Genomic DNA, 54983 nt, shown 5'->3' with positions numbered 1-54983 from the left:
AGCATGACCTGCTCCGCCGGTGCGTCGATGCCAAAGCCGGCCAGTCGCCGCGACAGAAAATCGCGCAGCGGCCGATGGCCCTGCGGCGATGCGTACTCAACCACCTGCTCGGCTTGCGAGCGCGCCGTAGCCCGGAGCGCCTTGCGCACTCCAGCCTCGAACATCCAGTGCGCAGGAAGCCAGCCGCAGCCAGGTTTCAACAGGGCGCCAGCGGGTTCCAGCGCCTGGCGAGAGATCCACAGTGGATCGACCTCATGCTCAAGCTTGGGCCCCAGCTCGGTCAGCACCAAGGGCGCCGCGCCCCCTGCCACATAAAACCCGGCGCCACGGCGGGCATGGAGTACCCCTCCGGCCACCAGTCGTTCGTAGGCTTCGACCACGGTCGACACCGAGATCTGCATGCTCTGCGCCATTGCCCGCACTGAAGGTATCCGCGCACCGGGCAAATAGGTACGGGCCGCGATGCGGGCATGGATTTCAGCCATGACTTTTGCAATGCGCGTGCTGTGCTCTTTCACTGGATTCTTCCCACCTGTACTGCCCATCAATACCTAACAGTTCCGCCAAACTGTACTGGATTGTACATGGCGTCTGCGCGCACATCGGTGTTGTACTGGCTTCATTGACGACAAGGAGTGCGAGATGCAGAGAACAGAAAGCGGCTGGATCAACGGTTTTATCGGCGTGGTCATTTTCGCAGGCTCCTTGCCCGCAACGCGCGTGGCAGTGGCAGCGTTCGAACCCACCTTTCTGACCTGCGCAAGGGCAACCATTGCCGCGTTGGTGGGTGCTTGTTGCCTGATCTTGCTGCGTCAGCCCCAGCCTCGACGAGGCGATTGGCCATCCCTGGCCGTGACAGCGCTCGGCGTCGTGGTCGGGTTTCCGCTACTGACTGCATTGGCCTTGCAGCACGTCAGCTCCGCCCACTCCATCGTATTTGTGGGGCTATTGCCGCTGTGCACCGCCGGCTTTGCCGTGCTGCGCGGCGGCGAGCGTCCCAGGCCGCTGTTCTGGGCATTTTCGTTGGCAGGTGCCGGGTTGGTGGCGGGCTATGCATCGGCCTATGCAGGGCAGGCTTCGATAGTGGGTGATGGGTTGATGGTCGCGGCAGTCGTGGTATGCGGACTGGGGTATGCAGAAGGTGCACGACTGTCTCGCACATTGGGCGGCTGGCAGGTCATCAGCTGGTCGTTGTTGCTCGCGCTGCCCGCGATGCTGGTGTTGGCGGTCATCACCATGCCCACGATGGCGAACCTGACGCAAGTCGGCGCCTCTGCCTGGTTCAGCTTCGGTTATGTCTCGTTGTTCAGCATGTTCATCGGATTCGTGTTCTGGTACCGCGGGCTCGTCCAGGGCGGGATTGCGGCGGTCGGCCAATTGCAGTTGGTACAGCCCTTCATTGGGCTGGGTTTGGCAGCAGTTTTGCTGCACGAGCAGGTGAGCTGGGCCATGGTGTCGGTGACGGTGGGTGCGGTGCTGTGTGTTGCCGGGGCCAAGCGGTTCGCCCATTGACGCTCAATCCTGCGGTGGAACTGGAACCAGGCCACTGATTGCTGAACCAGTGGCCACCCGCTTTGGTTTAACCTGCCGCTGTCAGCGCAGCAGGGTCTGGATCTTGTCATGCAATGTGTCGAGGTCGAACGGCTTGGCCAGGATGGGCGCCTTGCGGGTGATCGGGCTACCGGACTCCAGGATCTCCGCTGGATAGCCGCTGATGAAGATCACCTTGAGGTCTGGCCGCAACTTGACTGCGGGTTCAGCGATTTCCACGCCTGAGATGCCACCGGGCAAGCGGAAGTCGGTCACCATCAGGTCCAGGTGCGGCTTGCTGGCCAGGATGGCAAACGCCTGCTCGCCATCTTCGGCTACCAGCACGTGGTACCCCTCCCCGGCCAGGTAGTCCCGCAAAATCATGCGAATAGCCGGTTCATCCTCGACGACCAGCACCACATCTTGTGCATCTTCACTCATATCGAAACCTTGGAAATTCTTGCAGTTTGCCATCAGACCCCGGGCTCACGCAGAGGTTGCCCGCGCCTGATCGTTTTGTTGTTCGCACACGCCCAACGGCAATTGCAGGGTGAACGTGGCACCTTGGCCCTCCTCGCTTTCGACCAGAATACGCCCGCGGTGGGCCTGTACGATCTGCTCGGAGATATAGAGCCCAAGCCCCAGGCCACCCGTCGCCTTATGGTTCGAGACCCGCTCGAACTGCTGGAAGATACGCTGCTGGTTGGCCGCACCAATGCCAATGCCATTGTCTTGCACCTGCACGCATGCCATGCCGTCCAGCTCGAACACCCGTACGTGTACAGGCTTGCGCTCCCCATAGCGCAGGGCGTTGGACAGCAGGTTCGCCAGCACTTGCTCGATGCGAAATTCGTCCCACTCGCCAGCCAGGCACCCGTCACAGTGCAGGTCGATTCGGGTATCCAGCGCGATCGCTTGCGCCGTGAAGTTCTCCACCAGCCCCCGTACCAGTTGGCTGAGGTCAAACAGCTTCGGGCGCAGTGAGAGTTTACCGGTGCGGATGCGTGACACGTCGAGCATGTCTTCGATCAGCCGTATCAGGCTGTTGATCTGACGCTCGTCGCGCTCGACCATGGCCTTGAGCTTTTCCTCACTGAAAGCCTCCAGATTGCCCCTGGCCAGGTTCAGCTTGCGCAGTTGCGTTTCCAGGATCAAACCGTTCAGAGGCGTTCTCACCTCATGGGAAACGATGGACATGAAATCGTCACGCATCCGCACGGCGTGCTCCAGCTCGCAGCGCGCGCTTTGCAGCTTATCCAGCAAGGCCTCCTGCTCCTGCCGGCTGCGCTCGAGCGCTTGCAGTTGCTGGTCGAGCACTTTGCGTTGTCGGTAGAGATCCACGAAAACCGACACTTTGCTTTTGACCGCCATGGTATCGAGCGGTTTGTAGAGAAAATCCACGGCGCCGCTTTCGTAGCCCTTGAAGGCATAGTTCATTTCGCGCCCAGCCGCGGTCACGAACACGATAGGGATGTTGCGGGTTTTTTCGGTACCGCGCATCAGCTCGGCCAGCTCGAAACCGTTCATGCCAGGCATCTGCACATCCAGGATGGCCAAGGCGAATTCGTGCTCAAGCAGCAGTGACAACGCCGCTTCGGCGGACTGGGCTTGATGCACCTCGCGATCGTCACCCTGTATGAGGGCATCGAGGGCCAGGAGATTTTCTGGCAGATCGTCGACGATCAGCAGTTTGGCGATGGTCTGGCTTAACATGCGCTGGATTCCAGAGTACCAAGCAACTGCTCGATACCACTCAAAGGAAGAATATGGTCGGGACGATGCAGGGCCAAAGCGGCCTCCGGCATCAGCGCGACCTGTGCATCGCGAGGGTCCTGGACAATGGTCCGGCCGCCGCTGTTCTTGATGTACGCAAGGCCTTGGGCGCCATCTTCATTTGCGCCAGTGAGCAGTATGCCCAGCAGTGCCGCGCCATAGGCATCGGCTGCCGACATGAACAGGTAGTCGATCGAAGGCCTGGAAAAGTGCTGCGCCGGCTCCTGGCTCAGAGAAAGGGTGAAGTCGCATTCTACCGAGAGGTGGTAACCAGGGCCCGCCACGAAGATACCGCCGTCTTGCAAAGGCTGCTTGTCGCGTGCCTCGAGCACTGGTCGGCCCAAGCGACGTTGCAGCACTTCAGCCAGATGACTATGCCGGTCCTCGGGCAGATGCAACAGGCACACCACAGGCACCTTGCACGCCCCTGGCAACCCGCCGAGCACCTTGAACAAGGCAGTCACACCGCCCGCCGAGGCGCCGATCACGACAGCTTGTATGCCCTTCATGACTTGCGGTAGATCCGTTCAGGCTTGACCCAGGGCTCGAAGCGCTGGCTGTAGGCCGAGAAATCAACCGACTCCTTGCTGCCCAGCACCAGAAAACCCCGGTGGCAAAGGGACTCATGGAACAGGCCCAGGGCGCGGTCCTGCAGGACCTTGTCGAAATAGATGAGCACGTTGCGGCACGAGACGAGCTGGGTTTCCGAGAACACACTGTCGGTGGCCAGGCTGTGATCGGCGAAGGTCACCTGCTCACGCAAGGTGCTGTCCATGATGGCGTTGCCGTAAGCAGCAGTGTAGTAATCGGAGAAGTCGCGTCGCCCACCGGCCAACCTGTAGTTTTCTTCATACTCGCGCATGCTTGGCATGGAATAGATGCCTTGCTTGGCTTTTTCCAGCGAGTGCGGGTTGATGTCGGTGGCGTAGATGATGGTGCGCTCCAGCAGACCCTCCTCGCGCAGCAAGATGGCCATCGAATACACCTCCTCGCCTGTGCTGCAGCCGGCGATCCAGATCTTTATCGATGGCCATGTGCGCAACAGCGGAACCACTTCGTTGCGCAGGGCAAGGAAGTGGCCAGGGTCGCGAAACATCTCGCTGACTGGAATCGTCAGGTACTGCAACAACTGCATGAACATGCCAGGGTCATGCAGTACCCGCTCCTGAAGTGCAGACACGGTCTGGCAGTCGAACTGGCGCAGGGCATGCAGGATCCGGCGCTTGATCGAAGCGCCAGAATAATTGCGGAAATCGTAGCTGTACTTGAGGTAGATGGCCTCGATGAGCAAGCGGATCTCGATGTCGGTATTGCGTTCGCTAATCAAATTCGCTCCAGTTGCGGCAACCACACACGTATCAGCGAGAACAGGCGGTCCAGGTCGATGGGCTTTGCCAGGTAATCATTGGCGCCGGCCTGCAGGCAGCGGTGCTGGTCGTCCTTCATCGCCTTGGCAGTCACGGCGATGATCGGCAGCTTGCGCCAGCGAGGCTGCTGGCGGATCAGCCGGGTCGCTTCGAACCCATCCATTTCCGGCATCATGACGTCCATCAATACCAGGTCGATATCCTCATGCTGTTCGAGGCGTTCGATGGCTTCGCGGCCGTTGCGGCCGATTTCGACGATGGCCCCCTTGTGCTCCAGGGCACTGGTCAGGGCAAAGATGTTGCGCACATCGTCGTCCACCAGCAGGATCTTGCGCCCTTCGAATACCTTGTCGCGGCTTCGCGCCGTCTTGAGCATACGCTGACGCTCATGGGACAGCTGCGATTCCACCTTATGCAGGAACAGGGTGACCTCATCGAGCAGACGCTCGGGCGAGCGTGCGCCCTTGATGATGATCGAGCGCGAATACTTGAGCAGGTCGGCCTCCTCTTCACGCGTCAGGTTACGACCTGTGTAGACGATCACAGGTGGGAACGCGCGGATATCTTCAGCCGTCATGCGCTTGAGCAACTCGTTACCGAGCATGTCAGGCAGCTTGAGGTCGATGATCATGCAGTCGTAGACGTTTTCGCGCAGCAGTGCCAAGGCTTCCTGGGCCAGGCCCACAGCGGTGATCTCGACGTCTTCGTCGCCGATCAGCCGGGCAATGCTCTCTCGCTGCAGGTCATCGTCCTCTACCAGCAGGATACGCTTGAGCTTCTGGGTCAGCTTGGCTTCCAGGCGCGCGAAGACTTCCTTGAGCTCTTCGCGGCTGGTGGGTTTGACCGCATAACCGACTGCGCCCATGTGCATGGCTGCTTCGACGCGGTCCTCGACCGAAATGATATGCACCGGGATGTGCCGCGTCTCGGCTTGTTCCTTCAGGCGCTGCAGTACGGTCAGGCCGGAATGGTCCGGCAGTCGCATGTCCAGCAGTACGGCATCGGGCAGGAACCGAGCAGCCAGCTCGAAGCCCTCGTCGGCGCCATGGGCCACCAGGCAGCTGTAGCCCAGTTCATGGGCCAGATCGAAGAGAATACGGGCAAAGTTTGGCTCGTCCTCAATGACCAGAATGCAGCGGTTGGTGAACGGCGCCCGCTCGCGGTCATCGGTGAAGGCCAGGATCGGCGGTTTGGCCGCCGCTGCTGGCGGCTGGATGACCGATGGCAACGCAGTCACCGCAGGGCGTAGGGTAAGCGGCGCGACGGGCTGTTCGTCGACATCATGGCGCTCTGGCAGTACCAGGCTGAATACGCTGCCTTGGCCCGGCGTGCTCTGTACGGTGATCTGCCCGCCCAACAGGCGGGCCAGGTCGCGGGAGATGGACAGGCCCAGCCCGGTGCCCCCATAGCGGCGGTTACTGGTGCCATCGACCTGGTGGAATGCACCGAAAATGGCTTGCTGCTGATCGGGCGCGATGCCAATCCCGGTGTCGCGCACCGCGAACACGATGCCGGCCTCGGGCTGGTAGCCGATATTCAGGCTGACCTGACCACGCTCGGTGAACTTGATGGCGTTGGACAACAGGTTCTTGAGGATCTGTTCCAGGCGCTGGCGATCGGTGAACAAGGTCGCAGGCACGTGCTCGGCCGCTGTAACCTCGAAGCCCAGCCCCTTCTGAGAGGCCAGTGGCGTAAACATGTCACGCAAGCCCTCGACCAGCCGATCGACGTGGGTCGTTTCGGGGCGCACCTCAAGCTTGCCGGCTTCGACCTTGGCAATGTCCAGAATGTCATTGATGAGGTTAAGGAGGTCATTGCCCGCCGAGTAGATGGACTCGGCGAATTTGACCTGCTCCTGGCTCAGGTTGCCTTCGCCGTTCTCGGCAAGCAGCTTGGCCAGGATCAGCGAGCTGTTGAGCGGCGTGCGCAGCTCATGGGACATGTTGGCAAGGAATTCGGACTTGTACTTGCTCGAACGCTGCAGCTCATCGGCACGAGCCTGAAGCTCGGCCTGTGCACGGCTAAGCTCCTCGTTCTTGAGGTCCAGTGCATCGGTGCGCTCGGACAATTGCTCGTTGGTCTGCTCAAGCTCCGCCTGTTGGGTCTCAAGGTAAGCCTGGGACTCCTTGAGCACCCGGGACTGCTCTTCGAGTTCTTCGTTGGCGGTTTTCAGCTCTTCCTGTTGGACCTGTAGCTCTTCGTTGAGCTGCTGGGTTTCGGCCAGCACTTCCTGCAGGCGTTGACGGTAGCGGGCGCTTTCGATGGACATGCCCAGGTTGCCCGCCACACGCTCGAGCATCTCCGCGTCGCGGTCCTGCAAGGGGCGCAGCAGGCCCAGCTCGATGACACCGTTAACTTGACCGTCCTCGGTGGCCGGCACGATCAGGCCGCTGCGAGGCAGGCCCTTGCCCAGGCCCGACGCCAACCGGTAATAGTCTTCCGGCAAGGCATCGAGGCGGATCAACCGTTCTTCACGCACCGCTTGTGCCAGCAAGCCGTGATGATCACCCAGCACCTGCTCGCGGGCCTGTTCCTGGGCTTCGAGCCCATAACTAGCCACCCGCACCAGGCGGCCATGTTCATCACGCACATACACGGCGCCAACCACGCTGCCCAGGTAGGCAGCGAAGAACCGCAGGATTTTGTCACCCAGCATGGGCAAGGACAATTGACCCAGCACCTGCTGGGCCAGTTGGGTCTGGCCGTTACGCAGCCAGGCCTGATGCTCCAGTCGCTCTGCAGCGCGCTGCTGGGCCTGCAAGTTCTTGGTGTAGCTGTCGGACAAGGCCAGCAGGTCTCGGCGTCCGAGGTAGGCGAGCAATGCGCTGAGCCCGACCAGCAACACAATGAACGTGATGATGCCCGCGACGGTGACAGTGCTGACCGTCTCGTTACGGGTCATGCGCAGCTGTTGCTCGGCGCCGATCAGGTCCTCGAATTCCTTGCGGATTTCGTCGGTCAGGCGTTTGCCACGGCCGTTACCGATTAGTTCTCGGTATCCCCCTTCGGCGCGGCGCAGGTCGATCATCTGGCTGCCGAAGTCGTTCCACGCGCCCTGCAGCGCGATCAGCCGATCGATGCGCTCGACCTGCTGGGGATTGTCCTCGACCATGCTTCGCAGGCTTTGCAGGCTGTTGAAGATCCTGGGCTTGGCCACCTCGTACGGGTCTAGGAAACGCTCATCGCCTGTGATCAGAAAACCGCGCATCCCGGTTTCCATGTCGATCGAGAGCTTGAGCGTTTCGTTGGCGTTACCGATCACCTGGTCGGTATGTTCCACCCACTGCATGGCAGACAGCAGGTAGTTGATAACGGCGACGAACGCCACGGCACCGAGCAGGCCGAGCCCCAGGGGCAGGCCGATGTTGCGGCTCAACAGCTTGCGAAAGCTACGTTGATCCATCGAGGCAGCTTGTATCATCTGAAAACGCCCGAGCAAATGAGGTCCATGAACAGCATGGTCAATCTTTCCTTATAGTAAGGGGCAGCCCCTGGCCTGGCGCACGCCCTGATCAGCGTGCCCGGCATTTAGCCAGCATTTGAAACATACCTGCTCCAATCGTTCCATCGGATCGATCAGATAGGTATTCTTCGGGAACTTCTGGGCCCTGGCGACGCACAGAACAAAAGACATTCAACAAGACAGGATCTGAACCATGTCCCTTCTGGTAGTCGAGGACGACGACATCGTACGCATGCTCATGGTCGAGGTCCTCGACGAATTGAAATATGACGTGATCGAGGCGCAAGACGCCACGACCGCACAGAAAGTACTCGAAAATCCTGACCAAACGCTCGAACTCATGATAACCGATGTTGGCTTGCCGGACATGGATGGCCATGACCTGGCCAAGCGTGCACGCGCACTGCGTCCAGGGCTTCCTGTGCTGTTCGCCAGTGGCTATGGCGACAACGTCGAAGTGCCTGAAGGCATGTACAGAATTGGCAAGCCTTACTCCATTGACCAATTGCGAGACAAGGTGGCCTCTATCCTTGATGCCCATCAAGCGGGGTAGTTGGTTCGGCTTGATAATCCGTTGTCGGGCGTGCTTCACGGCGCAGCAGGTAGATGTCCATTATCCAGCCCTTGCGCCTGCGTAGAGTTGACCGGGCCTCCACAATGCGTGCCTTGACCGCGTCAAGTGGCCCGGCGATCACCATCTCGTCTGCGGTTCCCAGGTAGGCCCCCCAGAAGATCGTGAGCGCCGGATCGGACAGCTCAGCAAAGACGCAGGCACTGTCGAGCATCACCACAACATTGTCGACTTGTTCGAGATCCGCCAGCCGCCGTCCTGGCAGCACGATCAACGGCTCACCGGCACGTGTGAGCGCGATCTGGTGACGGGCGGCCAACAGCTGCATGCTGCTTATTCCTGGTACAACCTTCAAAGCAAGCGACACGCCCTGCTCGCGGACCAATTCCATCACACGTAGCGTGCTGTCGTACAAGCCTGGTTCACCCCACAGTAAAAATGCGCCGGTCTGCCCTGGGTGCAGTTGCGCCTGCAGCAGCGAGGCATACGCCATGGCCCTCTGACGGTGCCAGACATCGACCGACTCGGCATACCCTGGAGCCTGCCTGGCGCGTCGCGGGTCGGTAATCTGCACGATGCGATAGCTGTCGTCGGGTAGGTAGCGCTGCAGGATCGCCTTGCGCACCTCCAGAAGGTCCTGGACCTCGGGACCTTTGTCCATGACGAAAAACACGTCTACGCAGCGTAACGCCTCGACCGCTTCGTAGGTCAACTGACGAGGATCGCCAGCACCAATGCCGATCAGCAGTACCTGTATCATTTCCCCTCCCGTGCCATTTCGCCCACTCGCTAAAAGGCGACTGGCCATGAATGTGCTCGCGTTGGCGCAATGATGAAACCTCAACACTTGCTTCACACTTTTTTCACAGCGCCATAGGCATCATAAACACAGCTAACGGACTAGCGACCCCATCACGCGCCCGCACACGCGGGCCTCTAATTCCAGCGCCCTGCCTTCAGCAGGGCGCTTTCATTTGCGCAATCGTTTCACTGCCGTATCATGAGCAGCCTGTCCGTTTCGCCGGGTCCTTGCACCCGGCCCCGTCTCAGGAGTTTCCATGAGCTTGCACGATCTGCAAACCGTTCCGGGCGTCACCGCACAGCCTGACGCTGCCACTGCCCAATTCGTCTTCAACCACACCATGCTGCGGGTCAAGGACATCCAGAAGTCGCTGGATTTCTATACCCGCGTACTGGGTTTCCGCCTGGTGGACAAGCGTGATTTCCCGGAAGCTGCTTTCAGCCTGTACTTCCTGGCCCTGGTCGACCCTGCCCAGATCCCAGAGGACGACCATGCCCGCCACCAGTGGATGAAGTCGATCCCGGGCGTGCTCGAACTCACACACAACCATGGCACCGAACAGGATGCCGACTTCGCCTACCACGATGGCAATACCGATCCACGCGGCTTCGGCCACATCTGTGTCTCGGTGCCGGACGTACGTGAAGCCTGCGCCCGCTTCGAAGCCCTGGGCGTGCCGTTCCAGAAACGCCTGCAAGACGGACGCATGAACCACCTGGCCTTCATCAAGGATCCGGATGGTTACTGGGTCGAGGTCATCCAGCCTGGCGAGGTGAAAGCCTAAGGCTCACAGGCCACGCTTGTCGGGTGACCGCCCGCATACCCTTTGCTGTGGTATATGAAGTAGAGGCTTCATTGCCACAGCGAGGTACCGATCATGCAATCGCTCCAGTGTGAATACCGCAAGCACGTCATCACCGCCAGCGTCATGCCTCATCCTGACTCGCCGCTCCCCTTTGCGGCAGGCTGCCTGATCACAGCGCCCGACGGCCATGTCAGCCGCCGGCTATCGATGCCCATGAAGTTCTTCAGCGACTTGGACAATGCCCAGCATGTGTCGCTGGCGTATGGCCGTGCGCTGGTTGACAAGCAGTTGGATCAAGTCACCCAGGTGCGCTGATCGCTGCAGCGACCCGGCTTTGCTTGCTGGTCACTGCATGTCGCAGGCTCTGCAGCTGGCTCAGCCTTGACGCGCGTAGGTCACGGCAGCTTGTACCTGTTCAGCCGTTGGCCTGATCCCGGTGTACAGGACAAATTGCTCCAACGCTTGCAGTGCGATGACTTCAAGCCCGGTGATCACCTGCTTGCCGAGCTGCTCTGCGAGCTTGATCAGCGGTGTTTGCGCGGGCATGGCCACGACATCGAATACGCGCTCGGACGCAGCAATTGCCATCTCGCTGAACGCCAACTGCTGCGCCTCCGGCCCACCTGCCATGCCCACCGGGGTGACGTTGATCAGCATTGGCGGGCAAAGGTCGCCAAGCTCGGGCAGCCAGCGGTAGCCGCACACATCGGCCAGTTCCCGCCCGGCCTGCTCGTTACGGGCGACAATCATGCCTTCGTCAAAACCTGCGTCACGCAACGCACTGGCCACCGCCTTGGCCATGCCACCGCTGCCGCGCAAGGCGAACGCCGTGGCCGGGTCCACCTTGTGCTGCGTCAGCAACTGCCGGACTGCCAGGTAGTCAGTGTTATAGGCTTTGAGGTGGCCCTCGGTATTGACCAAGGTGTTGACGGAGTCGATTGCCGCAGCCGAGGGGTCAATTTCATCGACCAATGCCATGCACGCTTCCTTGTACGGCATCGAGACACCACAACCACGAATGCCAAGCGCCCGGATGCCCGCTACAGCAGCCGGCAAGTCATCGGTGCGCATGGCCTTGTAATAGAAATCCAGGCCAAGCTGCTCATAGAGGTGGTTGTGGAAGCGGACACCGAAGGTCCCTGGACGGCCTGCCAGGGAAATGCACAGCACGGTATCCCGGCTGGGTATAAGGGACATACACGATCCTTTTGCGGTGTACAGACGGTGAGTGAGCCTAGCAGAGCGGATGCCCCACGCATACCGACTCGAGGCTGCTCGCAACGCCCTACGAATCGACCATGCACAATGACGCCAGCACATTAGGCAAAACTGATAAGCACTATTGAGCACATTGATTTCAGTCCCGCCCATGGCGTCGGTACAGTAACGCCATGTCTTAGCGGAGGGCTGTAGATGGCCACTATCGAGATCATGTCCGTGATCGGCTCGGCAGTACCGGCCTCCTTGCGCAATCAGGGCCTGCTGGCTTGCTGGTACCTGGTCAGTAATGGCGAGCCGGTCAGCGGGCCGATGCCGAGCCTGGCCAGTGCGCGCGCCCTGATCGAACAGCTGCAACCCCTCAGCCTACTCGCCTGACACGAACATTTAGTGCTGCTCCCTATTGCCCGCCATCGTGCGGGCTTTTTTTTAAGTGCCCTGTCACTCGCCAGGCTGCGCGCATCCGCGAAACGCTGTAACCTTGCCGTTTCAAAACACCGAGACACTTCGTCCAAGGAGACGTCGTTGCCATTCCCTGCAAGGCTTCCTGGCTCATGACGGCACTGGTCGACAGCTTTCGGGACGAGGCCATCGAGATCATGGCCAACGGTGAATCCATCCTCCCTTTGCTGAGCGCCTTCGTCACTGCACTGGCTGCGCAACTGCCGGGTAGTCACGTCGGCATCAATATCCTGGACCATCCAGGCAAAACCTTCAGGCACTCTGTCTTTCCGAGCCTGCCTGAAGCGTTCAGCAGCAAGCTCACTGGCAATCCCATTTCGACAAACCGCGGCTCATGCGGTTTGGCCATTCTCAGCGGCGCGGCCATTGATGTGCCTGACGTGGCTACCGATTCGCGTTTCGCAGCAGCGTGGAAGGGCCTGTTTCGTGAGCATGGGCTCAAAGCATTGACGTCGTTTCCGGCCCCGGACAAGGACGGCGCCGTACAAGGCACGATCGCCCTGATCTACGACCCGAAACGCCCGATTACCGAGGCTTTTCGCGCACAGATGCCCAGCGCCTTGCGTTTGTGCGCGCAGCTCTGCGCCTACAGCCGTACCCAGGAAGCGGCGGCGATACTCGTGACCGAACTTGATCATCGTATGCGCAACCTGTTCAGTACCATTGGCGCTGTTGCCATCCTGACGGCGAAGCATCATCCAGAAATCACCGAGTTCCGCAGTGTTCTGCAAAACCGCCTGGTGACGATGCAGAAGGCTCATACGCTGGCGCTCGCGAAGGTCCCGATCAGCTTGCACAGCCTGGTGACTGAAACCTTGGCCCCCTATGTGACGGACATGCACGACGACAAAAGCGGGCCGCACATAATCCTGGCGCCCGAGGCGGCTTCTGCATTGGCGTTGGTCCTGCACGAACTGGCGACCAATGCCGCGAAATATGGAGCCTTTTCCCAATGCGGCGGCGTTGTGGCCTTCAGCTGGCAGCTTGAAGAGCAAATGGACTCACCGCCACATTTCACCTTCAACTGGCATGAAACCGGCGGTCCAGCGGTTGCGCCGCCCACCAGGCGGGGCTATGGCACTCTGATGATGCAAGGCAGCTTACGCAACGCGTTCAACGGCAAGGTGACGTTCAACTACGAGCCTGCTGGATTCAGTTGCCAGATCACCGCCCCGTTTACCCAAAAGCTAGGCAAACGCATCTATTGAGCGACCTGGACGAGCAGCTGAAACCGGTGATGGCATGCATGCCACTGTTGTACAGCCGTCGAGTTTCATGCCAATAGCTGTACAAATTGCACCGCTTATCCATTCGAAGCAACGCGGTGCTGACCACGCCCTCGGAAGCACATGATGGAAACGATGGTCTGCGCTCATGAAGGGAAAACGGATCTTAGTGGTCGAGGACGAGCCTGCCCTGCGGGAATTCTTGGCCATGATCATAGAAGATACAGGCGCGACGGTCGTCTCTGTGGATACCGCCGAAGAGGGTATTCGCCAACTCGATAAGCAGCCCTGGGCGGCGGTGGTGACCGACGTGCGCACACCGGGGCTTTCCGATGGCTGGGATCTGGCCTGGACGGCTTACGAAAAATGGCCGCGCTTGCCTGTGATCGTGACCAGTGGCGGGCACAGTAGGCTCGACGTGCCATTACCACCCACCGCTGCATTCATTGCCAAGCCGTGGTCGATCGAGGCGATGATCATGCTGCTGGTAGGGTGCACCGGTACGGACCACTCATCCGACAACTAGGCCGCAGGGCGCTACCAACCTGGTAATTGCCAGTGGGCAGGCAACGCTTTATCTTTGCGTTCTTAGGTACCGCTGACAGACATTTCTCGGCAAGGCATTCGGTATAAATGCCTGCCCAAGGATTCGTCATGTCTAAAAACACCCTCTGGTCGATTTCGCTTCTGGCTGTCACCGCGGTATGGGGCTGGAGCTTCGTGGCCAAGCACGACACGCTGAGCATCATGGCTGCCTCCACCTTGAATGCGTGGATGTTCAGCCTGGCCGCATTGGCGTTGCTCCCCTTCTCGATTCGCTCGTTTCGACTGATGGGCCCACGCACTTGGTTGAGTGCTGGCTTGGCCGGGGTCGTGCTGTTTTTGGCTTTTTCGCTGCAGACCTCCGGTACTGCCCTGACGACGCCCTCCAATGCCGGTTTCATCACGGGCCTGTGTACTGTGTTCACGCCGGTGCTGATCTACCTCATGGGCAAGGGTCGCCCCAGCCTGAAGCAAGGGGTCGGAACCGGTATCGCGGTAGTCGGGCTCGGCCTGCTGAGCCTGGATGGATTTACCCTGCACTACGGCGATTTGCTGGTGCTGGGGTGTGCCGTGTGCTTCGCGTTGCATATCGTGATGGTATCGACGTTCACCACGCCTGCGCTCGCTTTGGCATCGGCTTCGATTCAATTAAGCGTCGTCGGCGTGCTTTCGCTGATATGGAGTTGGTCGAACAACGAGTTCTTCGTACCCACCACGCTACCTGTCACCACCACCCTCCTGGTATTGGCGCTGCTGGCAACAGCCTTGGCTTACGCCATCCAGAACCGTGCCCAAGCGGTGTTGCCCCCGGAAAAGGTTGCATTGATACTCATATGCGAGCCAATTTTCGGCGGCCTGTTCGGCTACTTCCTTGCCGGTGATCGTTTGCCTGCCGAGCGTCTGGCCGGCGCAGGCTTGATATTGGTCGGGTTGACCATCACCGAGCTGCGACTCACGCGCATCGCCTGGCGTGCCTGGCGCAGGGCATAGGTATTTTACGATCCGAAAGTGCCAGCAGGCCCGTGGGGGCTGGGCCCGCTGCGAGGCTTCATTTGCTTCCCATCACTCTGGCTTGGGGGCCGTTTCATCTTCATAGGTAAGGTCTACGACGAGCCTCACTGCATCTTCATCATCTTCGAGCAATTGCACACTCCCCTCCTGGTCCTCGACCTCGTAGAGTTCATCGAGATCGTCACGCTGGTACCACTCCGGGATGTCATCTCCGCGATACGTTCTCAATTTCACAACCATGCCTGGATCCTCCGTATGTTCAAAGGTGACAGGGCCGAGTCACACGGAGTTCACCTCGAATCAGTAAATCAGCCCAAGCGGTTCAGTGAGAGGGGGACGACCAAAGGATGGGGAGTTGGCCTACTCAACGCGCTGAAGCCGTACCCGCAGGATTAAATTTCCTTCACCTTGCGCCCATTGGTGATAAGGCAATCGACACGGCTTGAGCCATACTCCAGAATGCGCCGGCTTGGGGAAAACCCTCGCAATGCCAACGACATAGCCCTCTTTAGTGAGCCTCAACGTGAAAACGATCCTGTCCACCCTCAGCCTTGTGTTGTTGCTCACAGGTACCCTGACCCCTATTACCGGCGCTGTCGCTGCACAGCCCGCTGCCCAGTTGCAACGTGACCCCGCCAAGCTGCACTTGGCCTCCGGCAGCGCCTTGTTGATCGACCTCAACACCAACAAGGAGCTGTACGCCAGTCACCCTGACCGCGTGCTGCCCATTGCGTCGGTGACCAAACTGATGACGGCCATGGTCGTGCTCGATGCCAAGCTGCCCATGGACGAAATGCTGACCATGACCATTGCCAACAACCCGGACATGAAAGGCGTCTACTCCAGGGTTCGGCTCGGCAGCCAGTTGAACCGACGCGAGACGTTGCTGATCACCCTGATGTCCTCGGAAAACCGCGCCGCAACCACCCTGGCCAACCACTACCCTGGCGGTTACCCGGCTTTCATCAAGGCGATGAACGCCAAGGCACGCAGCCTGGGCATGAGCCATACCCGCTACATCGAACCCACCGGTCTTTCGACTCAGAACGTCTCCACTGCCCGCGACCTGACCAAGCTGTTGATGGCGTCGCGCAAGTACCCTATGTTGAGTACGTTGTCGACCACCCGTGAGAAAACCGTAGCGTTCAGCAAACCCAATTACACACTCGGGTTTCGCAACACTGATCACCTGGTGAACAAGAGCAACTGGGACATCAAGCTGACCAAGACCGGCTTCACCAACGAGGCTGGACACTGCTTGGTACTGTTGACACGCATGGACAACCGTCCGGTCGCCATGGTCATTCTCGACGCATTCGGCAAGTACACCCACTTCGCCGATGCCAGCCGTATGCGCCAGTGGCTGGAGACGGGCGCGGCCAAGCCAGCCCCAGCGGTGGCCATGCAGTACAAGGCCGATCGTCACAACAAAGCGCGGTTAGCCGCCGATTGACCCTCTCGGTTTGGTCAGCGCCGGCTAGGCACGGGTGCTGACCAGGCCACCGGCACTGCCACCACCGCTTTGCTGCAACAGTTCGAGCAACTGTGCCGAGGCCGCGATGATCTGGCTGCTGAGCGTGGCAATGCTGCTTTGCTTGGTGCTGATGGCAGCCATCTTCGCGGTCTCTTCCATGTCGCTGTTCATCAGCGCTGAAAGTTGTTTCTGCTCCTCTGCCAGCTGTTTCTGCAACGTCTTGATCAACTCGCGCAGCTGCTTGACGGCCTCTGGCTCGTCGCTGTCGTCGCTCTGGGCAGATTGTGCCTGGCCCGTAGCCGTGGCGTTGAGGCTGTCACTGGTGATGCTCAACGGGCCGGGCGCTTCGCCCGCCTGCACACGCCGTTCACGCTCGGCGGCAGCGTCAACGCTCAGCGTCTGGGCTGAGACGCCGTTGATCAACAGATTGCTCGAGTTGATTGCGACCATGATGATTCCTTGCTCCAAAACCGGTCCGTGCCCCATTTATCGGCACAAATGGGCTTGTCTTGAGCCCTGCTAAATTCCCTGTCGGTTGGCTCGTTCCAGAAGATGTACCAGCGCGGTAGCCGGATCACCGGTGAGCGTCCACATCGACCTTATGGAATCGCGGCCATGACCCAAGCCACACAGCAGGAAACCATCAAAGATCTGATCGGCGTAGGCTTCGGCCCGTCCAACCTTGCGCTGGCAATCGCCCTCGAAGAGCTGGCCGAAAGCCAGGGGCGCGCCCTTGACGCGCTATTTATCGAGAAGCAGCAGGACTATCGCTGGCACGGTGAAACCCTCGCCACCCAGAGCGAGTTGCAGATCTCCTTCCTCAAGGACCTGGTGTCCCTGCGCAACCCCACCAGCCCCTACAGCTTCGTCAACTACCTGCACCAGAAACAGCGCCTGGCCGACTTCATCAACCTGGGCACCTTCTATCCCTGCCGACTGGAATACAACGACTACCTGCGCTGGGCTGCCGAACATTTCGCGACCCAGGCGGTATACGGTGAAGAAGTGCTGCGTATCGAACCTGAAATCACCCAAGGCCGCGTCGAGCACCTGCGCCTGGTGTCCCGTGATGCCGAAGGCCGGGAATACACCCGCAGGGCCCGTTCGGTCGTGGTGGGCAGCGGCGGAACACCGAAGATTCCGGAAACGTTCGCGGCCTTCAAGAACGACCCGCGCGTGTTCCACCATTCCCGCTACCTCAGCAGCCTCAGCCAGCTGCCCTGCAATGCCGGAAAACCAATGCGCATCGCGGTCATCGGCTCAGGCCAGAGCGCAGCCGAGGCGTTCATCGATCTCAACGACAGCTACCCGTCGGTGAAGGTGGACATGATCCTGCGCGCCTCGGCGCTCAAGCCGGCCGACGACAGCCCGTTCGTCAACGAGATTTTCGCACCCGACTACACCGACCTGGTCTACAACGAACCGGCCGATCAACGCAGCAAGTTGCTCGATGAATATCACAACACCAATTACTCGGTGGTCGACCTGAACCTGATCGAGCGCATCTACGCCATTCTCTATCGGCAAAAAGTGGCCCATCAGTTCCGCCACAACGTGCTGTGCCGGCGCCAGGTAGAAGCGGTGGTGGGCACCTCAGAAGGCATCGAGTTGACCCTCAGCGACCTGGCCACCGGCCAGCAACAGACCCACCGCTACGATGCCGTCATCCTGGCCACCGGCTACGAGCGCCGTTCGCACCGCGACTTGCTGGCCCCCTTGGCTGGCTACCTGGAGGACTTCAACGTCGATCGCAACTACCGCGTACTGACCAGCCCCGACCTCAAGGCGTCGGTGTACCTGCAAGGCTTCTGCGAGAACAGCCATGGTCTGAGCGACACGCTGCTGTCGGTTCTGCCCTCGCGGGCCGCCGAGATTGGCCGTGCGCTCTATCACGACCTGCCATCGTTGCGCACCCTGCCACTGCCAGAAGCGGTCCTGTCCCGCGCCTGACAGACGCTTCGCCACCGCCCCCCCGTTTCAGGTGCGGGGGCCGGCTCCTCAGCCTGAAACATTTCCTTGCATTTAAATCGACGGAATTTCGATTCTCATTCGTCCTTATCAATACAGCTCTCCAGGGTTGGGCTTAAGCTCGACCCCTTATTGTGAAGATCGTCTGATGGCCAAAACTCCGAAAAAATCCAAGTCCAGGCTCTGGTTCCTGGTCCACAGCTGGCTCGCGCTGCCGATCTGGTTCTTTGTCCTGATCGTGTGTTTCACCGGCATGCTCGCGGTGGTCAGCCAGGAAATCGTATGGCTGGCCGACCCTGCGGTCCGCGCCAACAAGCCCGATGCCGACGTGGACCGCCTGAGTTTCCAGCAAGTGCTCGATGCGCTGCACAAGGCCGAGCCCGAGATGATCGTGGACATGCTTCGCCAGCCCGACGGCTCGCACTTCGCGGTCATTGCCAACGTTACCCTGCCCGACGGCACCAGCCCCACGCTGTATGTAAACCCCTACACCGGGGCCATCCAGGGCAAGACGCCCGACTTCGACTTCGAAGCCTTCACCCGCGCCTTGCATGGGTGGTGGCTGGTGCCATTCACCAACGGTTACAGCTGGGGCTGGTACCTTGTTTCACTACTGGGCCTGCCCATGCTGGCGTCCCTGGTCACAGGGCTGGTGGTGTACAAGAAATTCTGGAGGGGGTTCTTCAAGCCGGTGCGCACCGGTCACGGCTCGCGGATTTTCTGGGGGGACGTGCATCGCCTGGCCGGCGTCTGGTCCATCTGGTTCATCGCCGTCATTTCCATTACCGGTACCTGGTTCCTGATCCAGGCCATTCTGGGCGATAACCACGTCACGATTTCCACACGCCCCATCGTGCCGGTGATTGCACGCGAGGACGTGCCGCAGACCACCGACGGCACCCCGGCACCACGCATCGACCTGGACGAAGCCGTGCGCATTGCCGGGCAAGCGGTACCGGGCCTTGAGGTCAGCTTCGTGATATTGCCCGCCACGGCGTACAGCCATATCAGCCTTTCGGGGCCGGGGTGGTACCCGTTGATGTTCCAGAATGCCTCGGTCAACCCCTACACCCGCCAGGTCGACAGCCAGTTCCGCATCAGCGACCGCACGCCCCTGGAGTTCGTCACCGAATCCATGCGTCCGCTGCACACCGGCGACTTCGGCGGGCTGCCGATCAAACTGGTGTGGTTCTTCTTCGGCCTGGTATTGACCTTGATGGTGTTCAGCGGCCTGCTCATCTGGACCAAGCGCACCGCCCAAGCTACCGCCGCCGCCCTCAAGCGCAGCGAGCGCGCCCCGCGCGTCGCACAGCGCGAGCCTACCCTGGAGACCCAACCATGAGCCAGGCACACACCCTTGAGCAACGGCCATTGAAGCAGATCTGGTTGAAGTGGCGGTTTCACCTGAACATTCTGCTGGTCCTGATCCCGCTGGGCTTCATGCCCCAGTACTTTGCCGACGCCAAGCTGTTTCGCGGCGAAGCCGGGCTGGGCGCGAACGTGATACGTGATATCAAAGTAGGGCCCTACAGCCTGGACCTGGCTGAAATGCGTGACGAAGTGCCCCAGGCCGATGGTCCGGCCGGCTACTTCAAGGTGTTCAATGCCTCGCTCTGCAAAGGCTGCGCCCAAGAGGTGAAAGCCACCTACCTGCGCATCGGCAAGCCGCGCAGCCTGCGCGCCGCCGGCACCATTTTCTTCGGGGCCCCCTACCACATGGGTACCTCCCTTCCAATTGCGCCGCGTACTCGGCCAGATGCCCAAGTGTGGATCACCCTTGAAGGCTGGGACGGCAGCATGCATCAAGCCTCGGTGCCCTTGGCCCAGGCATCGCCAGCCACCGTGGCCTGGCTCAAGAAACAAGGAGGCAACAAATGAAACACCTCATGCGTAGGCTCATGCTCCCATCACTGCTGTTGACCGCGACGGCTGCCATGGCACACAACCCCATGTGTGAATGTGAGGAAGTGCCAGGCAGTCAGATCAAATGCACTGGCGGCTTTTCTGACGGTAGCGGTGCACCTGGTGTAACCCTGGACGTGATCGGCTACGACGAACAGGTGCTGGTCGGCGGCAAGCTCGGGGATGACTCCACCCTCACCTTCAAGCGCCCGGATGGTGAATTCTACGTGTTGTTCGACGCAGGCCCTGGCCATGTGGTCGAAGTCGACTACGCCGACATTTCGCAACCATGAGCCGGGTTCAGGTGATTCGCCCGGCCGGCGCCGGGCATGAAACGCTGTATGTGCTGATGGTCAGTGCATTGATCGTAGCCCTGGCAGCCAGCGTCGTGCTGGTGCGTGGGGAGCGTGTGGACGATCAGCCGATCGCCAGCCATCAAATTGACGCTCGGCGGGACCTGACGCCGGCTGAGCAAGGCCTCTACACCGACCTGCGGGTGGCCTTCGACGAAATCCAGTACCTTCGCGAGGAAGAGGGCGCCGTGCCCGACGTGCAAACACTGGCGGCCGAGGGTCTGCCGCCTTTCGTCGTTGATGCCGGTAGCCAGGGCCGTGGCGATCACCACTGGTCGTTGCTGGCCGACGGCGCCTACCTGGGCCGCAGCCAGGCGCCGGAAATCGCCGGCGACCTGCTGATGATCCTGCCCGCCGAAGCTGGCGCCGAGGCCGAGGTCTGGCTCCTTAGAGACAGCCCCAGCTCATCGGTCGATGACCTTGCCCCGGCAAGCCTGATCGCCGCCGGCTGGCGCCAGGTCGTCAGCCACTACGACGCCGGTGTCACCCGCGAACACCGTCACTGACTCCAAAGGAATGTTCCATGCTTCGCTCCGCCCTCGCCCTGCTCCTGGCCTGCGCCCTACCCGCCTTTGCCCTGGCCGACGCCGGCAAACCGCTGCGTATCGGCATCACCCTGCACCCTTACTACAGCTATGTGAGCAACATCGTTGGCGACAAAGCCGAGGTGGTGCCGTTGATTCCGGCTGGCTTCAACCCGCATGCCTACGAGCCTCGCGCCGAGGACATCAAGCGCATCGGCACGCTCGATGTGGTCGTGCTCAACGGCGTCGGTCATGACGACTTCGCCGACCGCATGATCGCGGCCAGCGAAAAACCGAACATCGCCACCATCGAATCGAACCAGAACGTGCCTCTGCTCGCGGCAACCGGCATTGCCGCACGCGGCGCTGGTAAGGTCGTCAATCCGCATACATTCCTGTCCATCAGCACCACCATTGCGCAGGTCAATAACATTGCCCGGGAGCTGGGCAAGCTGGACCCGGAAAACGCGAAACTCTACACGCAAAATGCGCGGGCCTATGCCAAGCGTCTGCGTGCCCTGCGTGCAGAGGCCTTGGCCAAGGTGAGCCAAGCGCCTGGTGCCACCTTCCGGGTGGCCACGATCCACGCTGCCTACGATTACCTGGTGCGTGATTTTGGCCTGGAGGTGACCGCCGTGGTGGAGCCTGCCCACGGCATCGAGCCCAGTCCCGCTCAGCTGAAGAAGACCATCGACCAACTCAAAGCCCTGGATGTGCGGGTCATCTTCTCGGAAATGGACTTTCCCTCGGCCTATGTGGAAACGATCCAGCGTGAATCCGGCGTGCGCTTGTACCCGTTGACGCATATTTCCTACGGCGAATACACCAAGGACAAGTATGAGGTCGAAATGAAGCGCAACCTCGACACAGTGGTGCGCGCCATCGAGGAGAACCGCGCATGACCGCCGCCACTCAGGTGCTGCCGGTTTGTGGACCTCGCATCGAGTTCGAGGCGGTCAACCTCGAACTGGGCCGTACGCGCATTCTCGAACAGGTCAGTTTCAGCGTCGCGGCCGGCTCGGTGCATGCCATCGTCGGACCCAATGGGGGCGGCAAGAGCTCGCTGATCAAGACACTGCTGGGGCAGATGCCTCATCAGGGCCGATTGGCCATGCACTGGCCCAGCGAGCGGGAGGTGATCGGCTACGTGCCTCAGGCGCTGGAGTTCGACCGCGGCTTGCCCATGACCGTGGACGACTTCATGGCTGCCATGTGCCAGCGCCAGCCCGCCTTCCTAGGGTTGTCCAAGCGTGTCCAGCCGGCCATCGAGGCGGCCCTGACCCACGTCGGCATGCTCGACAAGCGCAAGCGGCGCATGGGCGCACTGTCGGGCGGTGAGCGTCAGCGGGTGCTACTGGCGCAAGGGCTGATTCCCGAACCGCAACTACTAGTACTGGACGAACCCATGTCGGCACTGGACGAAGCGGGTATTCGTGTGTTCGAGCACTTGCTGGCCAGCTGGCGTCGCTCCGGCACCACTGTCTTGTGGATCGAGCATGACCTTGAAGCCGTGCTGCGGCTGGCTGACCGGGTAACCGGCCTGAGCCGCCGCGTGCTGTTCGATGCACCGCCTGCCCAGGCTCTCACCCCTGAGCGTCTGCTCGGGCTGTTCTCCGTCCATCCGCGCAGCGAGAGCCTTGCCTGATGAGTTTCGAATCCTTCCGTGAACTGGTGCAGCAGTGGGCCGTTCAAGGCTACTTGCCCGAAGCGCTGGCCTACGGCTTCGTCGTCAATGCGCTGCTGGCAGGGTTGATGATCGGGCCGGTGCTCGGTGGCCTTGGCACATTGGTGGTGGTCAAGCGCTTTGCCTTCTTCTCCGAAGCGGTCGGCCACGCGGCGCTGACTGGCGTGGCCATCGGCATCCTGTTGGGCGAACCCTATACTGGGCCCTACGGCAGCCTGTTCGGCTATTGCCTGCTGTTCGGCATCCTGCTGAATTTCCTGCGCAATCGCACCGGCTTGTCGCCCGACACGCTGATTGGCGTGTTCCTGTCGGTGTCATTGGCGCTGGGCGCCAGCCTGCTGCTGATGCTGGCCGGCAAGATCAACGTGCACATTCTGGAAAACGTGCTGTTCGGTTCGGTGTTGACCGTCAGCGGTCAGGACCTGGTCGTGTTGGGAATCGTCGCCGTGCTGGTGCTGGCCTTGGCGCTGCCGCTGTACAACCGCATCATGCTGGCCAGCTTCAATCCGCAACTGGCTGCTGTACGCGGGGTGGCGGTCAAAACCCTGGACTACCTGTTCGTGGTGCTGGTGACCTTGGTCACGGTGGCCGCGGTCAAAGTAATCGGTGCGATTCTGGTGGGCGCGTTACTGGTCATCCCCGCGGCTGCCGCGCGCCTGGTCAGCCAGTCATTGAAAGGCTTTTTCTTCATCTCGGTGTTCATCGCTACCCTGAGCACCCTGTTCGGCATTCTGCTGCCCATTGTCTTCGACCTGCCTGTACCGTCCGGCGCCGCGATCATTCTGGTCGCTGGCCTCTGCTTCGCCCTGGCCGCCCTGGCCCGCGCGCTCGTCCCACGTCTGCAAGGAAACCCGGCATGAACCTCAAACGCCTGTGTCTGGCCGTCGCCCTTACCAGCCTGCCGTCCCTGGCCTCGGCCACCCAGGTGCTGACCACCCTGCCGGTGACCCACAGCCTGGCCAACACCTTGCTCGAAGGCACTTCGGTTGAGCTCAAACGCGCTGCGCCGGCGAATTTGCCCGCCAGCCGCCAGCCGTCATATTTCAGTGGTCGTGGCGAAGCCAGCCTGCACAAGGCGGCCCAGCAGGCTGACGCTGTGATCGGCGTGCGTTCGATCTGGCGAGACGATCCGCTTTATCCGGTGGCGCGGCGCAGCAATATCCGCATCGTGGAAATCGACGCCGCTCGCCCCGTCGATGGTGCATTGCCAGGCATCGCCGTGACGGGGGCTGATGCCTACGCCGGCTACCCATGGCTCAGCCCCACCAACCTGGGCCGCATGGCCGATGTCGTGGCCAATGATCTGGAGCGGCTGTCACCTGCGGACAAGGCACGCATTAAAACTAACCTTGCCGGCTTCAAGCAGCAAGTGTTGGCGCTGGCCGCCGATAGCCAGACGCGTCTGGCCAAGGTGGAAAACCTGACCACCGTCAGCCTTTCGGAGCGGCTGGGTTACTTGGCCAGCGGATTGAACCTGGACCTGGTGGACCAGCCGCTGCCCACCGAGTGGGATGCCGCTGCGCTCAAAGCCTTGGCCGACAACCTCAAAAACCAGGACGTGGCCCTGGTCCTGGATCATCGGCAACCAGAGGCCGCCGTGGCGCAGGTCATCAAAGACAGCGGCGCGAAGCTGGTTGTCGTGCAGAGCGATACCGACGACACGCTGGCAGGCTTGAAGAGCAGCGTTGATCTGATCGTCGAGGCATTAGGCCAAGGCTGAAGGGGTAGCGCAGTACCTGTGGGGAGCATAGGGACCGGATGAGAAGGGCAGACCCGCACTTACTCAACGACTCATACACTGCTCATAGCGCCCATCCACCCGCTCGGCAAACCAGGCAGTGGTCAGCTTGCGGGTGATCTTCGGGCTCTTGAGCTCGATGCCCGGCAGCACGGCCCGCGGCAATGCACGGCCGGCCCTGGCATCGGCCAGGGCAAACACCTCCCGGTACAGCCGAGTCTCTTCGAAATCCAGTTCGGTGCCCTGCTCCAGCTGACTGCGAATCTGCGGGTTGCGCAGGCCCAACTGCCGACCCAGCTGACGTGCTGCCCTTTCTGTGGTGCCGGGCATGATCGACCCAGGCGCAATCAGGTCACCGTCCAGCGCCAGATCTATCCCGGTGACCTGGCTGAGCGCCGCCTGAAACGCCGCATTACGGCTGGCGTACCAGCCAGCGTTGAAGTCAGCGAACCGATAGAGCTGACGCTCGTAGTTGGCGGGATAGCCCAATAGATGCGCAATCCCGAAATACAGGCCACCGCGGCGCGTGAACACTTCCTGGCGCACGCTACCCTCGCGTGCGTAGGGATAGGCTTGCGCGTGTTTCTCGGCAAAGTCGATGCTCACCTGCATCGGGCCGCCGGTATGTACCGGGTTGAGCCCCCCCAGCAAGGTACGGCCCAATGGCACCCGCGCGATCACCTCATCATACAGTTCGCTCAATTGCTTCTCGGTGCGCACTGCCTGCAAGCGCTGTGCGTAGGTCTTGCCATTGCCAGACGGGGTTTGCAGCGCGCCGTCGACCAGCATTCTGGGCACATGCACACGGGCAGCCCGCCGATTGATTTCCTCGCGCGCGATACGGCCCAGCTGGGGCACCTGGGGGTCGGCGTTGAAGGTGGACTCCTGCTCGGTCACAGCCAGTACCGCGCACAGGTTTCGCTTTGAAGGCTCGATACCTTGGGCCTGGAACGCCTTCTGGATATCAGCGGCCCAGCCGGCCCGGTCGCCAGCCTTGGCGGGCAACAAGCGCATCAGCTCGGCGTGCACCTGCGCAGGGTCGGCTTGGGGTACGGACGCTCGGCGCCCCGTACACCCTTGCAACACGGCCAAGGCGAGAACGCCTGCGGCCAGCATCCGCCCGTTCAAGGGTAGGCTCCTGCCAACGGGCGCGCAGAGAGATCGATCAGCATGGTCTGTCCTGGAGGTTCAAAGCCCCTAGCCTCGCTGACCCTGGGCGAGACGTCAATCAACCCGTCAGGCGCAGCGGTTCCAGGGCGCTGGTCAATGCCGCCAGCACGCCTGGCTCGTGGTCATGGATGAAGAAGTGACCGCCAGGGAACACCTGCAGCGAAAACGAGCCCTGGGTTTCGTGCTGCCAGGCCCGTAGCTGCTCGTCGCTGGCCCGATCATCTTCGCCACCCAGTACGTGCAACGGGCAGCGAAGCGCGGGCCGCTGGCGATACGCGTAGGTCCCGCACAGCAGAAAGTCAGCGCGCAGGATCGGCAGTGTCAGGCTCATCAGTTCATCATTGGCAAGCACCTGCTCTGGCGTGCCTTGCAGCTCACGCAATTCATCGATCAGCTCGGTGTCGGACTTCGGCTCGCGCCAGTGCCTGCCGTCATAGTCTTCCCGGCGGGTAGGCGCAGCAGTGCCGCAGGCGAACAGCGCCAGCGGTGGCTGGCAACCAAGCGCCTGCAGTTCATGGGCCAGCTCGAAGGCCAGCAGCGCGCCCAGGCTGTGGCCGAGCAAGGCATAAGGCGTACTGGTCGTCAGGCGCTGCTCCTGGGCCAGCTGTCGGGCCAGCGCCTGCATGTCGGTGTGCAACGCCTCGGCCATGCGTGCGCCGCGGCCTGGCAATTCCACTGGCCTAACCTGCAACCACGCCGGTAGCGCGCGGCGCCACCGGCTGTACACCATCGCACTGGCCCCCGAATACGGCAGGCACAGGAGATTGATCACCGTCACTGTGCGCCAGCTTCAGCCATTTTCTGACGCAGGCTGAGCGGACGCATGTCGGTCCACACCTCATCGATGTAGGCCAGGCAGTCCTTTTTCAGCCCTGCTTTGCCCACCGCCCGCCAGCCCTCGGGGATCGCCTTGTATTCCGGCCAGATCGAATACTGTTCTTCGTGGTTGACCACGACCTGGAACTGGATGTCTTCACGGTCGAAAACTGAAGTCATGTTGCCTGCCTCCTTGAGTGGGATTGCCACTGCGCGCGCGGCGCAGGGGAACTTTCAAGTAGACGTGCAGGGTGTGGAAAAAATTAGGCGACCAGGCAATGCCGAGCCGGCCTGGGGATGTGGGGCCGGTTCGGTCAGGTGTCGCGCAACAGGTCGTGGGTGTCGAGCAGGCGGAAGGCAACCTGCGGATTTCGTTCGAGCCCCTTGCGTATGGCCGCCGGTATGGCCTGGCGCGTCTTGCGGCACAACCCAGGCTGATCGTCCAGCTCGATGACGATCCCGCGCATGGTGCGCACTTCATGATGGCCCGGTGCGATATGCAGCCGGATGCCCAGGTTGTCATATAGCCGACGTTGCAGACGATAGAGATCCTCGATGTCCTGAAGGTTCTCCAGGCGTTCGAGCAGGCGCTTTTCTTCCTGCCGGGTCAGCAGCAGGATGCGCCGAGCAGGCTCGCACTCGGTGGCCAGCTGATCGCGACCGCAGATGCACGCACCGGGCGGGCAAGGTTGGCGCAATGGTACAGAGTTGGTCATTGCCCAAGCATAGCCAGGATTGCGGCACCCGTGCTACGCCCGGTGGTGTCATGGCGCGACGCCCTCGACGATGATCACCTCGGCGCACGCCGCACCTTGGCGCAGGCCGCAGGCTTGCTGGTAAAGGTCGGATCGATAGCAGGCCACGGCCTGGTCATAGGAGTCGAACTCGATCACCACGCTGCGTTGGGGCGTAGGCCGCCCTTCCAAGGCCTCACTGCGCCCTCCCCTGGCCAGAAAGCGCCCACCGTAGGCCTGGAAGGCTGCCGGGGCACGCTGAGTGTACTGCTGGTATTGAACCGGGTCGGTCACATCCACATGGGCAATCCAATAGGCCTTCATCCGCTTGTCTCCTGCGTGGGGGCTTTTGTGTATGATGGTATACCATAAACAATAACTCTCAGCACGAGCACTCGACATGCCTTTCAACAGCATCGATGAAATTCTCCAGGATTATCGGCAAGGCAAGATGGTCTTGTTGGTGGACGACGAAGATCGTGAGAACGAAGGCGACCTGCTGATCGCCGCCGAATACTGCGACGCACAGGCCATCAACTTCATGGCCAAGCAAGCCCGTGGCCTGATCTGCCTGACGCTGACGGATGAGCACTGCCAGCGCCTGGGCCTGGAACAGATGGTTCCGGCCAATGGCAGCATGTTCAGCACCGCCTTCACCGTCTCGATCGAGGCCGCGACCGGCGTCACCACGGGCATCTCCGCCGCCGATCGCGCACGCACCGTGGCAGCTGCCATGGCCGCCGATGCGCGCCCGGAAGACCTGGTGCAGCCTGGGCATATTTTCCCGTTGCGCGCCCGCGAAGGCGGTGTTCTCACCCGCGCAGGACACACCGAGGCCGGCTGTGACCTGGCCCGCCTGGCAGGCTTGAGCCCGGCGTCGGTCATCGTCGAGGTGCTCAACGACGACGGCACCATGGCCCGTCGGCCCGAGCTTGAAGCCTTCGCGGCCCGCCACGGCATCAAGATCGGCACCATTGCCGACCTCATCCACTACCGGCTGAGTACCGAGCAGACCGTCAAGCGCATCGGGGAGCGTGAGCTGCCCACGGTGCATGGCACCTTCCGCCTGGTCACCTATGAGGACCGTATCGACGGCGGCGTGCACATGGCCATGGTCATGGGCCAACTGCGCCGTGAGACGCCTACGCTGGTGAGGGTGCACGTGATCGATCCGCTGCGCGACCTGGTCGGCGCCGAGTGGGCGGGCCCGGCCAACTGGACGTTGTGGGCGGCACTGCAGAAAGTGGCTGAGGAAGGCGCAGGCGTGGTCGTGATCCTGGCCAACCATGAGTCCTCCCAGGCGCTGCTCGAACGTGTGCCGCAATTGACCCAACCCCAGCGCCCCTACCGGCGCGGGCAGTCGAAGGTGTATTCGGAGGTCGGCACTGGTGCGCAGATACTTCAAGACTTGGGCGTGGGCAAGCTTCGTCATTTGGGTCCGCCCTTGAAGTATGCAGGCTTGGCGGGCTACGAGCTGGAAGTGGTGCAGAGCGTACCGTTCGAGCCAATGGCTGGCTGATCGCGCAGCCTGCATGGCCATCGACCAAATGATGGCCGGTAGCCTGCTGCTACTTGCGAAAAGTTTGGAATACCATAATATGACATTCCGTAGACCTTGAATTTGTCTACCGCTGCTCCCCGAATACTGTTGGCGGGCGCACCACAAGCCCTGCCTCGAATAACAAAAAGCAACGAGGGCGTAATCATGCTGTTGAGCAAACGTGTAACCGCAGTGCTGTCGGCCAGCCTCCTGACATTGGCCTGCCAGGCCACTCAGGCGGCTGAGAGCCTGAATTTCGTAAGCTGGGGCGGAACGACCCAGGATGCTCAGAAACAAGCGTGGGCAGCCCCGTTCAGCAAGGCTACCGGCATCAAGGTGGTGCAAGACGGCCCGACCGACTACGGCAAGCTCAAGGCCATGGTCGAAAGCGGCAACGTGCAGTGGGACGTGGTCGACGTCGAGGCTGACTTTGCCCTGCGTGCTGCCAGCGAAGGCCTGCTCGAACCTCTGGACTTTTCCCAGATCCAGCGCGACAAGATTGACCCGCGCTTCGTTTCCGATCATGGCGTGGGTTCGTTCTTCTTCTCCTTCGTGCTCGGCTACAACGAAGGCAAGCTCGGTGCCAGCAAGCCAACCGACTGGACCGCGCTGTTCGACACCAAGACCTACCCCGGCAAGCGCGCCCTCTACAAATGGCCAAGCCCAGGTGTGCTGGAACTGGCGCTGCTGGCCGATGGCGTAGCACCGGACAAGCTCTACCCGCTGGACCTGGATCGCGCCTTCAAGAAGCTCGACACCATCAAGCAGGACATCGTCTGGTGGGGCGGCGGTGCGCAGTCGCAACAGCTGCTGGCCTCCGGTGAAGCCTCCCTCGGCCAGTTCTGGAACGGCCGCGTCTACGCCCTGCAACAAGACGGCGCGCCTGTAGGGGTGAGCTGGAAACAGAACCTGGTCATGGCCGATTTCCTGGTCGTACCCAAAGGCGCGAAGAACAAGGATGCGGCCATGAAGTTCCTGGCCAATGCCAGCAGCGCCGAAGGCCAGGCCGAGTTTGCAAACAAGACGGCCTACGCCCCGGTCAATACCGACAGCCTCGCCAAGCTGGACAAGGACCTGGCCCCGAACCTGCCGACTGCCTATGCGCAGGATCAGGTTACCCTGGACTTTGCCTACTGGGCCAAGAACGGCCAGGCCATTGCCGCCCGCTGGAATGAGTGGCTGGTCAAATGAAAGTCGCGATCAATGCCCTGCATAACGCCCAAGGTGCCCCTTCGGGCACCGGTGCTCCAGGGGCCGGGCCACGGCGCGCCTCCCTGAGCCAGCGCTGGAAGGGCAGCCGCAACCTGCTGCCAGCCCTGCTGTTCCTGGGCCTGTTTTTCTTCGCACCGTTGGTTGGCCTGTTACTGCGCGGCGTGCTCGAGCCCACGCCTGGCCTTGGCAACTATGAACAGCTGTTCGCCAACTCGGCCTATGCCCGGGTGTTGTTCAACACCTTTTCGGTGGCCGGGCTGGTAACGCTGATCAGCGTACTGCTGGGCTTTCCGCTGGCCTGGGCGATCACGCTGGTGCCCAAGGGCTGGGGCCGGTGGCTGCTGAACATCGTACTGCTGTCGATGTGGACCAGCTTGCTCGCACGCACTTACTCCTGGCTGGTGCTGCTTCAAAGCTCGGGGGTCATCAACAAAATGCTGATGGCCATGGGCATCATCGATAGCCCACTTGAGATGGTGCACAACCTCACAGGCGTGGTGATCGGCATGAGCTACATCATGATCCCGTTCATCGTGCTGCCGCTGCAGGCAACCATGCATGCCATCGACCCGATGGTGCTGCAGGCAGGCTCGGTGTGCGGTGCCAGCCCGTGGACCAATTTCTGGAAAGTGTTTCTGCCGCTGTGCCGGTCGGGGCTGTTCTCCGGGGCGTTGATGGTGTTCGTCATGTCGCTGGGGTACTACGTCACCCCGGCGCTACTGGGCGGGGCGCAGAACATGATGCTGCCTGAATTCATCATCCAGCAGGTGCAGTCGTTCCTCAATTGGGGCCTGGCCAGCGCGGCAGCCGCCTTGCTGGTGGTCATCACCCTGGTGCTGTTCTACCTGTACCTGAAGCTGCAGCCGGAATCCCCGGTTGGCACTGCGAGGTAAACCACATGCTCTTGTCTCCCAACGCCATGGGCCGGCCGCTTCGCACCGGCCTGTACTTGACCACCGGCGTGATTGCTGCCTTCCTGCTGCTGCCGGTGGTCTTCATCGTGCTGCTGTCGTTCGGCTCATCCCAATGGCTGGTGTTTCCGCCGCCGGGCTGGACGTTCAAATGGTACGGGCAGTTTTTCTCCAACCCTGAGTGGATGGACGCAGCCCTGGCCAGCCTCAAGGTCGCCGTGCTCACCACCGTTGCGGCAGTGCTGCTGGGCCTGCCCACGGCCTTTGCCCTGGTACGGGGTCGCTTCCCGGGGCGCGAACTGCTGTACGGTTTGTTCACCATGCCCATGATCGTGCCCCTGGTGATCATCGCCGTGGCGGTATACGCCTTGTTCCTCAAGCTGGGCTACACCGGGACTTTGTTCGCCTTCGTGGTGAGCCACGTGATCGTCGCCCTGCCCTTCACCATCATCTCCATCATCAATTCCCTGAAGCTGTTCGACCAGTCAATCGAAGACGCCGCCGTCATCTGCGGCGCCTCGCGCCTGCAGGCCATCTTCAAGGTGACTTTCCCGGCCATCCGGCCTGGGATGATCGCCGGCGGGTTGTTCGCGTTTCTGGTGTCCTGGGACGAAGTGGTGCTGAGCGTGATGATGGCCAGCCCCGACCTGCAGACACTGCCGGTAAAGATGTGGACCACCCTGCGCCAGGACCTCAGCCCGGTAATCGCCGTGGCATCGACCTTGCTGATCGGTCTGTCGCTGCTTGTGATGTTCCTTGCCGCCGCCCTGCGCCGGCGTGCCGAAACCAACGCCTGAGCGCGCGGAGATTAACCCATGAGTGCAGTGATCCAAGACAACGCGCGTGGCAAGGCCCTGGTCAGCCTGCGCGGCCTGAACAAGCATTACGGCGACTTCACCGCCGTGGACAACCTGGACCTGGACATTCAGGAAGGCGAATTTCTGACCTTCCTGGGTTCCAGCGGCTCCGGCAAGTCCACCACCCTTTCGATGCTGGCTGGCTTCGAGACGCCCAGCAGCGGCCAGATACTCGTGGAGGGCCAATCGCTGGTCAACGTGCCGCCGCACAAGCGCGACATCGGCATGGTGTTCCAGCGCTATTCTCTGTTTCCGCACCTGAACGTGCGCGACAACATCGGCTTCCCCCTGGCCATTCGCAAGCTGGGTGCGGCTGAAACACGCAAGCGTGTCGATGCCATGCTCAAGCTGGTGCAACTGGAGCCCTTCGCGCACCGCAAGCCCTCGCAGATGTCTGGCGGGCAACAGCAACGCGTGGCCATCGCCAGGGCGCTGGTCTACGAGCCGCGCATCCTGCTGATGGACGAGCCGCTGGGTGCCTTGGACAAGAAGCTGCGTGAAGACCTGCAGGACGAATTACGCCAACTGCACCGGCGTCTTGGCATTACCATCGTCTACGTCACCCATGACCAGGAAGAGGCCATGCGCCTGTCCCAGCGCATCGCGATCTTCAGCCATGGCAAAATCGTGGGCCTTGGCAGTGGCTACGACTTGTATCAGAACCCGCCCAACGCGTTTGTCGCCTCGTTCCTGGGCAACTCCAACTTCCTGCGGATCAAGGCCAATGGCAACGGCTCCGGTAGCTTCGAAGGCCAGAGCGTGGCCATCCGCCTGACCCCAGGCCTGAGCCAGGACCAGGATGCCCTGATCATGGTGCGACCCGAGAAGGCCCTGGCCCTGACTGCTCAGCAAGCTGCCGAGCAACCTCTGCCTGCGGGCTGGAATGAAGTCAGCGCCACGGTCGGCGAGGTGTTGTTCCTGGGTGAAAGCCAAACCTGTCATGTCGTCACTGCAGGCGGTACATCGTTGACGGTCAAGGCGCTGTCGGCGGCAGGCATGCCGATGCAGCCAGGCGACACCGTCAAGGTACGCTGGGCCGTGGCCGATGCGTGTATCTATACCCAATGGGCAGAAAGTGACCTGAGCAAATCGGCCGGCGCTCACTGAGCCGAGGAGCTGACGCCACGTATCAGGCCGTGCGCTAATGCCTGCGCACGGCCGCCTTGTCATCACACCATCACGCCACTGTCTTACGCTCAGGCCATTCCCACCGTAAAGGTCCAATCGGCATGGCCCGCCTGTTCGCCCTCCTGTTGACCATGCTACCGGTGATGGCCTGGGCCGAGTCCGTGCCTCTGCGCATCCAGGGCTCCAACACGCTTGGCAGCGCCCTGCTACCGGCATTGGTACTGGCGCAACTGCGTGCTGAGCTCGCCACCCAGGTGCAGGTTCACCGCGGTCAGTCTGACAATGAGTCAGTGATCACGGCGACCCGCGCCGACGGCGTAGCCGTTCGGGTCGACATCGCGGCACATGGTACGAACACGGGCTTTTCTGCCTTGGCTCGTAACGAGGCCGACCTGGTCGCCGCCTCACGTCCGATCAATGACAGCGAAGCGCGGCAATTGCAGGCATTTGGTGACCTGCGGGCCCCTGCCGCCGAACATGTGATCGGATTGGACGGTGTCGCCATCCTCGTCAATCCTGCCAACCCGTTGCATGAGTTGTCCCTGGATCAAATTGCGCAGGTTTTCAGCGGGCAGATACAGCGCTGGGAGCAACTGGGAGTGGCCGGTGGCGACATCCACCTGTACGCCAGGGACGAACGCTCCGGGACGTTCGAAACGTTCAAAGCACGGGTGCTGGCGCCTGGGCAGGTCAACCTGGCGCGGACAGCCACGCGTTTCGAAGCCGGCGATCGTCTGGCCGCCCAGGTAGCAGGTGATCGCCAGGCAATCGGATTCTCCGGCCTTTCGACCACACACGGGACGAAGGTGCTGGCAGTGGCCGAAGGCACCGCTGCGGCGCGGCTGCCCGAACGCGCCTTGGTGGCCAGCGAGAACTACCCCCTGTCACGTCGCCTGTTCCTGTATCTGCCCACTCCCTCAAGCCCTCAAGCCACCGCATTGATCGACTTCATCCAGAGCCCTGCTGGTCAGGCCATCGTGGCCGAACAAGGCTTTGTGTCACAACAGGTCTTGGCCCAGCGGGTGGTGCCTGTTCCGGACATGCCCGCCCGGTATCGCGACCTCGTAGAGCACGCCCAGCGGCTGAGCGTGAATTTGCGCTTTCAACCGGGCAGTGCCGCCCTGGACAGCAAGGCCATCCAGGATGTGCAGCGGATCATCGATTACCTGAACCAGGCCAGCAAGCAGCAGCGCAAGGCTGTGCTGGTCGGCTTCGGCGACCCCAAGGACACACCGGGACGCGCGGCCCTGCTCTCGCGCCTGCGCGGCGAGGCGGTACGCCAGGCGCTGGCGCGCGGGGGTATCGAGGTGCTGGAGGTGGCGGGGCTAGGTGACCAGATGCCGGTGGCCGGTAACGAGCTGGAGCAAGGCCGATTGCGCAACCGTCGCGTCGAGGTCTGGGTCTATTGAGGCTTGCAGTACTGCACCAAGACCTGAGCCGTCAGCGCATCGAAAGCCCTTCGCAAAAAAATGTAACAGCTGCCCATTCGGCGTGCCCCACAAATGGATCTACGCTCAAGCTTAAGTGATACCGGGCCCCTCTGACGGTTGCCAGCCGCCATGTCGGATCACTGTTGCCACGCAACGTCGACCGACCAGGAGGGGCTCATGACAGCTCTGCACACCTTTCTCACCACACCTTTTCTTGGCACCAGCGCTTGGCTATGGCTGATCTTCGTCGCCATCGTCGTCGGCTTGCTGGTGCTCGACCTGGGCGTGCTGCATCGCCATGACCGTGAAATCGAAATGCGCGAAAGCCTGCTGCTGTATTCGGGCTATTTTGGCGTTGGCGTGCTGTTCGGCGTTGGGGTTTGGTACTACCTGGGCGCGCAGCCGGCGCTGGAGTTCTACACGGGGTTTCTCGTCGAGCAGTCGTTGTCGATGGACAATGTCTTCGTCATGGCGATGATCTTCAGCTACTTCGCCGTTCCCAGGCGGTACCAACACCGCGTGTTGTTCTGGGGCATTCTCGGTGTGGTGGTGTTGCGCGCCATCATGATCGGCGTAGGTGCGGCCCTGGTGCAGAACTTTGCCTGGGTACTTTATATCTTCGGCGCTTTCCTGCTTTTTACCGGCGTGAAGATGGCGCTGTCCAAGGAAGGCAGCCAACCGGACCTGGCCAACAATCCGATTCTGAAGTTTGTACGGCGGCACATGCGCGTGACCGATCAGATCCACGGCTCGAAGTTTTTCGTGCACATCACGCCCAGCGAGGGCAGCCATGCTGTGCGCCACGCTACGCCGCTGTTCCTTGCGCTGGTTTTGATTGAACTGGCCGACCTCGTCTTTGCCGTGGACAGTGTTCCGGCAATATTCGCCATTACTCAGGACCCTTTCATCGTCTACACATCCAATATCTTTGCCATCTTGGGCCTGCGTTCGCTTTACTTTGCCTTGTCGGCACTGATGCACCGTTTCGTGTACCTGAAATATGCGTTGGCGCTCGTGCTGATCTTCATCGGTTGCAAGATCTTCTACCACGGCTTGATTGGCAAGGTGCCCGCCCTCTTGTCGTTGGGTGTCACGTTCGGACTGCTGCTGGGCGGTGTGCTGGTGTCGCTGATAAAAACCCGTGGTCAGGGCAAGGCTGCGATTACTGAGTCGGATCAAGCGACTGGAACCACTGGGCATAAGGAGTATTGACCGCCATGCGCCGGTTGAAGTCCGGGCTCCCGTCGGCCCACCAGACAGGGCCCCGCTCACCCAGCGCCACCTTTGCCGTCTGAACCTGGGCACGGGCGCGGGTTAACTGATCGGGATCGTTGTCGGCTTTTGCGTCCTTTACAGCTCTGCGGGCGTCCATCAGGGCATGCACCCAGTGCTGACGCTCAGCCTCGGACAGGGAGGGGTCGGTACAGCGCCACAACCGCCCCCGGACAACGAAATAGCGGCCGTCCGGGGTCGTGGGGTAACGCTGGGCAGGCATTACTTGGCCAGCCAGTTTTCCACTTCATCTGCGCCGTGTTCGGCCTTCCATGCCTTGAGCTTGGTGTGATTGCCACCTTTGGTCTCGATGACTTCACCGGTGTGAGGGTTCTTGTACTGCTTGACTTGCCGAGCACGACGCGGCGCTTTCTGGGACGCAGCAGGCGCAGCGGGACGTTGACCGTTTTTCGGATCGAGCAGGTTGACGATGTCGCGCAAACTGTATTCGTACTTGGCCAGCAGATTTCGCAGTTTGGTTTCAAACTCGATTTCTTTCTGCAGCTCAGGGCTACCTTTCATGGCTTCCAGCTCTGCAAGTTGGGCAGCCAATTTCTGTTCCAGTTGTCGAAACTCTGCAAGACGAGACATGGGGACGTTTCCTTTTCAGTACGACGGGCAATAAAACTTCAGTAACTTGTTAGTGCAGTCGAACATACGCTTGGTTCAACCCGCTTGACTAACTAGACCGCATTACCGTCTGTCCGTCAAAGAAAATGTTAGTGCCCTGCAAGCGGTCTGTTGCGCACACCCAGCGGAGACTGAATCATGCCCAACCCGTTCCCCAGCCTTCTTGGCTTGTGTATCGCCAGCGCCCTGCTCGCCGGTTGCTCAGGTGCCAAAACCGCATCACCCGTACACACACCCGGCGCCCCAATAAAACCCGGGACGCAATGGCTTGAAAAAGGCGCGGCGCTGTTACAGTCCAAACCACCCATTGAGGCACTCAATGCCTACCTGGACGGCTTTCACTTCTATAACGGCCATCCGGATATTCAAATGGAAGCGCATCATTACTGTGCGATCCTCAACGAAGACGTCATTCAGTGCGTGATCTACGATGGCAGCACGGCCACGGCCAAGATCATGGGCGTGGAGTACATCATCGATCAGAAGTTGTTCGCCCGTTTACCCGACAAGGAAAAAGCCCTGTGGCACAGCCACGGTTACGAAGTGTCCTCCGGCCAGTTGGTGGCGCCCGGTATACCTGCGCCTGCCGAGCATGCCTTGATGAAACGCCTGGCCACCACCTACGGCAAGACGTGGCATACCTGGCATACCGACCAGGACAAGTCCCTGCCGATGGGCGTGCCCCAACTGATGATGGGCTTTACGGCAGACGGTCAGGCAGACCCTGCAATGGTCGAGCAGCGCAATCGTCGCCTGGGCATCGATACCACCCAGACGCGCAAGCAGCGCGCTGACATCGACATTCCGACGCCTGACACCGGCGCCGACAGTTGGCAGAAAGGCGTCGTCATTCAGTTGGATGACCCTACGGGCGCGCATCTGCACAAACCTGCCACCACTACGCCTGCCGATACCAACAGCCGTTCGGCCCGCTGAGCCTGGCGGGGTGACCACAGCAATCAGCGTTGGGCCGCTGAACCCGACGCAGGCAGGTGCTTGCCGATCTCGTACTTGCCGATCGCAGCCCGGTGTACTTCATCGGGCCCGTCGGCCAGGCGCAGCGTGCGCTGCATGGCGTACATGTAGGCCAACGGAAAGTCAGCGCTGACCCCCGCGCCACCGTGCAACTGGATCGCCCGATCGATCACGCGCAGCGCCACGTTCGGTGCTACCACCTTGATCTGGGCGATTTCGCTGCGGGCCACCTTGTTGCCCACCGTGTCCATCATGTAGGCCGCTTTGAGCGTGAGCAGTCGTGCCATGTCGATGTCCATGCGCGAATCGGCAATCTTGTCGACATTGCCGCCCAGGCGCGCCAGTGGCTGACCGAACGCAGTCCGGCCAACCGCGCGCTTGCACATCAGTTCAAGGGCCCGTTCGGCCATGCCAATGGATCGCATGCAATGGTGAATGCGCCCAGGCCCCAGTCGGCCCTGGGCGATCTCGAACCCCCTGCCTTCTCCAAGCAGCACGTTCTCCAATGGCACCCGCACATTTTCGAACACCACCTCGGCATGGCCATGGGGGGCGTCGTCGTAGCCAAACACCGGCAAAGGCCTGAGCACCCTCACACCGGGGGTATCCATCGGCACCAGAACCATCGAATGTTGTTGATGCCGCGGGCCGTTCGGGTTGGACAGGCCCATGAAGATCAGCACCTTGCACCGTGGGTCACAGGCGCCGGAGGTCCACCACTTGCGGCCATTGATGACCCATTGGTCCCCTTCGCGCACTGCTGTGGCCGCCATATTGGTGGCATCTGAGGACGCCACATCGGGCTCGGTCATGGCGAATGCCGAGCGGATCTCGCCCCGCAGCAAAGGCTCCAGCCACTGCTGCTTCTGCGCGGCCGTGCCGTAGCGCACCAGCACTTCCATGTTTCCCGTGTCCGGTGCCGAGCAGTTGAACGGCTCCGGGCCCAGCAATGAACGGCCCATGATCTCTGCCAGTGGGGCGTACTCCAGGTTGGTCAGCCCTGCACCGTATTCGGATTCAGGCAGAAAAAGGTTCCACAAGCCCTCCTCGCGCGCTTTGGTCTTCAACGACTCCATGATGGCGGTAGGCTGCCAACGATCGCCTTCGGCCACCTGGCGGTCGAATACGGACTCGGCAGGATAGACGTAGGTATCCATGAATGCAGTCACGCGCTCGCGCAGCGCTTGCACCTTGGGCGAATAGGCGAAATCCATTGGCGGGTTCCTTCGGGTCGAATGACATGAAGCAAGCCTAGGGCAGGCATGGGTCATCCACCTAGTCTATTTTCGGCGTGTATTAACATTCATAACCGATATATGATCAGCCGATAATTCCAAGAACGAGCGGCGCTCATGAACCTCAGCAAGGTCGATCTCAACCTGTTCATCGTCTTCGATGCGATCTACACCGAAGCTAACCTCACCCGTGCCGGGCAGATCGTCGGCATCACCCAGCCTGCCGTGTCCAATGCATTGTCCAGGCTGCGGGAGACCTTCAACGATCCGCTGTTCGTGCGCACCGCCCAGGGCATGGTGCCGACACCCATGGCGCAAAACATCATCGGCTCGGTCCGCAGCGCCCTGGCGTTGCTGCGCACCTCAGTGCAGGAAAGCCGAACGTTCAATCCCCTGCAAGCGAGCAAGACCTTTCGCATCAGCATGACCGACCTGACCGAGGCCGTGATCCTGCCGCCGCTGTTCCAGCGTCTGCGTCGCCTGGCACCTGGGGTACTGATCGAGAGTTTCCTGTGCAAGCGTCGAGAAACGACCAAGGAGCTCGCCGCGGGACGACTGGACTTCGCCATCGATGCCCCTCTCAACACCGACCCTCAAGTGCGGCACATCAAGTTGATGCAGGACCGCTACGTCTGCGCCCTGCGCCAAGGCCACCCGCAGGCCGACAAGGCATTGAGCCTGGACGCGTACCTTGGCATGACCCACATCCACATTTCCAGCCGCCGCAACGGGCTGGGTTACGTGGACCTTGCGCTGGGCAAGATGGGCGTACAGCGCAAGGTTGCCCTGCGCTCACAGCATTACCTGATGGCCTCGCAAGTCTTGCAGCAAACCGACATGGTGATGACCGTGCCAGAGCGTTTCGCCCGCCGTCATCAGCTGTGCTACAAGCCCCTGCCTGTGGAGGTGCCTGCGTTGGAGACGCACCTGTACTGGCATGAAAGCACTGATCAGGACCCCGCGAACCGCTGGATGCGCGAGCAGATCACAGAGTTGTGCGAGCGAGTAGTCAGCGAAGAGGAACGGTCTCTGCGCGGTGCGTGAATAAAAACCGTCTGAAGGGTCGTGGCAAGCACGGGAACATTTTTTCCGTTATGCCTGAGCGGGAGAAAGCTTTTGCAAAATGGTCTTAAAAAGCCCTGATTTAGAGCAAAAGTCTCTTCACAGCGCAGTTAATCTTGTTCAGGCACCCTCGCTCTCTTGCCAATGGACCTGCTCATGACTGACGCCCCGCTCTACTTCGATTACGCTGCCACCACCCCGGTCGACGATCGAGTGATCGAGACCATGCTTGCGTGCCTGGGTCGGCATGCCCATTTCGGCAACCCGGCCTCGAGCGGGCATGTCTACGGCAAGGCAGCGCGTGATGCAGTCGAACTGGCCCGTGAGCAGGTGGCCGAACGCGTAGGGGCGTCGCCGGCGTCGCTGGTATGGACATCCGGGGCGACCGAGTCCAACAACCTGGCGCTCAAAGGGATCGCACAGGGACTGGGCCAGCCTGGGCATCTGCTTACCAGTCAGCTAGAGCACAAGGCCGTTCTGGACACAGCGGCCGAACTGGAGCGCCAGGGCTGGACAGTGACGCGACTGCAACCGGACCGATCAGGCCTGATCCATCCCGCCATGGTTCAGGACGCGCTGCGCGCCGACACGCGCCTGGTGTCGCTGATGGCGGTGAACAATGAACTGGGAACGGTGACCGACATCGCTGCCATCGGCGAGCGGGTGCGGGCGCACGGCGCCCTGTTGCACGTGGATGCCGCCCAGGCGGTTGGCAAGCTCGGCATCGACCTGGCCGGCCTGCCCGTTGACCTTATGTCCTTTTCAGCCCACAAGGTGTATGGCCCCAAGGGCATCGGTGCGCTGTTCGTCGGTCCACGGGCCCGCGCCGGCATGCGTGCGCAGCTGCATGGCGGTGGTCACGAGCAAGGCTTGCGCTCCGGCACCCTGGCGACGCATCAGATCGCGGGCATGGGCAGCGCGTTTGCCCTGGCGGGTCAACCGGGCGACGGCGAGTACCAGCGCCTGGCACAGTTGGCCACGCGCCTGCGCGAGGGTCTATTGGCACTGCCCGGCATTACGCTCAACGGCTGCGCAACCCAGCGCGTGCCGCACACCTTGAACCTGTGTATCGAGCAGGCGGGGTTCAACAACGCGGCGCTTGCCACGCAACTGGCGCTGTCGACCACCTCGGCCTGCAATTCGGCGAACAATGCGGCATCCCACGTCCTGCTGGCCCTGGGGCTGGACGAGCGCCGTGCCCGTAACAGCATTCGCCTGAGCATCGGCAGGTTCACCACAGAGGCAGAGGTAGACAAGGCCATTGCGGTAATGGCCTCGGCATTGAAGACGGCCAGCGCTGCACTGTGGTGAATCACGCCAGCCGGGCATGCCTTTACAGGAAGGTGAATACCTGGGAGGCCGGGAGCCGCGATTTGCTCAACCCGGAATTGAAGTCGGTTTCACTGCGATAGCCCAGGCTCAGCAGCACTACGCTGGTGAAGCCTTGTTCGCGCAACCCCAGCTCGGCATCCATGCGCTGGCTATCGAAACCTTCGATGGGGGTAGCGTCCAGGCCCAAGGCAGCCGCGCCCAGCAAGGCGGTACCCAGGGCAAGATAGGTTTGCTTTTCCATCCAATGCTGCAGGTCCTTGCGCTCGTAACGGTGCAGGTCGGCGTAGTGGCGCCGGCTCTTGTCCTGAGCCGCCTTGGCCTGCTCATCCCGAAAACGCCCGTCGAGTGCTTCCTGGGCGAGCACGGCCTCCAGGTGCACCTGGGTCATGTCGGTACGCGCGCAGAAAACGATGACATGGGAGGCATCGCGCAATTTGGGCGAGTTGTAGGCGTAGTCGGTGTCGGTACTTGTGGTCAGGCGGGCTTTGGCAGTGTCGCTCTGGGCGACGACGAAATGCCAGGGCTGGGAATTCACCGACGATGGGCTGTAGCGCAATTGCTCAAGTAAGGCATCGACCGTGGCTTGGGGAATTTGACGCGATGCATCATAGGCTTTGGTGGTGTAGCGGCGCTTGGCCAGCGAGACGGTATCCATGGGCAATTCCGGTCGTCGAGAGGAAAGAAGTGCCCATGGTATCTTTCCTGCCACAAATAAAAACCGGCACAATCGAGCAACACTTTCACCCACGGAGTGACAATGCTGCGCCTTGCCGACCTCGAACTGTTCGTACGCAGTAGCGCACTGGGCAGCTTCACCGCAGCTGCCCTAGAAGCGAACCTGTTACCCGGCCAGGTGGCGGCCGCCATCAAGCGGCTGGAGCGTGACCTGGACGTGCGCCTGTTCGTTCGCACCACCCGCAGCCTGCGCCTGACTGCCGAGGGCGAGCGCTATCTGCCGACCGCCGTGAACGTGCTGGAAAGCCTACGCCGCGGGCATGACGATTTGCATGACAATGCCACCGCCCTGCGCGGCACCTTGCAGGTTTCAGCGCCCTCGGACCTGGGCCGCAACATGCTGTTGCCATGGCTCAGCGCGTTTCGCCGGGAACACCCGGCCCTGCACCTGCGCTTCATGCTGTCCGACCAGATTGCCGACCTGAGCCGTGATCCGGTGGACGTCGCCGTGCGTTACGGCCTGACTCAGGACGCCAACTACATTGCCCTCCCCCTGGCCGACTGGAACCAGCGCGTGCTGGTCGCCTCGCCCGATTACCTGGCCCGCCACGGCCGACCCCAGACACCCGAAGCACTGCACACTCATGCCTGCTTGTTGTACATGCAGCACGGACGGGTGTACGACAAGTGGCAACTCGGCCAACGCACGGTGCACGTGCAAGGGCCACTGGTCAGTGATGATGCCGATGTGATTCGCCGCCTGGCGGTACTTGGCGAGGGAATCGTCTACAAGTCGTGGCTGGATGTCAGCGACGACCTGGCCTGTGGCAGACTGGAAATCGTCCTGCCTCAATGGCCGGGCGAGCCGACGCCGGTCACGCTGGTATGTCCGCACCGCAAGCAGCTCACGCCCGCCGTCACGCAACTGCACCAGTGGCTGCGCCAGCGGTTCGACGCACTGCAGCCGGCAGCCAGGCTCGGCAGTTGCACAAATCTTCCAGACACCTGAAACCGGGGGCATTAGGCTCGTGATACAGCCCCCGCATCAGCGTGCACACAGCGAGCTCCCATGAGTAACTGGATCGACCTCAAGCAGGACGCCGAGACCGGCATCGAGTCGATCCGCGCGCATTTCGTCGGTCATGCCTACGATCCCCATTGGCACGACAGCTACCTGGTCGGTGTGACCGAGCAAGGGGTCCAGCAATTCAATTGCCGTCGGGTCAGGCACCGCAGCGTGCCGGGTCAGGTCTTCATGCTTGAGCCTGGGGACCTGCACGATGGGCTTGCGCCTACTGAAGACGGTTTTACCTACTCTACGCTCTACCTGGAGCCGGACTGGCTGGAGCAGCAGTTGCGCCTGCTGTTCGAACACGCGCCCCGTGATGCCTTGCCCAGTTTCGCCGACACGCTGACCCAGGACCTGCAGCTCGCCCAAACCACCGCTTTTGCCTTCAATGCACTGCATGCAAACGAGCTGCTCCTCGTCAGGCAGTCGGCCACCGACGCCCTGCTCGCCTGCCTCACACGCCACCTGCACTGGCGCAAGCGGGTCGACCCGGACCCGCGCCTGCCACTCACGGCGCAACGGGCCCGCGATTATCTGCATGACAACCTCGCACGGGATGTAGGCCTCCAGGAGCTGGCAACAGCCTGTGGTATCGACCGCTATCGCTTGACCAGAGCCTTCAAGGCGGCATTCGGGCTTGCCCCCCATGCGTACCTGATCCAGCTGCGCCTGGCCAGGGCCCGGCGTTTGCTTGCCGGCGGGGCCAGCCCTGCAGACGTAGCCGTCACCTTGGGCTTTGCCGATCAGAGCCACCTGGGCCGCTGGTTTCGGCGGGCCTATCGACTCACGCCGGCACACTACCGCAAACGCTGCTCAATCCTTCCAGACTGACGCAATGCAAACGGCGAGCATGGTGGCTGATCTCAAGGAGCCCCTGCACATGACGCATTCTTTCCTGCCATTTATGGCATTTGCCCTGGTTGCCAGCATCAGCCCGGGCCCGACCAATCTGCTCATCCTTGCCCAAGGTGCGCGTCACGGCCTGCGCAGCACACTGGTACCCATCCTGGCGGCTTGCCTGGCCGCTGCGGCCACCGTATTGCTGGTAGGCATGGGGCTGGGCCAATGGTTGACGCGTCACCCGCAAGTCCAGCATATGATGATGTGGGGCGGGGTGTTGTGGTTGAGCTGGCTGGCTTGGCAACTGCTGCGTAGCGCCGGCGACACCGGCGCGGCAGCCCAGGTGCGGGCGTTTACGGCAGTGGACGCGGCAACGTTGCAGGTAATCAACCCCAAAGTGTGGCTGATGGCCGTGGCCGTGATCGGCGTGTTTGCCGCGCCCGGCCTGGCGGTGTGGCAACTGGCGCTGCTGTTTCTGGTGATCGCCCTGCCGTGCATGACGCTGTGGGCGGTGCTGGGCGCAGGCAGTGCGGCCTGGCTGCAAACGCCACGCCGCATGCGCTTATTCAACCGAGCCCTGGGCGGGCTGCTCTTGCTCTCAGCGTGGGCTGCGGTACTGAGCTGAGCAGCCTTGCTGGCCTGTAAGCCACACTCAATGCGTCAGCGCGTCGCGAAAGCGGCGGGTACTGCCGACTGCCAGCAACAAGCCGACCACTGCCACGCTGCCGCCGACCAGGCCGATATTGGCCACGCCCAGGTAGCTGCTGACGATACTGCCCAGCAACGCCCCCCCGCCGATGCCAATGTTGTAGATACCGGAGAACAACGCCATGGCCACATCCGTGGCGTCGGAAGCCAGCTTCAAGGTGCGTGACTGCAACGACAGGCTGAAGCTCAAGATCGCCACACCCCAGCACATGCTCAGCACAGCAAATGCATTGAAGCTGCCGGACAAGGGCAAGAGCAGCAGCAAGCAAACTGCCAGCATGCCGATCGAACCCACCAGAAAACCCTGGGGGAAACGGTCGCTGTAGCGGCTGAACAGGAACGAGCCGACCACGCCAGCGCCGCCAAACAACAGCAGGACCAACGTGGTGCGTTCACCGCTGATCTGCGCGACATGCAAGGCGAACGGCTCGATATAGCTGTAGGCGGTGAACTGCGCGGTGATCACCAGCGTCACCAGCAGGTAGGTGATGACCAGCGCAGGCCGCTTGAACAGTATCGGCAAGCTGCGCAACGACCCCGAGTTTTGGCTCGGCAGCAACGGCAGCGATTTCATCAGGCACAGCATGGTCGCCAGCGCCACGCCGGCGATGCTCAGGAAGGTGACGCGCCATCCCAGCGCCTCGCCCACCACGCGCCCCAGGGGGATGCCGAGCACCATCGCCAGCGTCGTGCCGGTGGCCAACAGGCCCAGCGCCTTGGCCTGTTGCCCAGGCGGGGCGACGCGCACCGCCAGCGAGGCAGTGATCGCCCAGAACACGGCGTGCGCCAGGGCTATGCCGATGCGGCTGAGCAGCAGCATCGCAAAACTCTGCGACAGCCACGACAGCAGGTGGCTGACGATGAACACCAGAAACACGAACAGCAGCAGGCGCCGCCGCTCGATGTTGCGGGTCATCAGCATCATCGGCAGTGATGCCAGTGCCACGACCCAGGCGTAGATGGTCAGCATCAGCCCCACTTGCGCAGTGGTCATGTCGAAGCTGCGGCCAATGTCGCTGAGCAGCGCCACCGGGACGAACTCGGTGGTGTTGAAGATGAAGGCGGCCAACGCCAGGGCGATGACGCTCAGCCAGCTGCCGCCGCCTACAGTGGGTGGCAAATGGTCAGGTAGGGGTCCGTTCATGGCGTGAAACCGGTTCTCCACAGGCAAGGCAAGACCACGCACGTCCAGCCCCGGCAAGGAGCGGTATGAGCGTGTGTCTTATTAAAATTGGGGACGCAGGCATGGTACGCGTCATGCTTGGGCCTCACAACCGCCGTACCGAAGGAGTACCATGCGCAATCTCGGATACTGGCGCACATCAAGGAGTTCCACCCACTCATGGACAAGCAGCATCCCCAGCAGCAATGGCAGCAGGCCGTTATCACCTACGCCCAGGCCGTCAACGACTATGTCGCACAAGGCCGTGCGCACGGCTGGGACCAGCTCGAAGAACCCCGGCACCCTGCCACCGAGCACTTGCTGGACGCCTGGCGCGCCGCCTTGCGCACGGTCAATCAGCCGGCTGTCGAGGAGCACCAGCGCCAGACGTTTCGCCAGGCCTGGCCGCCAGCCCATGCGCCCTTGTTGCCCCTGCTCGATACGCACGGCCAGGGTATCGCCACGTTACTGCTGCTCGACGACGGCAGCCTGCTCGCACGGATCGGCATGCCTCACGAGAAAGGCCAGGTGGTGCGTATCGATGGTTACAGCGTGACACCCATCATCGGCGTCGAACATTTCGGCCGGTGCCCGGCTCGGCGCTTCTTCGCCCTGGCCAATGCCGAGGGTGTGCGCGTGACCGATGGATGGGGCGGCCCACAGGTGCGGCGGCTGGCCTGGCCTACCGGTTTGGAGGGGTTGCCCAAGGGCTATCCGTTCGAGCCTTTCGACCTGCCCCCCGTTGCGACTGCCTTGATACCGTTCCCCGACGGGCAACAGGTGCTGCTGGTCAGCGACGAGGGCATTTTCGTGCTATCCGAGCAGGGCGCGAGCCGGCTGCTGCCACGCCAGGAGCAGGTCGAGCAAGCGCTGGCAGAGGGCACGGACCCCGATGACATCATCCTTGGCCTGAGCATGGCCCACGGCGCTGTTTCGCCTGACGGCAAGCGGGTCGTGGTGGGCGAGCAAGCCAACCGACACCAGGTGCTGGACCATCGGTTACGGCCTGTTGCCAGTATCGGGCCGGCCAGCGAATACCCGCACTACGCCCTGTTCAACCGCGCCGGGGACCAGTTGCTGCTCAATGCCTGTCACTTCTACAGCGGCGCATCGCTGGCCGTCAGGGTGAGCGACCTGGAAGGCCTGGACACGGATTACTACAGCCAGGACCCCCGCACGCCGGTGGTGCAGGAAGGCGCACGGGTCTATGCAGGCGTGGCGCGCCAGGACGAGTACATCGTCGGTGATGCCTATGGTTATCTAAGGGCGTTCGGGGAAGACGGTAGCGAACGCTGGCAGCACTATCTGGGTTCGACCATCAGCGCGATGGACATCAGCGAGGATGGGAGAACCCTCGTCGCTGCAAGCCATGCGGGGTTCATCTCGGTGATCGCGCTCGACCGTGGCCGACCCGATTGGCAGATCGGCACAGGCCCGCATGGTGAGGTCCGGCGCTGGCTGTTCTGGAGAGGTGGAGAGAAGCCGCTGGCCTGGTAAGGCCAGCAACAGGACCTGCACCGGCTGCCCCGGAGCAGGTCAATGGCTGATCAGGCCTTGAGGGTCGCCATGTCGATCACGAAGCGGTACTTCACGTCGCCTGCGATCATGCGCTCATACGCCTCGTTGATATGGCGGATGTCCAGCATCTCGATGTCGCAGCGAATGTCGTGCTTGGCACAGAAGTCCAGCACCTCCTGGGTTTCTGCGATACCGCCGATCAACGAGCCGGCCAGCACGCGGCGCTTCATGACCAGGTTGGCAGCATGCAGCGCAGGCTCGATCGGTTCGATCAGCCCGACGAGGATGTGCACGCCGTCGAACGTCAGGGTTTCCAGGTAGGGATTGAGGTCGTGCTGGACAGGGATGGTGTCGAGCAGGAAGTCGAAGCGACCGGCAGCGGCTTTCATCTGCTCGGCGTCGGTGGACACGATCACATGGTCTGCTCCCTGGCGACGCGCCTCAGCGGCCTTGGCCTCGGACCGGGTGAACAGCGTGACTTCGGCACCCAGCGCCTTGGCTAGCTTGATGCCCATGTGCCCCAGGCCACCCATGCCAAGAATGCCCACCTTGTGGCCTGGGCCTACACCGTGGTGCTTGAGCGGTGAATAGGTGGTGATACCGGCGCACAGGATAGGAGCGGCGCTAGGCAGGTCCATGCCTTCGGGGATGCGTACCACGAAATGCTCGCTGACCACGATGCTGCTGGAGTAGCCACCCATGGTGTTGCTGCCATCGACGCGATCGGGCGTGGCGTAGGTCATGGTCGGGCCTTCGAGGCAGTATTGCTCGAGGTCCTTGGCGCAGGCCGCGCACTGACGGCAGGAATCCACCATGCAGCCGACACCGACCAGGTCACCGACCTTGTGGCCGGTGACCTGGGCGCCTACTGCCGTCACGCGGCCGACGATCTCGTGGCCGGGCATCAAGGGATAGACCGCAATGCCCCATTCGTTGCGGGCCTGGTGGATGTCCGAGTGGCACACCCCGCAATACAGGATGTCGATGGCCACGTCATCCGGGCGCGGGCTGCGGCGCTCGAAGGTCATGGGTGCCAGCGGGCTGGTGGGGGTTTGGGCGGCGTAACCGATAGCGGTATACATGGAGACCTCGCGGTTAAGTGAAACGGTTCATGTGAAGCATTTTGTTCCTAGAGAGGGACATTGCCCACCGCAGATTCTCCGGAAGCCTTGCCTGATTCTCCGAAGCTGCTGGTGAAGACCACGCGCGGCGGGCATAATTCGACTCCCCATGCTGTCCGATTCTCTGCCCCGGTGCTCCATGCAACTGACCCGTCACGTAGACGCCAATGCCCCGCTTTGCACGCTCATACGTCGCCTGGCACTACGCCCAGGGTTCGTGTCCACCCACCTGCCCCAGGTACAAGTGATGAGCTGGGACCACTACGTGGCCAGCAGCCCGCAGATCTACGAGCCGAGCCTGATGATCCTGGCCCAGGGCAGCAAGCTGGCCCGCCTGGGGCCCCGCACGCTCGAGTACGGCGCCGGGCATTACCTAGTGCAGGCGCTGTCGGTCCCTTTCATGTGCGAGACCTTCGCCACGCCCGATGTGCCCTTGCTGGGCGTGGCAGTCGCGATCGACCGCGCCACGCTGAGCGAACTGGTGCAGAGCACCGGCCTTGCCACGGATGGCCCGGTACAGGCTCAGACGCCCCAGTCGATGACCTCGGCCGCCCTGGACGCGCCCATGCGCGAGCGGGTCGAGCGATTGCTGGAGTGCCTGCAAGACCCTGTGGACGCCAAGGTGCTGGGGCCGGCCCGGGTACGCGAAGTGCTGTACGCCGCTTTGCGTGGCCCACAGGCCGGGGTACTGAGAGCGTTGGTCGAGCAGCAGGGCCATTTCGCCCGCATTGGTGCTGCATTAGCCCACCTGCGCGAGCACTACAGTGAGCCCCTGAGCGTCGAGGCTCTGGCTGGGCGAGCGAACATGAGCGTCTCCACCTTCCACGAGCATTTCAAACGCTGCACGGACATGGCGCCTATGCAGTACCTCAAGCGCCTGAGGCTGCTGAAGGCACAGCAGATGCTGATCGGCGAAGGAATGGGCGTGGCACAGGTCGCCCATCGGGTGGGCTACCAGAGCACGTCGCAGTTCAGCCGCGAGTACAAACGCCAGTTCGAACGCAGCCCCGGCGAAGAATTGCCCTATCAGAGCCTACCGGTGTGAGCCCGGCGGGCTCAGGAATGCGCCCCCATCCCCTAATGCCCAGCGCGCCAGTGCCTGGTAAGCGCCCTTTCGGGACTCGTAAAGTACACATTCCCGGGCGCTGACAAAGAACTCCGGTGGCGAGCTGGCTTCAGGGGGCTGCCCGTGAAACTCGCGAGACAGCGTCAAGTGCGGGCGAAAGCTGCGGTCTGCCACGGCGATCCCCAGGGGCAGCAGCGCCTGTTGCAGCCCATAGACCAGTTGAAGAAGCACCGCAGGCGTATGCTGCGCCTCAAGCACCAGGGCACCGGCCTTCTGCCACACCTGCAAGCGATCGAGCACCAGCCTCGGCGCCTTGTCGGGCAGCACCAATTGGTCGACGGCAGCGCACACAGACGGCACCTGAGCCGCGTCGACATTGCCCAAGAAGGCCAGGGTGACATGGAAGTTGGCGGCTGGCACCGGCTTGCCGCTGCGCAGCGCCAGGCTGCGCCGCCACTGGGAGACATCGCGGCGCTGGGCATCACTGACCGGCAGGGCGAAAAACAGCCGCTTGAAGGGGCTGGCGCTGGAGCGTGTGTCCTGAACCATAAGATCTCCTGAAGGTGAAACCAGGGTCGCGGACTGTGCAACGCGACACCGAATCGGCCGGACAGTTTCGTAACAATCAGTACAAACTGCTGCGACGATTGTTTATGCTGGCGGGCTTATGCCATGCGCATGGCCATTTTTCGACAAGTAAACGTCCATGAAAATTGCACTCGTTCTGCTCTTCGTCTTCTCGATCGCCTACGTTCACCTGCGCGGTCGGGTACGTCACAAGCTGACTCGCCAGCTGGGTGACCATTCCAGTTTCCTGGCCCCGGTCAACAGTTTCCTTTACTTGTTCTCGAAACATCCAGCCAAGCCCTACCTGCCGGTTGAAGCCTTCCCCGAGCTACAACCGCTGCAGGAACACTGGCAGGAGATCCGTGAGGAAGCCCAGCGTTTACTCCAGGTGGGTGAAATCAAGAAGTCCGATAATTACGACGATGTTGGCTTCAACTCGTTCTTCAAAACCGGCTGGAAGCGGTTTTACCTCAAGTGGTACGGCGAGAGTCATCCGTCGGCCATGACCCTGTGCCCACGCACCACACAACTGCTGCAAGGCATCGGCACCGTCAAGGCCGCCATGTTCGCCACCCTGCCCCCTGGGGCCAAGCTGGTTCGGCACCGCGATCCCTATGCTGGCTCCTACCGCTATCACCTGGGCCTGGACACTCCCAACGACGACGGCTGCTACATCGACGTCGATGGCGAGAAATATTCGTGGCGCGATGGCCAGGGCGTGGTGTTCGACGAAACCTACATCCACTATGCGGCTAACACCACCGAGCACAATCGCATCATTCTGTTCTGCGATGTGGAGCGCCCCCTCAAGTACCGCTGGGCCACGGCGTTCAATCGCTGGTTCAGCCGCAACGTCATGGCCGCTGCCGCTGCACCCAACGATGCGGGCGACAAGACCGGCGCCATCAATCGCCTGTTCACCCGTATCTATCGCATCCGCGAACGGGGCAAGGCGCTGAAGAAGCGTAATCGCATGCGTTACTACCTCGAGAAATGGGCAGTGGTCGCCGCGTTGGTGCTGGTGTTCATCTACATCTGAGGCTGCACATGATCAATATCCGCCCCATGACGCCAGACGACTTCGAGCGCTTCTGGCCTACGCTACAGGCGGTGGTTCAGGCGCGGGAAACCTACGCCCTTGACCCCGACATGACCTTTGAGCAGGCCCGGCATCTGTGGCTCGAGCTGCCCCGGCACACACTGGTGGCCGAAGCCCAGGGCGAGCTCCTGGGCTCCTACTACCTCAAGGCCAATGCCGGCGGACCAGGCAGCCACGTGGGTAATTGCGGCTACATGGTGACCGAGCAAGCACGTGGCCGAGGCGTGGCGCGCTTGATGTGCGAGCACTCACAGAAGCTGGCTCGCCAGGAAGGCTTCCTGGCGCTGCAATTCAATTCGGTGGTTGCCAGCAACGAGGTGGCGGTCGCCTTGTGGCACAAGCTGGGCTTCGAAACCGTCGGCCGCTTGCCCAAGGCCTATCGGCATGCGCATCTGGGGTTGGTGGATTGCCTTGTCATGTACAAATGGCTGGCTGATGAGCCAGTCACGGAAAAGCCTGCGCTGCTCATTGGGCGCAAGAACATCGAAGCGCGCGTAGCGCGTCGCAAGGGTCGGTAGGCAGTACAGGCGCAGGGGCGTTAGGGCCGGATGCGTGCAACGGCCCTGGGCGATACGAGCGAGGCGCGCATGCCAAGAACAGCCTTGCTCAGCGCATGAGTTATAAGATAACGTTGCGATCTTCGTTTTGATACGTGATGTCCATGCCCCCTGCAATCCTGCCGACGCCCCTCTCCCATCAACGCCTGCAGAGCATCGACGCCCTTCGCGGTATCGTCATGCTGATCATGCTGCTGGACCACGTCCGCGAAACGTTTTTCATGCAGCATCAGGTCAGTGACCCGATGGCAGTGGAAACCACCGACCCGGCGTTGTTCGTCAGTCGCACCCTCGCCCACCTGTGCGCGCCCGTCTTCGTGCTGCTTACCGGCTTGTCTGCCTGGCTTTATGGCGAAAAGCGGCAGAGTCGCAGGGAAGTCTCGTTATTCCTGTTCAAGCGCGGGCTGTTTCTGGTAGTGCTGGAGCTCACCCTAGTGAACGTTGCCTGGACATTCCAGGTGCCGCCGACTGTGATCTACCTGCAAGTGATCTGGGCCATCGGTATCAGCATGATGGCGCTGTCAGCCTTGATATGGCTGCCCCGGGCTGGTCTGCTCGCTGTTGGGCTGGCCATCATCGCCGGGCACAACCTGCTTGACGGTGTGCACTTCAGCGCCACATCCCCCTGGCATGTGCCGTGGGCCATCGCGCATGACCGTACCTGGCTCGACATCAGCGCCACACTGCGTCTGCGCACATCCTACCCGGTACTGCCCTGGCTCGGCGTCATCGCCGTTGGCTACTGGCTGGGCCCTTGGTTGCACAGCGCCTGCACGCCGGCACTGCGTCAACGACGCCTGCTACAGGCTGGGTGCGGCGCACTCCTGGGCTTTGTCGCGCTACGCGTGATCAACGGCTATGGCGAAGCGCACTGGAGCATTCACCCTGCGCTGACGCAGACGCTGATGAGTTTCTTCAACATCACCAAGTACCCTCCATCACTGCTGTTCCTGATGTTGACCTTGGGCGTTGGGCTGCTGTTGCTGCGCGCATTCGAGCGCGCCGGGCACCCGCGCTGGATCGCAGTGCTGGCGATGTTTGGCGCAGCCCCGATGTTTTTCTATCTCCTGCACCTGTACGTGCTCAAACTGCTGTACCTGAGCGCAGTGGGCGTGTGGGGCGCCAACCAGGGCGCCTACTTCGGTTTCGAGACCATTGCCGCAGTCTGGCTGACGTCGGCCCTGCTACCGCTGATGCTCTACCCACCTGTGCGCTGGTTCGCCCGGTTGAAGGCGCGCAGGCGTGACTTGGCGTGGCTGAAGTATTTCTAGGCGCTAAATCAGCCCCTTAAAGCGTTTCACCCGGCGGCGCGATGGTCTACCATGCGTGCCCCCCCGGTTTCCACCGCTCAAATCAATAGTGAATCCCGCGTTCGTCTTGCGCGAGCCACCAGGAACTGCCCAACAGGAGATCGTCCTGCATGCTGCCCCGTTTCGCCACCCTGCTCGCTGGCCTTGGCATTGCCGGCTTGGCTCAGGGTGCACCTACCGCGTATCCGCTGACGGTCGACAACTGCGGCAAACCCCAGGTGTTCGCCCAAGCCCCCCAACGCGTGGTGACGATTGGCCAGGCAGGCACCGAAATGCTGTACGCGCTGGGCTTGGCCCCCCGGCTGGCCGCGTCATCGCTTTGGTTCAATGACGTATTACCCGATTACCAGGCGCAGGACGCCAAGGTCCCTCGGCTTGCCGACAACGAGCCCAGCTTCGAGGCGGTAGTGGGCAAGCGCCCGCAGCTGGTGACGGCCCAGTTCGAGTGGATGGTGGGGGACCAGGGTGCGGTGGGTACGCGCGAGCAATTCAATGAGCTGGGCATCGCCACCTATGTGCTGCCGTCGGATTGCGAAGGCAAGGACAACCGGGTGGGCGCCGACGGCACGCGGCTGCAAGCCTTCCAGGTCGAAAGCATCTATAAGAGTGTCAGTGAATTGGCCAGCGTCTTCGATGTGCAGGCTCGTGGCGCCGCCCTCAACGACGAGCTCAAGGGCCGCCTGGCCCATGCCCAGGCGCAGCTGGCAGGCGTTGACCTGTCCACTACCTCGGCGCTGTTCTGGTTCTCCAGCGCCGATCTGGCCACCGACCCGTACGTGGCAGGCCGCCAGGGCGTTGCGGACTTCATGCTGCGTGCCCTTGGCGTGCGCAACGTGGTGAGCTCCACCGAGGAGTGGCCAACCGTGAGCTGGGAGACATTGGCCAAGGCCAACCCGACCTGGCTGATCATTGCACGCATGGACCGCCGCCGTTTTCCGGCCGACGACTACCAGAAAAAACTCGATTTTCTGCGCAATGACCCTGTGACGCAGCACATGGACGCCGTCAAGCATGGGCGTATCATCGTGCTCGATGCCGAGGCGATGCAGGCGGGCATTCGTTTGTTCCGCGGCGTGCAGACGCTGGCCACGGCCTTCTCCACCGGCGTCGCAGCGCAGTGATCAAGCGTCTGGGGCTGACCTGCGCCGCACTGGCGGCTCTGCTGGGCGCGCTGTTGGCGGGCACTTCAATCGGTGAAAACCCGCTGTCATTGGCCTTGGTCGGCCAGGTACTGGCCAACCATGCCTGGCAGGCGGGCTACCCGGTCGACCCCATCGACGCCGGTGTCGTGTGGAACTACCGGCTGACCCGCAGCCTTGTCGCGGCGGCCTGCGGCGCAGGGCTGGCCACCTGCGGCGTGATCCTCCAGGCGTTGCTGCGCAATCCGCTGGCCGAGCCCTATCTGCTGGGCCTGTCGGCAGGCGCCTCAACAGGTGCAGTGCTGGTCGGGCTGCTGGGCCTGGGCAGCATGACGCTGAGCATGTCAGCCGGGGCTTTCATCGGTGCCCTGGCCGCCTTCGCACTGGTGCTGCTACTGGCGCGCGCCGCGAGCCCGGGCGGCATTGGCGCTCACATCATCCTGGCGGGGGTTGCCGGTTCACAGTTGTTCAATGCCGTGACGGCGCTTCTTATTACCAAGTCGGCCACGGCCGAACAGGCCCGCGGCATTCTGTTCTGGCTGCTGGGCAATCTCAGCGGCGTGCGCTGGCCTTCGGTCTGGCTGGCCGTACCCGTTGCCCTATTGGGCCTTCTGGTTTGCCTGTGGCAACGCCGAGCGCTGGACGCTTTCACCTTCGGCGCCGACTCGGCAGCCTCCTTGGGGGTTGCGGTACGGCGCACTCAACTGCTGCTGATCAGCTGTGCAGCCCTGGTGACCGCCGTCATGGTCTCGATCGTCGGCGCGATCGGTTTCGTGGGCCTGGTCATACCCCATGCGCTACGCCTGCTGCTCGGGCCCGGTCATGACCGCCTGCTGCCGGCCAGTGCCCTGGGCGGGGCGCTGTTCTTGATCACCGCGGACATCCTGTCGAGGACGCTGATCGCCGGGCAGGTCATCCCCGTGGGGGTGGTCACGGCCCTGATCGGTGCGCCAGTGTTCGCAGTTATCCTGGTGGCCCGCAGGGGGCGCGCGTGACCGCCATGGCGCCCATGCAGCTCGCCCCAGTGGGCTGCCAGGGCATCAGCCTGCACCTGGGAGGCCGCCCAGTGCTCGACGGGATCGACCTGACGGTGCACGCCGGCGAGACCCTGGCCATCGTCGGGCCAAACGGCTCGGGAAAGTCGTCGCTGCTCAAAGTGCTGGCAGGCCTGCGCAAGCCGGCCACTGGCACCGTGCAACTGCTGGGCAGGTCGCTCTCGCGCCTGCCTCGCCGAGTGGTGGCAAGGTCATTGGCACTGGTCGAGCAGCATGCTGACACGCTCGATGCCATTCGAGTCTTCGACGCTGTGGCGTTGGGCCGTATCCCCTGGTTATCGGCCTTGGCGCCGTTCGGTGAGGACGACAAGGCCATCGTCGAGCATGCGCTGACTGATGTGGATGCACTGCATTTGCGCAGCCGCCTGTGGGGGTCGTT

61 protein-coding genes (2 of these 61 running past the window's edge) are annotated in these 54983 nt (G+C 61.9%); 39 read left to right on the top strand and 22 right to left on the bottom strand.

Annotation, left to right across the window (positions count from 1 at the left end):
- Positions 1-518 carry the 5' end (the start) of a PLP-dependent aminotransferase family protein gene (locus tag B2S33_RS15710; RefSeq protein ID WP_088522967.1) on the bottom strand. It extends 865 nt beyond the left edge of the window, so only the first 518 of its 1383 coding nucleotides appear in the window; it begins with the start codon at positions 516-518; its stop codon lies beyond the left edge, outside the window.
- A gap of 124 nt (positions 519-642) precedes the next feature.
- Here B2S33_RS15710 and B2S33_RS15705 point away from each other — a divergent pair, with 124 nt between their 5' ends.
- On the top strand, positions 643-1512 hold the full coding sequence (locus tag B2S33_RS15705) for a DMT family transporter (protein ID WP_288650624.1): 870 nt from the start codon (positions 643-645) through the stop codon (positions 1510-1512).
- Positions 1513-1593: 81 nt separating this feature from the next.
- Here the strand turns inward: B2S33_RS15705 and B2S33_RS15700 are convergent, their stop codons facing one another.
- The 5 genes from B2S33_RS15700 to B2S33_RS15680 are packed head-to-tail and all read right to left on the bottom strand — an operon-like array spanning position 1594 to position 8091.
- Complete coding sequence (locus B2S33_RS15700) at positions 1594-1971, bottom strand: response regulator (RefSeq protein WP_027914716.1); 378 nt, start codon at positions 1969-1971, stop codon at positions 1594-1596.
- Positions 1972-2016: 45 nt separating this feature from the next.
- Positions 2017-3243, bottom strand: coding sequence for a hybrid sensor histidine kinase/response regulator (locus B2S33_RS15695; RefSeq protein WP_110606793.1), 1227 nt, complete (start codon positions 3241-3243; stop codon positions 2017-2019).
- The gene (locus B2S33_RS15690; RefSeq protein ID WP_027914714.1) at positions 3237-3812 is read right to left on the bottom strand and encodes a chemotaxis protein CheB; all 576 of its coding nucleotides are present in this window, start codon (positions 3810-3812) and stop codon (positions 3237-3239) included. The genes B2S33_RS15695 and B2S33_RS15690 overlap by 7 nt, the downstream gene beginning before the upstream one ends.
- Positions 3809-4630 (bottom strand): CheR family methyltransferase, encoded by an 822-nt coding sequence (locus B2S33_RS15685; RefSeq protein WP_027914713.1) that lies wholly within the window; start codon positions 4628-4630, stop codon positions 3809-3811. The genes B2S33_RS15690 and B2S33_RS15685 overlap by 4 nt, the downstream gene beginning before the upstream one ends.
- Complete coding sequence (locus B2S33_RS15680) at positions 4627-8091, bottom strand: response regulator (protein ID WP_059184098.1); 3465 nt, start codon at positions 8089-8091, stop codon at positions 4627-4629. Before B2S33_RS15680 ends, B2S33_RS15685 begins: the two co-directional genes overlap by 4 nt.
- 235 nt (positions 8092-8326) lie before the next feature.
- Here B2S33_RS15680 and B2S33_RS15675 point away from each other — a divergent pair, with 235 nt between their 5' ends.
- A complete protein-coding gene (locus B2S33_RS15675) occupies positions 8327-8686 on the top strand; it encodes a response regulator (protein ID WP_027914711.1) in 360 nt (119 codons plus the stop codon).
- On the opposite strand, the gene cobF is transcribed toward B2S33_RS15675, so the two are convergent.
- Complete coding sequence (gene cobF, locus B2S33_RS15670; RefSeq protein WP_042139299.1) at positions 8658-9464, bottom strand: precorrin-6A synthase (deacetylating); 807 nt, start codon at positions 9462-9464, stop codon at positions 8658-8660. The genes B2S33_RS15675 and cobF overlap by 29 nt on opposite strands.
- 298 nt (positions 9465-9762) lie before the next feature.
- Here cobF and gloA point away from each other — a divergent pair, with 298 nt between their 5' ends.
- Both gloA and B2S33_RS15660 read left to right on the top strand, forming a co-directional pair.
- Positions 9763-10290 carry a lactoylglutathione lyase gene (gene gloA, locus B2S33_RS15665; protein WP_028686986.1) on the top strand — a complete coding sequence of 176 codons (528 nt, stop codon included), beginning with the start codon at positions 9763-9765 and terminating at the stop codon, positions 10288-10290.
- A 93-nt stretch (positions 10291-10383) separates the two neighbouring features.
- Entirely contained in the window at positions 10384-10626 is a 243-nt protein-coding gene (locus tag B2S33_RS15660) for a hypothetical protein (protein ID WP_027914709.1), read from the top strand.
- A 60-nt stretch (positions 10627-10686) separates the two neighbouring features.
- Here the strand turns inward: B2S33_RS15660 and B2S33_RS15655 are convergent, their stop codons facing one another.
- A complete protein-coding gene (locus B2S33_RS15655) occupies positions 10687-11508 on the bottom strand; it encodes a shikimate 5-dehydrogenase (RefSeq protein WP_280078007.1) in 822 nt (273 codons plus the stop codon).
- A gap of 216 nt (positions 11509-11724) precedes the next feature.
- Between B2S33_RS15655 and B2S33_RS15650 the strand changes: the two genes are divergently transcribed.
- The 4 genes from B2S33_RS15650 to B2S33_RS15635 all read left to right on the top strand — a co-directional run bounded on the left by B2S33_RS15650 (position 11725) and on the right by B2S33_RS15635 (position 14750).
- Positions 11725-11907, top strand: coding sequence for a hypothetical protein (locus B2S33_RS15650; RefSeq protein WP_027914707.1), 183 nt, complete (start codon positions 11725-11727; stop codon positions 11905-11907).
- A gap of 248 nt (positions 11908-12155) precedes the next feature.
- Positions 12156-13199, top strand: a complete 1044-nt coding sequence (locus B2S33_RS15645) for a sensor histidine kinase (RefSeq protein WP_288650620.1) — start codon at positions 12156-12158, stop codon at positions 13197-13199.
- Positions 13200-13365: 166 nt separating this feature from the next.
- Entirely contained in the window at positions 13366-13743 is a 378-nt protein-coding gene (locus B2S33_RS15640; RefSeq protein ID WP_027914706.1) for a response regulator, read from the top strand.
- A gap of 128 nt (positions 13744-13871) precedes the next feature.
- On the top strand, positions 13872-14750 hold the full coding sequence (locus tag B2S33_RS15635; protein ID WP_288650619.1) for a DMT family transporter: 879 nt from the start codon (positions 13872-13874) through the stop codon (positions 14748-14750).
- A gap of 72 nt (positions 14751-14822) precedes the next feature.
- Here B2S33_RS15635 and B2S33_RS15630 read toward each other — a convergent pair whose 3' ends face one another.
- Positions 14823-15005 carry a hypothetical protein gene (locus B2S33_RS15630; protein ID WP_288650617.1) on the bottom strand — a complete coding sequence of 61 codons (183 nt, stop codon included), beginning with the start codon at positions 15003-15005 and terminating at the stop codon, positions 14823-14825.
- Between the two features lie 289 nt (positions 15006-15294).
- Here B2S33_RS15630 and pbpG point away from each other — a divergent pair, with 289 nt between their 5' ends.
- Positions 15295-16224: a D-alanyl-D-alanine endopeptidase gene (gene pbpG, locus B2S33_RS15625; RefSeq protein ID WP_110606797.1), complete on the top strand. Its 930-nt coding sequence runs from the start codon at positions 15295-15297 to the stop codon at positions 16222-16224.
- Positions 16225-16248: 24 nt separating this feature from the next.
- Here pbpG and B2S33_RS15620 read toward each other — a convergent pair whose 3' ends face one another.
- Positions 16249-16695 carry a hypothetical protein gene (locus tag B2S33_RS15620; protein ID WP_027914702.1) on the bottom strand — a complete coding sequence of 149 codons (447 nt, stop codon included), beginning with the start codon at positions 16693-16695 and terminating at the stop codon, positions 16249-16251.
- A 165-nt stretch (positions 16696-16860) separates the two neighbouring features.
- Between B2S33_RS15620 and B2S33_RS15615 the strand changes: the two genes are divergently transcribed.
- From B2S33_RS15615 to B2S33_RS15575, 9 genes are all read left to right on the top strand, one after another.
- Positions 16861-18195, top strand: a complete 1335-nt coding sequence (locus B2S33_RS15615) for a lysine N(6)-hydroxylase/L-ornithine N(5)-oxygenase family protein (protein ID WP_254286747.1) — start codon at positions 16861-16863, stop codon at positions 18193-18195.
- A 166-nt stretch (positions 18196-18361) separates the two neighbouring features.
- The gene (locus B2S33_RS15610) at positions 18362-19555 is read left to right on the top strand and encodes a PepSY-associated TM helix domain-containing protein (RefSeq protein WP_027914700.1); all 1194 of its coding nucleotides are present in this window, start codon (positions 18362-18364) and stop codon (positions 19553-19555) included.
- On the top strand, positions 19552-20091 hold the full coding sequence (locus B2S33_RS15605; RefSeq protein ID WP_027914699.1) for a hypothetical protein: 540 nt from the start codon (positions 19552-19554) through the stop codon (positions 20089-20091). The genes B2S33_RS15610 and B2S33_RS15605 overlap by 4 nt, the downstream gene beginning before the upstream one ends.
- Positions 20088-20408 carry a hypothetical protein gene (locus tag B2S33_RS15600; protein WP_027914698.1) on the top strand — a complete coding sequence of 107 codons (321 nt, stop codon included), beginning with the start codon at positions 20088-20090 and terminating at the stop codon, positions 20406-20408. Before B2S33_RS15605 ends, B2S33_RS15600 begins: the two co-directional genes overlap by 4 nt.
- Positions 20405-20974: a DUF6162 family protein gene (locus tag B2S33_RS15595; RefSeq protein WP_125921949.1), complete on the top strand. Its 570-nt coding sequence runs from the start codon at positions 20405-20407 to the stop codon at positions 20972-20974. The genes B2S33_RS15600 and B2S33_RS15595 overlap by 4 nt, the downstream gene beginning before the upstream one ends.
- Before the next feature lie 17 nt (positions 20975-20991).
- The gene (locus B2S33_RS15590) at positions 20992-21894 is read left to right on the top strand and encodes a metal ABC transporter substrate-binding protein (protein ID WP_027914696.1); all 903 of its coding nucleotides are present in this window, start codon (positions 20992-20994) and stop codon (positions 21892-21894) included.
- Positions 21891-22637 carry a metal ABC transporter ATP-binding protein gene (locus B2S33_RS15585; RefSeq protein ID WP_027914695.1) on the top strand — a complete coding sequence of 249 codons (747 nt, stop codon included), beginning with the start codon at positions 21891-21893 and terminating at the stop codon, positions 22635-22637. The genes B2S33_RS15590 and B2S33_RS15585 overlap by 4 nt, the downstream gene beginning before the upstream one ends.
- On the top strand, positions 22637-23536 hold the full coding sequence (locus tag B2S33_RS15580) for a metal ABC transporter permease (RefSeq protein WP_058637323.1): 900 nt from the start codon (positions 22637-22639) through the stop codon (positions 23534-23536). Before B2S33_RS15585 ends, B2S33_RS15580 begins: the two co-directional genes overlap by 1 nt.
- Complete coding sequence (locus B2S33_RS15575; protein WP_028686980.1) at positions 23533-24396, top strand: metal ABC transporter solute-binding protein, Zn/Mn family; 864 nt, start codon at positions 23533-23535, stop codon at positions 24394-24396. Before B2S33_RS15580 ends, B2S33_RS15575 begins: the two co-directional genes overlap by 4 nt.
- Positions 24397-24459: 63 nt before the next feature.
- Here B2S33_RS15575 and B2S33_RS15570 read toward each other — a convergent pair whose 3' ends face one another.
- From B2S33_RS15570 to B2S33_RS15550, 5 genes are all read right to left on the bottom strand, one after another.
- Positions 24460-25530, bottom strand: coding sequence for a DUF1615 domain-containing protein (locus tag B2S33_RS15570; protein ID WP_033695035.1), 1071 nt, complete (start codon positions 25528-25530; stop codon positions 24460-24462).
- Between the two features lie 112 nt (positions 25531-25642).
- Positions 25643-26362, bottom strand: coding sequence for a thioesterase II family protein (locus B2S33_RS15565; RefSeq protein ID WP_028686978.1), 720 nt, complete (start codon positions 26360-26362; stop codon positions 25643-25645).
- Positions 26359-26580, bottom strand: coding sequence for an MbtH family protein (locus B2S33_RS15560; protein ID WP_028686977.1), 222 nt, complete (start codon positions 26578-26580; stop codon positions 26359-26361). Before B2S33_RS15560 ends, B2S33_RS15565 begins: the two co-directional genes overlap by 4 nt.
- Before the next feature lie 134 nt (positions 26581-26714).
- A complete protein-coding gene (locus B2S33_RS15555; RefSeq protein ID WP_027914689.1) occupies positions 26715-27116 on the bottom strand; it encodes a hypothetical protein in 402 nt (133 codons plus the stop codon).
- A 48-nt stretch (positions 27117-27164) separates the two neighbouring features.
- Positions 27165-27458 carry a DUF1330 domain-containing protein gene (locus B2S33_RS15550; RefSeq protein ID WP_027914688.1) on the bottom strand — a complete coding sequence of 98 codons (294 nt, stop codon included), beginning with the start codon at positions 27456-27458 and terminating at the stop codon, positions 27165-27167.
- A 76-nt stretch (positions 27459-27534) separates the two neighbouring features.
- Here B2S33_RS15550 and ribBA point away from each other — a divergent pair, with 76 nt between their 5' ends.
- From ribBA to B2S33_RS15515, 7 genes are all read left to right on the top strand, one after another.
- Positions 27535-28653 (top strand): bifunctional 3,4-dihydroxy-2-butanone-4-phosphate synthase/GTP cyclohydrolase II, encoded by a 1119-nt coding sequence (ribBA, locus tag B2S33_RS15545; RefSeq protein WP_027914687.1) that lies wholly within the window; start codon positions 27535-27537, stop codon positions 28651-28653.
- A gap of 186 nt (positions 28654-28839) precedes the next feature.
- A complete protein-coding gene (locus tag B2S33_RS15540) occupies positions 28840-29865 on the top strand; it encodes an ABC transporter substrate-binding protein (RefSeq protein WP_027914686.1) in 1026 nt (341 codons plus the stop codon).
- The gene (locus tag B2S33_RS15535) at positions 29862-30779 is read left to right on the top strand and encodes an ABC transporter permease (RefSeq protein ID WP_027914685.1); all 918 of its coding nucleotides are present in this window, start codon (positions 29862-29864) and stop codon (positions 30777-30779) included. Before B2S33_RS15540 ends, B2S33_RS15535 begins: the two co-directional genes overlap by 4 nt.
- Positions 30780-30784: 5 nt before the next feature.
- A complete protein-coding gene (locus tag B2S33_RS15530; RefSeq protein ID WP_023536057.1) occupies positions 30785-31594 on the top strand; it encodes an ABC transporter permease in 810 nt (269 codons plus the stop codon).
- A gap of 18 nt (positions 31595-31612) precedes the next feature.
- The gene (locus B2S33_RS15525; RefSeq protein ID WP_132578756.1) at positions 31613-32761 is read left to right on the top strand and encodes an ABC transporter ATP-binding protein; all 1149 of its coding nucleotides are present in this window, start codon (positions 31613-31615) and stop codon (positions 32759-32761) included.
- Positions 32762-32883: 122 nt separating this feature from the next.
- The gene (locus tag B2S33_RS15520; RefSeq protein WP_288650612.1) at positions 32884-34191 is read left to right on the top strand and encodes a phosphate ABC transporter substrate-binding/OmpA family protein; all 1308 of its coding nucleotides are present in this window, start codon (positions 32884-32886) and stop codon (positions 34189-34191) included.
- A 198-nt stretch (positions 34192-34389) separates the two neighbouring features.
- Complete coding sequence (locus B2S33_RS15515; protein ID WP_059183119.1) at positions 34390-35424, top strand: TerC family protein; 1035 nt, start codon at positions 34390-34392, stop codon at positions 35422-35424.
- On the opposite strand, the gene B2S33_RS15510 is transcribed toward B2S33_RS15515, so the two are convergent.
- Together B2S33_RS15510 and B2S33_RS15505 are read right to left on the bottom strand one after the other, a co-directional pair.
- On the bottom strand, positions 35375-35707 hold the full coding sequence (locus B2S33_RS15510) for a hypothetical protein (RefSeq protein WP_080992879.1): 333 nt from the start codon (positions 35705-35707) through the stop codon (positions 35375-35377). The genes B2S33_RS15515 and B2S33_RS15510 overlap by 50 nt on opposite strands.
- Complete coding sequence (locus B2S33_RS15505; RefSeq protein WP_023536121.1) at positions 35707-36075, bottom strand: histone-like nucleoid-structuring protein, MvaT/MvaU family; 369 nt, start codon at positions 36073-36075, stop codon at positions 35707-35709. Before B2S33_RS15505 ends, B2S33_RS15510 begins: the two co-directional genes overlap by 1 nt.
- Before the next feature lie 177 nt (positions 36076-36252).
- Between B2S33_RS15505 and B2S33_RS15500 the strand changes: the two genes are divergently transcribed.
- Positions 36253-37050: an OBAP family protein gene (locus B2S33_RS15500; protein ID WP_033695034.1), complete on the top strand. Its 798-nt coding sequence runs from the start codon at positions 36253-36255 to the stop codon at positions 37048-37050.
- 23 nt (positions 37051-37073) lie between these two features.
- On the opposite strand, the gene B2S33_RS15495 is transcribed toward B2S33_RS15500, so the two are convergent.
- Positions 37074-38303 carry an acyl-CoA dehydrogenase gene (locus B2S33_RS15495; protein WP_027914679.1) on the bottom strand — a complete coding sequence of 410 codons (1230 nt, stop codon included), beginning with the start codon at positions 38301-38303 and terminating at the stop codon, positions 37074-37076.
- A gap of 138 nt (positions 38304-38441) precedes the next feature.
- Between B2S33_RS15495 and B2S33_RS15490 the strand changes: the two genes are divergently transcribed.
- Both B2S33_RS15490 and B2S33_RS15485 read left to right on the top strand, forming a co-directional pair.
- The gene (locus B2S33_RS15490) at positions 38442-39368 is read left to right on the top strand and encodes a LysR family transcriptional regulator (RefSeq protein ID WP_110606805.1); all 927 of its coding nucleotides are present in this window, start codon (positions 38442-38444) and stop codon (positions 39366-39368) included.
- Positions 39369-39542: 174 nt separating this feature from the next.
- A complete protein-coding gene (locus tag B2S33_RS15485) occupies positions 39543-40697 on the top strand; it encodes a cysteine desulfurase family protein (protein WP_288501497.1) in 1155 nt (384 codons plus the stop codon).
- A gap of 22 nt (positions 40698-40719) precedes the next feature.
- On the opposite strand, the gene nfsB is transcribed toward B2S33_RS15485, so the two are convergent.
- A complete protein-coding gene (gene nfsB, locus B2S33_RS15480; protein WP_288501499.1) occupies positions 40720-41373 on the bottom strand; it encodes an oxygen-insensitive NAD(P)H nitroreductase in 654 nt (217 codons plus the stop codon).
- A 102-nt stretch (positions 41374-41475) separates the two neighbouring features.
- Here nfsB and B2S33_RS15475 point away from each other — a divergent pair, with 102 nt between their 5' ends.
- Genes B2S33_RS15475 through B2S33_RS15465 form a run of 3 tightly spaced genes read left to right on the top strand, consistent with a single transcriptional unit; the run spans position 41476 to position 43927 of the window.
- Positions 41476-42402 carry a LysR family transcriptional regulator gene (locus B2S33_RS15475; RefSeq protein WP_288650610.1) on the top strand — a complete coding sequence of 309 codons (927 nt, stop codon included), beginning with the start codon at positions 41476-41478 and terminating at the stop codon, positions 42400-42402.
- 60 nt (positions 42403-42462) lie between these two features.
- Entirely contained in the window at positions 42463-43293 is an 831-nt protein-coding gene (locus B2S33_RS15470) for an AraC family transcriptional regulator (protein WP_288650609.1), read from the top strand.
- Positions 43294-43342: 49 nt separating this feature from the next.
- The gene (locus tag B2S33_RS15465; RefSeq protein ID WP_288650608.1) at positions 43343-43927 is read left to right on the top strand and encodes a LysE family translocator; all 585 of its coding nucleotides are present in this window, start codon (positions 43343-43345) and stop codon (positions 43925-43927) included.
- Positions 43928-43954: 27 nt separating this feature from the next.
- Here B2S33_RS15465 and B2S33_RS15460 read toward each other — a convergent pair whose 3' ends face one another.
- Complete coding sequence (locus tag B2S33_RS15460) at positions 43955-45154, bottom strand: sugar transporter (protein WP_028686967.1); 1200 nt, start codon at positions 45152-45154, stop codon at positions 43955-43957.
- 198 nt (positions 45155-45352) lie between these two features.
- Between B2S33_RS15460 and B2S33_RS15455 the strand changes: the two genes are divergently transcribed.
- Entirely contained in the window at positions 45353-46669 is a 1317-nt protein-coding gene (locus B2S33_RS15455; RefSeq protein WP_049696173.1) for a hypothetical protein, read from the top strand.
- A 50-nt stretch (positions 46670-46719) separates the two neighbouring features.
- On the opposite strand, the gene calA is transcribed toward B2S33_RS15455, so the two are convergent.
- Positions 46720-47772: a vanillin reductase gene (gene calA, locus B2S33_RS15450; RefSeq protein WP_027914670.1), complete on the bottom strand. Its 1053-nt coding sequence runs from the start codon at positions 47770-47772 to the stop codon at positions 46720-46722.
- 178 nt (positions 47773-47950) lie between these two features.
- On the opposite strand from calA, the gene B2S33_RS15445 reads away from it, so the two are divergent.
- Positions 47951-48856, top strand: a complete 906-nt coding sequence (locus B2S33_RS15445; protein WP_128610593.1) for an AraC family transcriptional regulator — start codon at positions 47951-47953, stop codon at positions 48854-48856.
- On the opposite strand, the gene thpR is transcribed toward B2S33_RS15445, so the two are convergent.
- On the bottom strand, positions 48845-49426 hold the full coding sequence (thpR, locus tag B2S33_RS15440) for an RNA 2',3'-cyclic phosphodiesterase (RefSeq protein ID WP_145279209.1): 582 nt from the start codon (positions 49424-49426) through the stop codon (positions 48845-48847). The genes B2S33_RS15445 and thpR overlap by 12 nt on opposite strands.
- A gap of 157 nt (positions 49427-49583) precedes the next feature.
- On the opposite strand from thpR, the gene lpxO reads away from it, so the two are divergent.
- The 6 genes from lpxO to B2S33_RS15410 all read left to right on the top strand — a co-directional run.
- Entirely contained in the window at positions 49584-50483 is a 900-nt protein-coding gene (gene lpxO / locus B2S33_RS15435; protein WP_027914668.1) for a lipid A hydroxylase LpxO, read from the top strand.
- Positions 50484-50491: 8 nt separating this feature from the next.
- The gene (locus B2S33_RS15430; RefSeq protein ID WP_110606810.1) at positions 50492-51061 is read left to right on the top strand and encodes a GNAT family N-acetyltransferase; all 570 of its coding nucleotides are present in this window, start codon (positions 50492-50494) and stop codon (positions 51059-51061) included.
- Positions 51062-51204: 143 nt separating this feature from the next.
- Positions 51205-52371 (top strand): DUF1624 domain-containing protein, encoded by a 1167-nt coding sequence (locus tag B2S33_RS15425; protein ID WP_288650606.1) that lies wholly within the window; start codon positions 51205-51207, stop codon positions 52369-52371.
- Positions 52372-52520: 149 nt separating this feature from the next.
- Positions 52521-53531 carry an ABC transporter substrate-binding protein gene (locus B2S33_RS15420; RefSeq protein ID WP_059183120.1) on the top strand — a complete coding sequence of 337 codons (1011 nt, stop codon included), beginning with the start codon at positions 52521-52523 and terminating at the stop codon, positions 53529-53531.
- Positions 53528-54544: a FecCD family ABC transporter permease gene (locus B2S33_RS15415; protein WP_125921961.1), complete on the top strand. Its 1017-nt coding sequence runs from the start codon at positions 53528-53530 to the stop codon at positions 54542-54544. The genes B2S33_RS15420 and B2S33_RS15415 overlap by 4 nt, the downstream gene beginning before the upstream one ends.
- Positions 54545-54549: 5 nt before the next feature.
- Positions 54550-54983 carry the 5' portion of an ABC transporter ATP-binding protein gene (locus B2S33_RS15410; protein ID WP_125921977.1) on the top strand. It continues 346 nt past the right edge of the window, so 434 of the gene's 780 nt are visible here — the first part of the coding sequence; the start codon lies at positions 54550-54552; its stop codon lies off the right edge, out of view.

This window comes from Pseudomonas sp. UBA5568 (assembly GCF_002425525.1).
Lineage (GTDB): Bacteria > Pseudomonadota > Gammaproteobacteria > Pseudomonadales > Pseudomonadaceae > Aquipseudomonas > Aquipseudomonas fulva.
This window is presented reverse-complemented; position numbering and strand designations above follow the sequence as displayed.

Bases quoted from the DNA above. Each gene is read 5' to 3' on its own strand.
- B2S33_RS15705 (WP_288650624.1), top strand. From the start codon at position 643: ATGCAGAGAACAGAAAGCGGCTGGATCAACGGTTTTATCGGCGTGGTC.
- B2S33_RS15700 (WP_027914716.1), bottom strand. From the start codon at position 1,971: ATGAGTGAAGATGCACAAGATGTGGTGCTGGTCGTCGAGGATGAACCG.
- B2S33_RS15695 (WP_110606793.1), bottom strand. From the start codon at position 3,243: ATGTTAAGCCAGACCATCGCCAAACTGCTGATCGTCGACGATCTGCCA.
- B2S33_RS15690 (WP_027914714.1), bottom strand. From the start codon at position 3,812: ATGAAGGGCATACAAGCTGTCGTGATCGGCGCCTCGGCGGGCGGTGTG.
- B2S33_RS15680 (WP_059184098.1), bottom strand. From the start codon at position 8,091: ATGATACAAGCTGCCTCGATGGATCAACGTAGCTTTCGCAAGCTGTTG.
- B2S33_RS15675 (WP_027914711.1), top strand. From the start codon at position 8,327: ATGTCCCTTCTGGTAGTCGAGGACGACGACATCGTACGCATGCTCATG.
- cobF (WP_042139299.1), bottom strand. From the start codon at position 9,464: ATGATACAGGTACTGCTGATCGGCATTGGTGCTGGCGATCCTCGTCAG.
- gloA (WP_028686986.1), top strand. From the start codon at position 9,763: ATGAGCTTGCACGATCTGCAAACCGTTCCGGGCGTCACCGCACAGCCT.
- B2S33_RS15660 (WP_027914709.1), top strand. From the start codon at position 10,384: ATGCAATCGCTCCAGTGTGAATACCGCAAGCACGTCATCACCGCCAGC.
- B2S33_RS15655 (WP_280078007.1), bottom strand. From the start codon at position 11,508: ATGTCCCTTATACCCAGCCGGGATACCGTGCTGTGCATTTCCCTGGCA.
- B2S33_RS15650 (WP_027914707.1), top strand. From the start codon at position 11,725: ATGGCCACTATCGAGATCATGTCCGTGATCGGCTCGGCAGTACCGGCC.
- B2S33_RS15640 (WP_027914706.1), top strand. From the start codon at position 13,366: ATGAAGGGAAAACGGATCTTAGTGGTCGAGGACGAGCCTGCCCTGCGG.
- B2S33_RS15635 (WP_288650619.1), top strand. From the start codon at position 13,872: ATGTCTAAAAACACCCTCTGGTCGATTTCGCTTCTGGCTGTCACCGCG.
- B2S33_RS15620 (WP_027914702.1), bottom strand. From the start codon at position 16,695: ATGGTCGCAATCAACTCGAGCAATCTGTTGATCAACGGCGTCTCAGCC.
- B2S33_RS15615 (WP_254286747.1), top strand. From the start codon at position 16,861: ATGACCCAAGCCACACAGCAGGAAACCATCAAAGATCTGATCGGCGTA.
- B2S33_RS15610 (WP_027914700.1), top strand. From the start codon at position 18,362: ATGGCCAAAACTCCGAAAAAATCCAAGTCCAGGCTCTGGTTCCTGGTC.
- B2S33_RS15605 (WP_027914699.1), top strand. From the start codon at position 19,552: ATGAGCCAGGCACACACCCTTGAGCAACGGCCATTGAAGCAGATCTGG.
- B2S33_RS15600 (WP_027914698.1), top strand. From the start codon at position 20,088: ATGAAACACCTCATGCGTAGGCTCATGCTCCCATCACTGCTGTTGACC.
- B2S33_RS15595 (WP_125921949.1), top strand. From the start codon at position 20,405: ATGAGCCGGGTTCAGGTGATTCGCCCGGCCGGCGCCGGGCATGAAACG.
- B2S33_RS15590 (WP_027914696.1), top strand. From the start codon at position 20,992: ATGCTTCGCTCCGCCCTCGCCCTGCTCCTGGCCTGCGCCCTACCCGCC.
- B2S33_RS15585 (WP_027914695.1), top strand. From the start codon at position 21,891: ATGACCGCCGCCACTCAGGTGCTGCCGGTTTGTGGACCTCGCATCGAG.
- B2S33_RS15580 (WP_058637323.1), top strand. From the start codon at position 22,637: ATGAGTTTCGAATCCTTCCGTGAACTGGTGCAGCAGTGGGCCGTTCAA.
- B2S33_RS15575 (WP_028686980.1), top strand. From the start codon at position 23,533: ATGAACCTCAAACGCCTGTGTCTGGCCGTCGCCCTTACCAGCCTGCCG.
- B2S33_RS15570 (WP_033695035.1), bottom strand. From the start codon at position 25,530: ATGCTGGCCGCAGGCGTTCTCGCCTTGGCCGTGTTGCAAGGGTGTACG.
- B2S33_RS15560 (WP_028686977.1), bottom strand. From the start codon at position 26,580: ATGACTTCAGTTTTCGACCGTGAAGACATCCAGTTCCAGGTCGTGGTC.
- B2S33_RS15555 (WP_027914689.1), bottom strand. From the start codon at position 27,116: ATGACCAACTCTGTACCATTGCGCCAACCTTGCCCGCCCGGTGCGTGC.
- B2S33_RS15550 (WP_027914688.1), bottom strand. From the start codon at position 27,458: ATGAAGGCCTATTGGATTGCCCATGTGGATGTGACCGACCCGGTTCAA.
- ribBA (WP_027914687.1), top strand. From the start codon at position 27,535: ATGCCTTTCAACAGCATCGATGAAATTCTCCAGGATTATCGGCAAGGC.
- B2S33_RS15540 (WP_027914686.1), top strand. From the start codon at position 28,840: ATGCTGTTGAGCAAACGTGTAACCGCAGTGCTGTCGGCCAGCCTCCTG.
- B2S33_RS15535 (WP_027914685.1), top strand. From the start codon at position 29,862: ATGAAAGTCGCGATCAATGCCCTGCATAACGCCCAAGGTGCCCCTTCG.
- B2S33_RS15530 (WP_023536057.1), top strand. From the start codon at position 30,785: ATGCTCTTGTCTCCCAACGCCATGGGCCGGCCGCTTCGCACCGGCCTG.
- B2S33_RS15525 (WP_132578756.1), top strand. From the start codon at position 31,613: ATGAGTGCAGTGATCCAAGACAACGCGCGTGGCAAGGCCCTGGTCAGC.
- B2S33_RS15520 (WP_288650612.1), top strand. From the start codon at position 32,884: ATGGCCCGCCTGTTCGCCCTCCTGTTGACCATGCTACCGGTGATGGCC.
- B2S33_RS15515 (WP_059183119.1), top strand. From the start codon at position 34,390: ATGACAGCTCTGCACACCTTTCTCACCACACCTTTTCTTGGCACCAGC.
- B2S33_RS15510 (WP_080992879.1), bottom strand. From the start codon at position 35,707: ATGCCTGCCCAGCGTTACCCCACGACCCCGGACGGCCGCTATTTCGTT.
- B2S33_RS15505 (WP_023536121.1), bottom strand. From the start codon at position 36,075: ATGTCTCGTCTTGCAGAGTTTCGACAACTGGAACAGAAATTGGCTGCC.
- B2S33_RS15500 (WP_033695034.1), top strand. From the start codon at position 36,253: ATGCCCAACCCGTTCCCCAGCCTTCTTGGCTTGTGTATCGCCAGCGCC.
- B2S33_RS15495 (WP_027914679.1), bottom strand. From the start codon at position 38,303: ATGGATTTCGCCTATTCGCCCAAGGTGCAAGCGCTGCGCGAGCGCGTG.
- B2S33_RS15490 (WP_110606805.1), top strand. From the start codon at position 38,442: ATGAACCTCAGCAAGGTCGATCTCAACCTGTTCATCGTCTTCGATGCG.
- B2S33_RS15485 (WP_288501497.1), top strand. From the start codon at position 39,543: ATGACTGACGCCCCGCTCTACTTCGATTACGCTGCCACCACCCCGGTC.
- nfsB (WP_288501499.1), bottom strand. From the start codon at position 41,373: ATGGATACCGTCTCGCTGGCCAAGCGCCGCTACACCACCAAAGCCTAT.
- B2S33_RS15475 (WP_288650610.1), top strand. From the start codon at position 41,476: ATGCTGCGCCTTGCCGACCTCGAACTGTTCGTACGCAGTAGCGCACTG.
- B2S33_RS15470 (WP_288650609.1), top strand. From the start codon at position 42,463: ATGAGTAACTGGATCGACCTCAAGCAGGACGCCGAGACCGGCATCGAG.
- B2S33_RS15465 (WP_288650608.1), top strand. From the start codon at position 43,343: ATGACGCATTCTTTCCTGCCATTTATGGCATTTGCCCTGGTTGCCAGC.
- B2S33_RS15460 (WP_028686967.1), bottom strand. From the start codon at position 45,154: ATGAACGGACCCCTACCTGACCATTTGCCACCCACTGTAGGCGGCGGC.
- B2S33_RS15455 (WP_049696173.1), top strand. From the start codon at position 45,353: ATGGACAAGCAGCATCCCCAGCAGCAATGGCAGCAGGCCGTTATCACC.
- calA (WP_027914670.1), bottom strand. From the start codon at position 47,772: ATGTATACCGCTATCGGTTACGCCGCCCAAACCCCCACCAGCCCGCTG.
- B2S33_RS15445 (WP_128610593.1), top strand. From the start codon at position 47,951: ATGCAACTGACCCGTCACGTAGACGCCAATGCCCCGCTTTGCACGCTC.
- thpR (WP_145279209.1), bottom strand. From the start codon at position 49,426: ATGGTTCAGGACACACGCTCCAGCGCCAGCCCCTTCAAGCGGCTGTTT.
- lpxO (WP_027914668.1), top strand. From the start codon at position 49,584: ATGAAAATTGCACTCGTTCTGCTCTTCGTCTTCTCGATCGCCTACGTT.
- B2S33_RS15430 (WP_110606810.1), top strand. From the start codon at position 50,492: ATGATCAATATCCGCCCCATGACGCCAGACGACTTCGAGCGCTTCTGG.
- B2S33_RS15425 (WP_288650606.1), top strand. From the start codon at position 51,205: ATGCCCCCTGCAATCCTGCCGACGCCCCTCTCCCATCAACGCCTGCAG.
- B2S33_RS15420 (WP_059183120.1), top strand. From the start codon at position 52,521: ATGCTGCCCCGTTTCGCCACCCTGCTCGCTGGCCTTGGCATTGCCGGC.